This is a genomic window from Streptomyces sp. NPDC085946, from assembly GCF_044540485.1.
Lineage (GTDB): Bacteria > Actinomycetota > Actinomycetes > Streptomycetales > Streptomycetaceae > Streptomyces.
The window spans coordinates 56,665-112,675 of sequence record NZ_JBITSF010000010.1 but is presented as its reverse complement, the minus strand read 5'-3'; the positions used below and the strand labels follow the sequence as shown (position 1 = coordinate 112,675).

The following is a 56,011-nucleotide window of genomic DNA, read 5'->3' as shown; positions in this document are numbered from 1 at the left end:
TCAGCCGCACCACGCCCCGGGACGCGAGCGCCGCCCCGGCCAGGGCGAGCACGATCCCCGCGGGGCCGCCCCGCAGGTGCTCGCCGAGCAGCGAGAGGCCGATGACCGCGGCGGCCACCGGGTTGGCCAGGGTGACCACGGCCAGCGGGGCGCCGAGGCCGCCCCGGTAGGCGGTCTGCGACAGCAGCAGTCCGCCGGCGGCGAAGGCCGCGACGAGCAGCGCCACTGCGGCCACCTGCACGCCGGGCAGCGGGCCGGACCGGTCCGTCACGGCCACCGTCACGGTCTGGGTGAGCGCCGAGGCCACCCCCGACGCCGTCCCGGAGGCGGTGGCGTGGCGCAGCCCGGGCCGGGCGCCGGGCCGCGCCAGCACGCCGATGAGCGCCGCCGCGGCGCCCGAGACCGCCAGCGCCTCCGGCAGGCTCAGCACGCCGTCCGGCGCGGGCCCGGTCGCCGCGACCAGCAGCGCGGCCAGCCCCAGCAGGGTCAGGGCGGTGCCCCGCCACTCCACCCGGCTCACCCGCCGCCCCGCGATCCGCGCCCCCAGCGGCACCGCGGCGACCAGGGTGAGCGCGCCGAGCGGCTGCACCACGGTCAGCGGCCCGTACCTCAGGGCCACCACGTGCAGCAGCGCCGCCGCGGCGTTCAGCGCCACCGACCCCCACCACGCGCCGCTGGCCAGCAGCCGCGGCGCGCCCGCGGTGGAGCCGCGGGCGGCCAGCCGCTCCTGGGCGACGGCCGCGGCCGCGTAGGCGACGGCCGAGACGAGGGAGAGGGCGACGGCGACCGGCACGGGGCTCATCGGCCCGCTCCCGCCGGCGCCGGCTCCTCGGCCGCCGGGAGAGGGCCCCGCGCCCGACGGGCCGGGACCGCCGTCCGGCGCGGCGGGCGGACCACCGCGAGGGCGAGGCCCAGCAGGGCCGTCGCCACGAGCGCGTCGAGCCAGTAGTGGTTGGCCGTGCCCACGATCACCAGCAGGGTCAGCAGCGGGTGCAGCAGCCACAGCGGACGCCACCGGGAGCGGGTGGCGACGAGGAGACCGACCGCCACCGCCAGAGCCCAGCCGAAGTGCAGCGACGGCATCGCCGCGAACTGGTTCGCCAGCCGGTCCGCCTGCGGCGGGCCGTACACCGACGGCCCGTACAGCCGCGCGGTGTCCACCAGTCCGGTCGCCGCCAGCATGCGCGGCGGGGCGAGCGGGAACGCCAGGTGCAGCGCCAGCGCGGCGGCGGTCAGCGCGGCGAGCACCCGCCGGGCCCACCGGTAGTGCGCCGGGCGCCGGAGGTACAGCCAGACCAGGAAGGCGGCGGTGGCCGGGAAGTGGACGGTGGCGTAGTAGGTGTTCGCCAGGTGGATCAGCGTGCCGTCGCGCAGCAGCAGGGACTGCGCCGCGCCCTCGCCGGGCAGCCCGGCCGCCCGCTCCAGGTCCCACACGCGGTGCGCGTTGCGGAAGGCCTCGCCGGTGTGGCCGGCCGCCAGCCGCCGGCCGGCCTTGTAGAGGAGGAAGAGCGTCGCGACGAGCAGGAGCTCGCGCAGGAGCGGCGGCCGCGCTGTCGCGCCGGGCGCCGCCGGTCCAGGCTCGGTGCGGGCGTTCATCCCCCGGCCCCTTCACTGACGGTGCTGCTCGCCGTGCCCCGGCAGGTGCCGGCGATCTTGATCGGTACGGTCGCGTATCGAAACGCTGCTGTACCGATACGTCAGTGTACCGATACGCCGAAGTATCGGTACACTGGCGTATCGATGGACGGGGCCACACTGGAGGCGGGCCCCGGGGACACCCCGCAGGACACGAGCGAGGAGCACAGCCGATGACGTCGCAGGCCGCGGACGGACCGGAGACGGTCGCCGCCTCGCGCCGCTCCAAGCTCACGCGCGAGCGCGAGCAGGAGTTCTTCGACGCCGTCCTGGACCAGATCCGCGAGTGCGGCTACGACGCCGTCACCATGGAGGGCATCGCCGCCAGCACGCGGTGCAGCAAGTCCACGCTGTACCGGCAGTGGAAGACCAAGCCGCAGTTCGTCGCGGCGGCCCTGCGCAGCCACCGCCGGGTGCACTTCGCGGGGGTCGACACCGGGTCGCTCGCCGAGGACCTGCGGCAGGCCGCCCGGGTCGCGGGGGAGTGGTCGGCGAAGGACGCCGGGCTGCTCCAGGCGCTCGGCCACGCCGTCATGCAGGACCGGGAGCTCGCGCAGGCGCTGCGCGAGGCGCTGATCGACCCGGAGATCGCCGCGCTCAGGGAGATCCTGGACCGCGGGGTCGCCCGCGGCGAGGTGCCCGCCGGCCATCCGGCGCTGGAGTTCGTCCCCGTGCAGGTCTTCGGCGTCCTGCGGGTCCGCCCCGTCCTGGAGGGCGAGTGCGCCGACCCGGACTACCTGGTCCGCTTCGTGGAGGCCGCCGTGCTGCCGGCGCTCGGCCTCACCTGAGACCCAGGCCGCCGTCCGCGGGATGACCGGGCGGCGACCTGTCCGCGCCGCACCGTGGGGACGGGGGCGGCGCGCACCCCCCGGCCGGGTGGGGTTCCCCTCGAGCGGAGGGGCGCCCCACCCGGCCGTCGCGTGCCCGGGGGCGGTCAGACGTCCTGGCCGGTGCCGCCGCCCTCCGACGCCTCGATGCCCTCGGTGATCTCGTCGAGGACGGCCTGCCGCTGGTCGGTGTCGACGCCCACCCGGACGACGACCATCCGCCGCGGGTCGGCGGGGGAGGGGAAGGCGAGCGACTGGACGTAGCCGTCGGCGCCCTTGCCGGTGACCGCCTTCCAGCGGACCAGGTAGCCCTTCTGCCCGGCCACCGTCACCGCCTTGGAGGCCAGCACGTCGTGCGAGGTGATCGAGCCGTAGCTCTTGCCGCCGTAGGACTCCTCCGCGTTGGCGGAGATGTCCGCCTTCGCGACCTCCTCGGCGGTGTCGCCCTTGGTGCCGAGCGCCAGCGCGGGCGCCGAGTACGCCCCGCCCTTGGTGCAGGTGGCGGAGGTGTCGCCGGGGCACGGGTAGGAGCTCTCGGACGACACCTGCGCGCCGACGGACAGCTCCTGGCCGTACCAGCCGTCCGGGATGGGCAGGCTGATCCCGCTGACCCCGTCGGTCACCGAGCCGCTCTCGATCCGCGGCGCCCCGGAGCCCTCCGGCGACGGACTCGGCCCCTCGGAGCCGCCCGGGCCCCCGGAGCCCCCGGACCCGCCCGGCCCGCCGAACGGTCCGCCCTGCCCGCCGTCCTGCCCCTGCGAGGCGGCGGAACCCCCGCCGCCCCCGTCGCCGTCGGTGAGCGCGTACACGCCGACACCGATGCTCGCGAGGACCACGGCGGCCACCGCCACGGCTATGCCCGTGCGCACCCCGCGCCGCGGCCCGGGCGGCGCGGCGCCGGGGTACGCCGGGTAGGCCGGATGGCCCTGATAGGCCGGATAGGCCGGATGGCCGGGGTGCTGCGGCGGGCCGGCCGGGCCCGGGTGCACCGGCCCGGGGCCGTGCTGCGCCGCCCCGTCCTCGGCGGCCGGCTGCTGCGCCGGGGGACCCCACGCGGCGGCCGACCCCGCGGGACGGGTCCGGTCCGTCCACGCCCTGCCGTCCCACCAGCGCTCGGTGGCGGGACCGTCACTTGTCTGCCCGGGGTCGGGGTACCACCCGGGAGGAGTCTCCTGCGTCATGCCCCCACCGTATGAGGCCTCGGTGAAAGAGGGATGAGAGGCACCCCCTCGTCCCCGGCCGCGATCCCGGCATCGCGTTCGGAACCGGACAACAGACGCCATCCGGACGGATGTTGGCCACGGTTGACGGACAAGACGGCTGGTGGCGGGCCCGGCGCGTCGTCCCCCGGCACCCGGTGTCACCCGTCACGGCAACAGCTGCCCCGAGCTGCCTCCGCCACGGCTTCCGGAGGACTACGCTCGAGGTCTGTACGTCGTTCGGGCGACTTGGGGAGGTAGCGGGATGACGGAGGTACGGCCCACGGCCGGCGCCTCGGCTTCCCTGTGGGAGCGCGACGAGGAAGTCGCCGCCGTCCGGCAGGCGGTCGACACCCTGTGCGCGGACCGCCAGTCGTCCGGCAGCTTACTGGTGTTCAGCGGCGACGCCGGACTCGGCAAGACGGCCCTGCTGGCGGAGACGCGCCGCATCGCCGAGGCCCGCGGCTGCACCGTGTGGTCGGCGCGCGGCGGCGAGACCCTGCGCTCGGTCCCCTTCAACGTCGTCCGGCAGCTGCTCCAGCCCGCGCTGGTCGCCACGCTCCCCGAGGAGATGCGCGAGTACCTCGGCGACTGGTACGACATCGCCGGTCCCGCCCTCGGCATAGCGGACCCCGGCGACCGGCCCGCCGACCCGACGTACGTCTGCGACGGACTCGTCGCCGCCGTCCGCCGCTTCGCCCGGCGCGAGTGGCCGCTGGTGCTGCTCCTCGACGACGCCCACTGGGCCGACCAGGAGAGCCTGCGCTGGCTCGCCGCCTTCGCCGAGCGCCTCGACGACCTGTCCGTCCTGGTCGTGGTGGCCCGCCGGCCCGGCGACGTCGGCGGCGCCGAGCACCTGGACGCGGTCGCCGCCGCGTCCGGCCGCCCCGTGGCCACCCTGAGCGCGCTCACCCCGGACGCGACCGCCGGCCTGACCCGCGCCACCCTCGGCGAGCACGCCGACGCCGCGTTCTGCCGCGAGGTGTGGGCCGTCACCGCCGGCAACCCGTACGAGACCGTCGAACTCCTCGCCAAGGTGCAGGACAGCGAACTGGAACCGGTCGAGGCGCGGGCGGGCGAACTGCGCGAGCTCAACCGCTCCGCCCGCGGCGGCGGCCTCGTCGCCCGCCTGGAGCAGCTCGGCATCGACGCCACCCGGTTCGCCTGGGCCGCCGCCATCCTCGGCACGGGCATCTCCGTCGACCTGGTCGCCGAACTCGCCACGCTCCCGCGCGCCGACGCCGCGCGGTGCGCCGAACTCCTGCGCGACGCCCGCATCCTGACCGCCCCCGACCCCGCGGCCGGCCGGCCCGGCGACGACGAGCTGGAGTTCGTCCACCCGCTGATCGCCACCGCCGTCTACAACTCCATCCCCGACGCCCTGCGCACCGCCATGCACGGCATCGCCGCCCGGGTCGTCACCGACTCCGGCCGGGGCGCCGCGGCCGCCGCCCGGCACCTGCTGGAGGTCCACCCCGACGCCGACGAGGAACTCGTCGACCAGCTGCGCGAGGCGGCCCGCGAACACCTCGCCGTCGGCGCCCCGGACGCCGCCCGCCGCTGCCTGGAACGCGCCCTGGAGGAACCGCCCACCCCCGAGGTCCACGCCCACGTCCTGTACGAACTGGGCTGCGCCACCCTGCTGACCGCGCCCGCCCGCACCATCGGCCACCTGCGCACCGCGCTCGGCATGCCCGGCCTGGACGCCGGCCGGCGCGTCGACGCCGTCGTCCGCCTCTCCCAGGCGCTGCTGCACAACGACCAGATGGAGGAGGCCGTCCGCACCGTCGAGGCGGAGGCCGCCCGCCTGGAGCCGGGCCCCGCCCGGATGCGGCTGCAGGCCGTGCAGTTCATGTGGGAGGGCATCCACGCCGGCGAGACCACCTCGCCCGGCCGCTCCGAGCGGCTCGCCGGCCTCGCCCGCACCTGCACCGGCCGCGACAACGCCGAGCGCGCGCTGCTCATCCTGCGCGGCTTCGACGCCCTCATGCACGGCGAGAACGCCGAGGAGATCGTCGAGCTGTGCGACCGGGCCCTGGTCAACGGCCGCCTGGCGCCCGGCCTCGGCTGGACCGACACCGAGTGGGGCATCGAACTGCTGCTGATGCTCGCCAACACGTACGGCTTCACCGACCGGCTCGACCGGGCCGAGTCCCTCTACAACGAGGCGCTGCGCGCCTACGAGACGGCCGGCTGGAGCGGCGGCCACCTCGCCCTGGCGCACGCCTACGTCGGACTCGGCCACCGCAGGCGGGGCCGTCTGAAGGAGGCGGAGGCCTCCCTGCGCGAGTCCCTGCGGCTCGCCGAGCGGGTCGGCCGCGGCCTGCCGCTGTACTGGACCGCGACCTGCAACCTCGTCGACACCCTGCTCGCCCGCGGCCACGTCGACGAGGCCTGGGACGTCGCCGGACGCCACGGCTTCGCGCCGCCCTACCCCTCCACCATCGTGCTGCCGGACCCGCGTTCGGTGCGCGGCCGGCTGCTGCTGGCGGTGGGCCGCACCAAGGACGGGATCAACGAGCTGGAGGCCGCCGAGAAGGCCGCCGCCGCACGCGGCCACCACAACCCCGTGCTGGTGCCCTGGGCGGCCGACCTGGCCCGCGCCCTCGCCACCGAGGACCCGGCCCGGGCCGCCCGGCTCGCCCTCGACGTCCGCCGGCAGGCGGAGCGCTTCGGCACCGACACCGCCATCGGCGAGGCCCTGCGCTGCGCCGCCGCGCTGGAGACCGGCCAGCGCGCGGTCCGGCTCGCCGAGCAGGCGGTCACCTACCTGGAGTCCTCGCCCTGCCAGTACGAACACGCCGCCGCCCGCGTCGAGTACGGCATCGCCGCGCGCTCGGTGGCCGAGCTCGACCGGGGCCTGGCGCTGGCGCGGTCCTGCGGGGCGGACGGGCTGGTGGCCTTGGCGAGCGCGGAGCTGGCGGCGGCCGTCGGACCGCGGTAGGCCGTGTGCGTGGGCGCGCTGTCACGGGTCCGCACCGTCTACATGCCGAGCAGCCGACCGGCCACCGCCGGCCGTCCGCGCACCTCGGGGCCCCGGGCCGCCGCGTGCGCCCGCGCCGGACGGGTGCCGTCGAAGCGGCCGCCGGTGCCGGCGTCCCCCGTCGCCGGGGCCAGGACGCCGCGCGCGCCGTCGGCGACCGTGCGCCTCGGACCCACACCCGCCTCCCGCACCACCGCCGTGTCCCTGGAGGCCGCCGGGTGCGGCACGTCCACCGCGACGCCGGTGCCCGCCGGCTCCCCGGCGAGCGCGGCCGGCGCGCACGTGCCGCGGCAGTACGCCGGCACACCGCCGTGGCCGCGGGCGAGTTCGGGGCCGGCGAAGTCCACGGGCTCCTGGCCGGCCGGGCCGGCGTCGACGATCCGCGCGGACGCGTTCGCGCGCGGCACCAGCGGCACCGGCGGCAGCGCGCGGGCCAGCACCGCCGTCGCCAGGTGGCTGACCACCGGCCGCGGTTCGTGCCCGTCGGCGCCGGGCTCCCGGCCGGCGCCGGGCGCGCCGAAGCCGACGCCCGCGTTGCCGATCAGCACGTCGAGGCCGGGGCACGCCTCGGTGACCTGCGCCGCCGGTTCGCGGACCTGCGCTGCCGGCTCGCGGACCCGCGCCGGGCAGGCCGGGCCGGCGACGAACCCCTCGGTGTCGCCCCCTTCGCGCAGTTCCTCGACGAGGCGTCCGGTGCGGCCGGCGCCGCGGCCGTGGGCGAGGGCCGGGTGCCCGCCGCGGACCGGCTCGAAGGCGACGTACCGGCCGGGGCCCGGGGCGGCGCCGGTGACCAGGAGGGTCGGCATGCCTCCACGGTAGGCCGCCGGCCGGGCCCCGGCGAGCCCCGCCGGGGCCCGGCCGGTGGGGTCACCCCGCGGCGCTGCCGTCGGCGGACTCCTCCGCCAGCACCCGCTGGGCCGCCGCGAACGCCGAGTTCGCCGCCGGGACGCCGCAGTACACGGCCGTCTGCAGCAGCACCGCGCCGATCTCGTCGGGGGTGAGCCCGTTGCGCCGGGCGGCCCGCACGTGCATGGCCAGCTCCTCGTAGTGGCCGTGCGCGACCAGCGCCGTCAGCGTGATCATGCTGCGTTCCCGGCGGGTCAGCGTCGGGTCGGTCCAGATCTCGCCCCAGGCGTAGCGCGAGATGAAGTCCTGGAAGCGGGCCGTGAACGGGGTCTGCCGGGCCTGCGCCCGGTCCACGTGGGCGTCGCCCAGCACCTCGCGCCGCACCTCCATGCCCCGCCGGGCGGTGCCGCCGAGGTGCGCGCGCAGCGCGGCGAGCACCGCCTCCGGGCGTTCGGCGGGCGCCAGGTGCGAGGCGCCCGGGATCTCGGTCAGCGCGGCGCCGGGCACCGCGTCGGCGATCTCCCGCAGGTGCGCGGGCGGCGTCGCCGGGTCCTCGCGGCCCGCCACCAGCAGCGTCGGCACACGGATGCCGGCGAGCCGGTCCCGCAGGTCGAACGCGGCCAGCGCGTCGCAGCAGGCGGCGTACGCGTCCGGGTCGGCGGCGCGGTGGTCGGCGACCAGCCCGGGCACGGTGAAGCCGGGCGTGAACCACCGGGCGGGCGCGTTCTCCGCGAGCCCGTCCAGCCCCTCGCGGCGCACCAGCGCGGCCCGTTCCTCCCACGGCCGGGCCCCGTTGAAGTGCGCCGAGGAGCAGATCACGGCCAGTGAGGAGAGCCGCTGCGGATGGTGCACGGCCAGGTGCAGGCCGACCGCGCCGCCCAGCGACACGCCCGCGTACGCGAACCGCTCGATGCCGAGGGAGTCGGCGAGCGCCAGCACCAGGCCGGCGAGGTCGCCGACGGTCGCCCCGGGGCCGATCAGGCCGGCCGCGGAGCCGCCGTGCCCCGGCAGGTCCCAGCGGACCACCCGGTGGGTGATCGACAGCTCGGGCGCCACCTTGTCCCACAGGGCGTACGACGTGCCCAGGGACGGGCCCAGCAGCAGCGGGGGAGCCGAAGCGGGCCCCTCGGCGCGGTGGTTGAGGAGTTTCTCGGTCAACGTCGCTCCAGAGCACGGTCGGTGAGGGCTCCGGCGGAGCCGGTGTAGCGGGCGGGGTCGGTGTCGACCGCCGCGTCCTTCGACTCGGGCCGTTCCGCCAGGAGTTCGCCGAGGTCGCGGTCCTCCTCGTAGGTCCGCCGGGCGAGTTCGGTGAGCAGCGCCTTGGCCCGGGCCCGGCCGAGCACCGGCGCGAGCTCGGCCGACAGCCGCTCGGACACGATCAGCCCGTGGGTCAGCCCGAGGTGGTCCCGCATGACCTCCGGACGCACCCGCAGCCCTTCGGCGAGTGCGGCGGCGTCCCGGGCGGCCCCGCCGGTCAGCCGCAGCAGGTCCCGCAGCGGCTCCCACTCGGCGTGCCAGGCCCCGGCCGGCCGCTCGTCCTCGGCCGCCAGCGAGCCGTACAGCGTGGCGGCGAGCTGCGGCGCGCGCCGGGCGGCCGCCGCGATCAGCGTCGCCCGCACCGGATTCGCCTTGTGCGGCATGGCCGACGAACCGCCGCCGCCGCCCTCGGCCACCTCGGCGATCTCGGTGCGGGACAGCACCAGCACGTCCGCCGCGAGCTTGCCCAGCGCCCCCGCCGCGAAGGCCAGGGCCCCGGCGAGGTCGGCGATGGGGGTGCGCAGCGTGTGCCAGGGCAGCAACGGGGCGCGCAGCCCCAGTTCCCGGGCGTAGGCCGCCGGCAGCGCGGTCGCGTCGCCGGCGCCGTACGCCGTGAAGGCGGCCAGGGTGCCCGCGGCGCCGCCGAGCTGGACGGGCAGCGCGTCCCGCACCGCGGTCAGCCGGTCGCGCGCGTCGAGCACCAGGGAGCGCCAGCCGGCCGCCTTCAGCCCGAACGTCGTCGGCACCGCGTGCTGGGTGAGCGTGCGGCCCGGCATCGCGGTGTCGCGGTGCTCGGCGGCCAGCCGGGCCAGCGCCCGCTCCGTGCGCGCGAGGTCGGCGAGGACGGGCTCCAGCGTCCGCGCGGCGACCAGCATCGTCGCCGTGTCCATGATGTCCTGGCTGGTCGCCCCCCGGTGGACGTACGGGCCGTACCGCTCGCCGGCCGCCTGCGTCAGGTCGGCGACCAGCGGGATCACCGGGTTCCCGCCGCCGCGGGCCCGTTCGGCGAGCGAGGCGGCGTCGAAGCGCGCCGGGTCGGCCGCCTCGGTCACCGCCGTCGCCGCCTCGGCCGGGACCAGGCCCAGCGCCGCCTGGGCGCGGGTCAGCGCGGCCTCCGCGTCGAGCAGCGCCCGCAGGTACGCGGTGTCGCCGGTCGCCGCGGCGGCGGGGGAGCCCGCCCAGCCGGGGGCGAGCAGGCCGGTGTCGGCAGCGTCGGGTGTCACTGGAACTCCAGGAAGACCGTCTCGCCTTCGCCCTGAAGGCGGATGTCGAAACGGTAGGTGCCCTTGCCGTCGTCCTTCGCGACCAGCGTGTCGCGGCGCGCCTCGTCCAGCCGCGCCAGCAGCGGGTCGGCGGCCAGCGCCGCCGGGTCGCCCGGCAGGTAGATCCGGGTGAACAGGTGCACCAGCAGGCCGCGCGCGAAGACGCAGACGCTGAGGTACGGGGCGTTGCGCCCGCGGGCGCCCGGGCGCAGCGTCCGCGCGGACCAGTGGCCGTTGGCGTCGGTCTGGACGCGGCCCCAGCCGGTGAACTCCACGCCGTTGCGGCCCAGGAAGCCGCCGCTGGCCGGGTCGCGGCGCATCGAGCCGTCGACGCGCGGCAGTTCGCCGTCCGGGTCCGGCCCCCACAGCTCCACGAAGGCGTCCGGCAGCGGGTCGCCGTTGCCGTCGTACACGTAGCCCTGCAGGGCGATGGCGTCCGGGTGGCCGACGGGCGCGATGTCGCCGCCGCCGGGGAAGGGCAGGGCGTGGCCGTAGAAGGGGCCGACCGTGTGCGACGGGGTGGGCAGCACGGTCTCCGGACGGCTGGTGTCGATCTTCGTCATGGTGGGTCAGCGCCCCTCTTCCATCCAGGTGGCCTGCGGTCCGTCGAGCACGATGTCCCAGTGGTAGCCCATCGAGAACTCCGGCACCGACAGGTTGTGGTCGTACGTCGCGATCAGCCGCTGCCGGGCGGCGTCGTCCGTCACCGACTGGATGATCGGGTCGTACGGGAAGAGCGGATCGCTGGGGAAGTACATCTGCGTCACCAGCCGCTGGGTGAAGGCCGTGCCGAAGATCGAGAAGTGGATGTGGGCGGGCCGCCAGGCGTTGAGGTGCTGGCGCCACGGGTACGGGCCCGGCTGGATGGTGGTGAAGTGGTAGCGGCCCTCGTCGTCGCTGAGGGTGCGGCCCACACCGGTGAAGTTCGGGTCGAGCGGGGCGTCGTGCTGCTCGCGCTGGTGGGCGTAGCGGCCCGCCGAGTTGGCCTGCCAGATCTCGATGAGCTGGCCGCGGATCGGGCGCCCGTCGCGGTCGAGCAGCCGGCCGGACACGGTGATGCGCTCGCCGATCGGCTCCCCGGTGTGCTGCCGGGTCAGGTCGTTGTCGATCTCCGTGATGTCCCGCTCGCCGAAGGCGGGGGAGGACAGCTCCACCAGCTCCGGGTCCTTGGTGACGTCGATGGTGACCGGCGGCTGCTTGGGGTGGCGCAGCACCGAGGAGCGGTACGGGGCGTAGTCGCGGCGCGGGTGGTGCTCGACCGGGGCGCCGTCGGCGACCCGCTTCTCGTACGCGGCGTGCTCGGCCGCGATCTCCTGGTCGATGTCGTGCTGGGTGAGAGTCATGGCGTTCCTGACGGTCTCGTTGAGGGGGAGGGGCGTGGCTCCGCGGCCCTCGGGGGCGGACGTGGGCGGCCGGCCACCGCGGACCCGCGGTCGGGCGGCGCGGCGCGCTCAGCGCTCCAGGACCAGGGCGAGACCCTGGCCGACGCCGATGCAGAGGGTGGCGACGCCGACGCCGGAGCCCTTGCGGGCGAGCTGGTGGGCGACGGTGCCGGCGAGCCGGGCGCCGGAGGCGCCGAGCGGGTGGCCGAGGGCGATGGCGCCGCCCTGCGGGTTGAGGATCGCGGGGTCGAACTCGGGCCACTCGGCGACGCAGCCGAGGACCTGGGCGGCGAACGCCTCGTTCAGCTCCAGCACGTCCAGGTCGGCGAAGCCCTTGCCGGCCTTGGCCAGTGCCCGGTTGACCGCCTCGACGGGGGCGAGACCGAAGTAGTGCGGGTCGAGCGCGGAGACCCCGGTCGCCGCGATCCGGGCCAGCGGCTCGCGGCCGGTGGCCTTCAGGCCCTCCTCGTCGGTGAGCAGCAGCGCGGCGGCGCCGTCGTTGAGGGGGGAGGCGTTGCCCGCGGTCACCGTGCCGTGCTCGGGCCGGAACGACGGCTTCAGCCTGGCCATGGCCGCCAGGGAGGCGTCCGGGCGGACGCTCTCGTCGGCGGCGACGACGACCGGGTCGCCCTTGCGCTGCGGCACCGGGACGGGCACGAGCTCGGGCCCGAACAGTCCCTCGGCCTGGGCGCGGGCGGCCTTGCGGTGGCTGTGCAGGGCGAACTCGTCCTGCTGCTCCCGGCCGATCTTGTGCTTCTCGGCGATCAGCTCCGCGCTCTCGCCGAGCGGGACGGTCCACTGCGGGTCCATCCTCGGGTTGACCATGCGCCAGCCGAGGGTGGTCGAGTACAGCTCGGCGTGCCCGGCGGGGAACGGCCTGTCGTTCTTGGGCAGGACGTACGGCGCGCGGGTCATCGACTCCACGCCGCCCGCGACGGCGACGGAGGCGTCCCCGGCCGCGACGGCGCGGGCGGCCTGGATCACCGCCTCCAGGCCGGAGGCGCACAGCCGGTTGACGGTGACGCCCGGCACGGAGGTCGGCAGGCCCGCGAGCAGGGCGGCCATCCGGCCGACGTTGCGGTTCTCCTCGCCGGCGCCGTTGGCGTTGCCGAAGTAGACGTCCTCGACGCGGGCCGGGTCCAGCGCGGGGGTGCGCGCGAGGAGTTCGCGGACGGCGTGCGCCGCCAGGTCGTCCGGGCGCACGCTCGCCAGGGCGCCGTTGTAGCGGCCGATCGGGGTGCGTACGGCGTCGACGACGTAGACGTCCTTCATCGGGCGGCCTCCGGGAGGATCAGGCGGGCGTCGGTCTTGGCGGCGATCTCGTCGGCGGTCACGCCCGGGGCGCACTCCACGAGCACCAGCCCGTCGTCGGTGACGTCCAGGACGCCGAGGTCGGTGATGATCCGGTTGACGCACGCCCTGCCGGTCAGGGGCAGCGCGCACTCCCGCAGGATCTTCGGGGAGCCGTCCTTGGCGGTGTGGGTCATCACCACGATCACCGTGCGGGCGCCGTGCACGAGGTCCATCGCGCCGCCGATGCCGGTGACGAGCTTGCCCGGGACCGCCCAGTTGGCCAGGTCGCCCTTCTCGGACACCTGCATGGCGCCGAGGACCGCGACGTCGATGTGCCCGCCGCGGATCATCCCGAAGGACAGCGCCGAGTCGAAGAAGGAGGCGCCGGGCAGGACCGTGACGGTCTCCTTGCCCGCGTTGATCAGGTCCGGGTCGACCTGGTCCTCGGTGGGGTAGGGGCCGGTGCCCAGGATGCCGTTCTCCGACTCCAGGACCACCTCGACGCCCTCGGGCAGGTGGTTGGGGATCAGCGTGGGCAGGCCGATGCCCAGGTTGACGTACTGCCCGTCCCGCAGTTCCCGGGCCGCCCGCGCGGCCATCTCCTGACGCGTCCAGGCCATCAGCTGCTCACCGTCCGCTGCTCGATCTTCTTGTCCGCCGCCTGCTCCGGGCTGAGCGCGACCACGCGCTGCACGAAGACGCCCGGCAGGTGCACCGCGTCCGGCTCGATCTCGCCGGGCTCCACCAGCTCCTCCACCTCGGCGACGGTGACCTTGCCGGCCATGGCCGCGAGCGGGTTGAAGTTGCGGGCGGACTTGTTGAACACCAGGTTGCCGTGCCGGTCGCCCCGGGCCGCCCGCACCAGCGCGAAGTCGGTGCGGATGCCGCGCTCCAGGACGTACTCGGTGCCGTCGAACTCCCGGACCTCCTTGGGCGGGGAGGCCAGCGCGACCCCGCCCTGCCCGTCGTAGCGCCAGGGCAGTCCGCCCTCGGCGACCTGGGTGCCGACCCCGGCCGGGGTGTAGAACGCCGGGATGCCGGCCCCGCCCGCCCGCAGCCGCTCGGCCAGCGTGCCCTGCGGGATCAGCTCCACCTCCAGCTCCCCGGCCAGGTACTGGCGGGCGAACTCCTTGTTGGCGCCGATGTAGGAACCGGTCACCCGGGCGATCCGCCCGGCCGCCAGCAGCACCGCGAGCCCGGACTCCATCGCCCCGCAGTTGTTGGAGACCACCGACAGCCCGCCGACGCCCCGCTCGTACAGCGCCTGGATCAGCACGTTCGGCACGCCGCTCAGCCCGAAGCCGCCGACCGCCAGCGACGCGCCGTCCGGCACGTCCGCCACCGCCTCCAGGGCGGAGGCGACCACCTTGTCCATCCGAGAAGCCCCATCTCTTCCTAGCGGCCCGACACCGAATTAATCAGGGCACTGAGTATTTCTGCGAGGTTGCCCTCACGTTGCCACCGGAGGGACGGAGCGTCAAGACCCTGCTCAGCGGTGCACCGGGCGTCCGCGGGAGGGCAGACAGGGGGAGATCGGCCGGGTATCGTTCAGTGCACCAACGAAAACGACCGTGGGAGCGCACATGGCCGCGGTGGACCTGACCACCCATCCCGGGCACCTGGCCCGGCGGCTCCAGCAGGCGCACTACCTGCTCTGGAACGCGATGGTCTCCGAGGAGATCACCTCGCCGCAGTTCGCGGTCCTCAACACCCTCGTCGACGAACCGGACCGCCTGGACCAGCGGACCGTCGGGGAGCGGGTGGGACTGGACCGGTCGACCATCGCCGAGGTGATCAGCCGGCTCGGCCGCCGCGGCCTGCTCGACAAGGTGCGCGACCCGCAGGACGGCCGCCGGTTCCTGCTGCGCCTCACCGACGAGGGCGTCCGCACCCACCGCAGGCTGACCGTGCGCACCGCCCGGATGAACCAGGTCTTCCTCGCCCCGCTGACCGACGCGGAGCAGGCCCTCTTCTTCGAGCTCATCCGGCGGGTCGCCGACGCGGCGGAAGGGCTGCGCAACCCGGCCGAGCCCGTGGCCGCGCCGCGCTGAGCGGGCCGCCGGCGCCGCGAGGGGACCGCACCCCGCCCACCCCGCCCCTCGGGGCGCCCGTCCCTCAGGGCGCCTGCACGTACACCACCCACACCGGGCCCCGCGCGAAGTTCACCGGCGTGCCGTCGCCCGTGGTGAACGCCGTGCCCTCCGCCGCCCGCGTGCGCTCCCAGCGCACCTCGTGGGCCCGCCCGTCGCGCAGCACCGTCGCCCTCCCGGAGCCCACCGTCTCGGTGTACGGCGAGTTGCTGCCGCGGAAGTCCCGGTAGGCGGACGCGCGGACGGTCACGTACTGCACCACCACGGTCGCCGCCGCCACCCGCGCCCCGCCGGTCGTCACGGCGGGCGTGCCGTCCAGGGCGACCAGCCAGCGGTCGCGGGCCCCGGACCAGGTGAACGTGAAGCGGGCCGCCGGGTAGCGGACCGTGCGGGAGGCCACGGCCGTGCCGCCGTCCGGGGCGGCGCCGTAGCGGAAGCCGGTGGTCAGGGCGCCGGCGCCGGGCGGGGCGGGCAGGAGCGCGCCGGGGCGTACGTAGAGGTTGTGCGGGGCGGGCCTGCCGGTGCCGCGGAAGTAGGCGCCCGACGCCTCGCGGGGTGTCCGGGCGTCGACCGGGGCCGCGTCGATGACCGGCAGGAGCCTGCTCTGCGCCCCGGAGAAGGCGAGCACCGGCCGGCCGAACTGGCGCAGCAGCTCCAGGTCGGACTCGCGGGCGCTGCGCACCGGCCCGACGGCCTCCGGCAGCCGGGTCGCGTACACCGCCATCAGGCGGCTCAGCCCGCCCTCGACCTGCTCCGCGTACACCACGTCCGCCGCGTCCACGCCCGTCTGGGGCCGGGCGGCCGGCGCGTTGTCGATCTTCACGGCGAGCAGCGGCGGCCCGCCGCCCGGCTGCCGCGGTGACGGCTGCCGCGGTGACGGCTGTACCGGCGAGGCGCTGGGCCGCCCCCCGTCGTCGCCGTCGTCCGTGCAGCCCGCCACGAGGGAGGCCGTCACCGCGGCGGCCAGCAGCGCCGCGGCCGCCGCGGCGCGCCGGGTGCGCGCTCCTCGTGCCATGCCCACCGTCCACGCGCCTCGGACCAGGGGCGCCTCGGACCGGGACGCCTCGGATGACGCAGGTCACTCGATTGTGCGCCTGCCGGTCCCCGACGGCCAGATCCCGCCGGACCGGCACCGGGCGGCCGGGGCGCGGCCCGCGGGGGCGGTTCGGGGCGGGGCGCCCGGGTACCCGGCCCTGGCCGTACGACCGACGCGCAAGCGTGACGGAGGGAGCACGAGGCGATGAGGGCAGTCACCTGGCAGGGCAAGCGGGACGTGCGCGTGGAGAGCGTGCCCGATCCGAAGATCCAGGAGCCGACGGACGCGATCATCCGCGTCACCTCCACGGGACTGTGCGGATCCGATCTGCACCTGTACGAGGTGCTCACCCCGTTCATGACGCCGGGCGACATCCTCGGCCACGAACCGATGGGCATCGTCGAGGAGGTCGGCGCCGGCGTGCCCGACCTGCAGGTGGGGGACCGGGTCGTGGTGCCGTTCCAGATCGCCTGCGGCAACTGCTGGATGTGCCTGACCGGGCTCCCGACCCAGTGCGAGACCACCCAGGTCACCGGCGAGGGCATGGGCGCGGCCCTGTTCGGCTACACCCGCCTGTACGGCGCGGTGCCCGGCGCCCAGGCCGAGTACCTGCGCGTCCCGCAGGCGCAGTACGGGCCGATCAAGGTGCCCGAGGGCCCGCCCGACGACCGCTTCGTCTACCTCTCCGACGTCCTGCCCACCGCCTGGCAGGCGGTCGCCTACGCCGACGTCCCGCAGGGCGGCAGCATCGCCGTGCTCGGTCTCGGCCCCATCGGCGACATGGCCTGCCGGGTCGCCCAGGTGCGCGGCGCCGGACGGGTGTTCGGCGTCGACCTGGTCCCGGAGCGGCTGGCCCGGGCCCGCGCGCGGGGCGTGGAGACGTTCGACCTGCGGTCCTTCGACGACGAGAAGGAACTGGTCGCCGCGATCCGCGACGAGACCGACGGACGCGGCCCGGACGCCGTGATCGACGCCGTCGGCACCGAGGCCCACGGCAGCGCGGTGGCCCGCCTGGTGCAGAACACCGCCTCCCTGCTGCCGCGCAAGCTCAGCGGCCCGATGTCCGAACGCTTCAGCGTCGACCGGCTCGCCGCCCTGTACACCGCCATCGACCTGGTGCGGCGCGGCGGGACCATCTCGCTGTCCGGGGTCTACGGCGGCATGGCCGACCCGCTGCCGATGCTCACCCTGTTCGACAAGCAGGTCCAGATCCGCATGGGCCAGGCCAACGTGCGCCGCTGGAGCGACGACATCCTGCCGTACCTCACCGACGAGGACCCCCTCGGCGTCGACGACTTCGCCACCCACCGGGTGCCGCTGTCGGACGCCCCGCGCGCCTACGAGATGTTCCAGCGCAAGCAGGACGGCGCGGTCAAGGTCCTGATGCAGCCGTAACGGCCGGCCGGGCGCCCGGGACCGCCGGGCCGTACCGGACCGCCTCCTCCGGCTGCGCGGACGTGCGGCTCTCCGGGGTCCGGTCCGGGCGCCGGCGGCACGTCCGGCAGCGGCTCGTCCGCCGGGGCCGGCAGGCCGAAGGCGACGAACGGCGCCGGGGTCCGCACGGCCACCGCTTCCCCCCGGAGGCCCCGCTCGAACCGGCCCGCCGCGACGAGCACGACCGCGGGCCGGGCGACCTGCCGTACCCGCCCGACCACCCGGAGACGCCGGGGGAGCCGAAGCGGGTACAGCCGGGCCGGGCGAGGAGGACAGTGCCCCCGGCGGGCCTACAGCTCCCTGATCCGGATGTCCCGGTAGGAGACCACGTCCGTCGTGCCGTGCACCTGGAGCCCGAGGTAGCCGGAGGCGAACCTGCGCCCGTCCGTGCCCGGGTCGTCCGAGCGGGGCGGGGCGAACTCCTGGCCGCCGGTGTTGTCGAACTCGTTGATCAGCACGCCGTTGCGGTAGACCGCGTAGTGCTGGTCGACCACCCGGATCTCGTAGTCGTTCCAGGTGCCCTTCTGGGTGACCCCGGCACCGGCGAGCCCGACCCGGTCGAAGCCGTAGACCGAACCCGTCTTGTACATGTCGCCGTCGGGCCGGTCGAACACCTGCACCTCGTGGCCGTACTTGATGGCGACCCACTCCGGCCGGGACTCCTCCGGGTGGTCGTGCACCCACGGGAAGCGGACGAGGACGCCGGAGTTGGCGTTGCCGGTGCCCGGGGCGTCGTCGCGCCACTGCAGGCGCAGCGAGAAGTCGCCGTACCTGCGCTCGGGGAACCACAGCATGCCCAGGCCCGCCCTGGTGGTGCCCGAGGTGATCGACCCGTCGGCGTTCAGGCCGAACGAACCGCCGCCCACGTGCTGCCACCGGGCGAAGGACTCCGGGCTGCCGTCGAGGATCGTGCGGTAGCCCTCGGTCTGCCCGGGCCTGCCGATGCCGGACTGCCGGGCGGCCTCCCGGACGGCGGTGTGCTCGCGCCGGTCGAGCACCCCTTCCTTCAGGAGCCGGTCCAGCACCGCCGTGACGTGCTTGAGGAACAGCGCCTGCGACGTCCACTCCCTCTCGTCCTCGATCAGCTCGCCGATCCGGCACCGGTTGCCGGTGACCCGGTTGGGCACGCCCGAGTCGGCCGTGCCGACGATCACCGTCAGCCGCTCGTCGTACTCCGGGCAGGCCGGGGCCGGGACCTGGCCGGCGACCACCGTGAGGCTCACGGTGCGCGCCGGGGCGGTGTTGCCGGCCCGGTCGGTCGCCCGGTAGGCCAGGGTGTGCGCGCCCGCGCGGTCCACGACCACGGCGGCGGTGTAGGCCAGGTACGGGCCGCCGTCGAGCGAGTACTCGATCCGCTCGACGCCCGAACCGCCCTCGTCGGTCGCCGTGACCGTCACCCTCGCGCTGTTGAGGTACGCCCCGGCGGAGTTGCGCGTGCCCTCGACGGTCACGCCCGTCACCGGGGCGACGGTGTCCCGCGGGGGCGCGGCGACGACCGTGAAGTGCACGCTCTTCTCGGCGGCGACGTTGCCCGCCTTGTCGGTGGCGCGGTAGCGCACGGTGTGGGCACCGGCCCCGTGCACCATCACGGGAGCGGTGTACGGCTGCCAGGCGCCGGTGCCGAGCGCGTACTCGACGGTGTTGACGCCGGACCCGGTGTCGGAGGCGGAGACGGTGACGGTCGCCGTGCCGATGTAGGCGCCGTCGGCGTTCCGCTCGCCGCCGACCGTCGCCGAGGTCTCCGGCGGCGCGGTGTCCCCGGTCGGCGGCGCGACGACCGCGAACGCGACGCTCTCCTCCGCCGAGACGTTCCCCGCCTTGTCCAGGGCGCGGTAGCGCACGACGTGACTGCCGACCTGGTCGACGACGACCGGCGCGGTGTACGGCTGCCAGGCACCCGACTCGCCGACCGCGTACTCGATCCGGTCGACGCCGGAGCCGCCCTCGTCGGTGGCGTGCAGCGCCACGCTCGCCGAACCGACGTACTGGCCCTGCGGGTTCCGCGTCCCGCTCACGTGCGCCGAGACGTCGGGCGGGGTCGTGTCGCCGCCCTGGCCCTCGGTGACCACCAGCACACCCCGCATCTGCCCGTGGCCGGGGATCGTGCAGTGGTAGAGGTAGCGGCCGGGGGTGAGCGTCACCTCGGCGGTGTGCCGGCCGCCCGCGTCGTCGCCGGGGTTGGCCAGGATGTTCAGCTGGACGTCGCCGTTGTACTCCGGGTCGCTCGTCACGAACGTCAGCGTGTGCGGCATGCCCGTGGTGTTCCCGGTCGCCGCGCTGTTCTCGAAGACGATCGTCGCCGGACCGGCGACCGCGGTCCGCGGGGCCGAGGTGTACCGGTCGATGTCGTTGCCGGCCGTCCAGGTGAGGACCTGGTCGGCGGCCGCCGCGGCGGGCCCGTCCGGCTGCCCGGACGCGGCCGTGGTCTGCAGACCGAGCATCATCAGCAGGGCGGCCAGCAGGGCCGTCCAGGTGCGTCGTCGACGTGTCACCGCTGTGACCCCCTCGCCAGTCGGTCCGCGGCCGGGGTCGGCCCGCCACCCGTGTACGTCACCCGCCACAGCGCCGACCGCGTGTCGGAGGTGAAGAAGCCGCGGCCGTAGTCGAGGACGTACAGCGCGCCGTCCGGGCCGAACCGCCAGTCCATGAGGTTGCGGATGCCGCCCTCGCCGACCGGCACGATCTTCTTCAGCGACTCCGAGTGCACCGGCGGACCGCCGTCCCCCTGGGTCCTCGGGTCCATGAGCACCGCGTTGCGCGGCTGGTCGCCGTCGTAGAAGTCGCCGACGAACCACTTGCCGTCCCAGTACGGCGGCCATGCCACGGCACTGTCCGCCGGGACCTGCCCGGACCGGTACACCGGCCCGTTCATCGCGGCCTGCCCGCCGCCCTTGAGCCACGGCAGCCGGTAGGTGACCTCCTCCGCCCGGTAGGACGGGACGCCGTTCGCGTCGCGCGGGTAGTCCGGGGCGCCGCCCTGCGGGGAGTACCAGATGTTGTTGCCGGTGACCGGCGGCAGGTCGACCAGGCCGTCGTTGTTCGGCGACTCGTTCCTCGGCCGGTCGCAGTCGTACCAGCCCAGCGGCTGCGACGGATCGGGCAGGTTGCGGTCCCGGTAGGGCTGCTGGTTGCCCATGCAGTACGGCCAGCCCCGGTTGCCCGCCTCGGTGATCACGGCGAACGTGTCGTACTTGGCCGGACCCCAGACCGGCGACGGGGCGCTCGCGTCCGGCCCCACCCAGCCCGCGTACAGGATGTCGGTGGTCTTGTCGACGAAGATGCGCGCCGGGTTGCGCACGCCCATCACGTAGATCTCGCCGCGCGTCTTGCCGCCGCCCTCGTCGGTCTCCTTCCCGGTGAACAGGTTGCCCTCGGGGAGGGTGTAGGTGCCGTCGGGCTCCGGGTGGATGCGCAGGATCTTGCCGTTGAGGTTGTTGGTGTTGCCGGCGGTGCGGCGCGCGTCGGCGAAGGAGACGCCCCGGTAGTTCGGCTGCGGGTTGTTGCCCGAGTAACCGTCGCTGAAGCCGCTGGAGTTGTTGTCGCCGGTGGCGATGTACAGGTTGTCCCGGGAGTCCCACGCCATCCCGCCGCCCGCGTGGCAGCAGCTGTGGATCTGCACCGGCCACGCCAGCAGCACCTTCTCGCTGCCGGGGTCGAGCCGGTCGGTGGCCCGGTCGAGCGTGAACCGGGAGACGCGCCGCTCGGCGATCCGCCTGTCGCGGTCGATCCGCGCGTGCGGCGTGTAGTGCAGGTACACCCAGCCGTTCTGCTCGAACCGCGGGTCCAGCTCGATGCCGAGCAGTCCCTCCTCGACCTTGGTCAGCTCGTCGCCGCCGCCCTTGTTGCCGAAGACCGTCAGCTCGCCGGCGAGGGTGACCTCCTTCGTCCGCGGGTCGTAGACGTGGATCTGGCCCGTGCCCTTGCCGACGTCGGGGTCGTTCCAGTCGGTCACCACCGGCCGCGAGGCGTCGCCGCCGCCGCGGCCGATGTAGAACACCCGGCCGTCGGGCGCGGTGACCAGGCCGTGCGGCTCGCCGATCTGGTCGCTCAGCCCGGGCTGGTTGGGCCGGGTCAGCCGTTCCGCCCGGTAGTTGCCGGTGATGGTGGCCTTGCAGTCCGCCCGCACCAGCCGGGTCGTCCACAGCAGGGCGCCGCGCAGGTGGGCGCGGAAGTCCGTCTCGTCGTACGCGGACGCCGTGCCGCCCATGGCCGTGTAGAAGGACCGCCCGCCGTCGTAGTCCCGGCACCAGCTGACCGGGTGGTCCCAGCCGTTGGCGCCCGTCCCCGGCCGGTACGTCGACTCCCGTACCCGGGCGACCGTGTGCACCGTGCCCGACGGGTTCTTCACCCAGTTCAGCCACTTGTCGAGGCGCTTCCACTGCACCGGCAGGTCCTTGGTCGCCGGGTGCCGCCGGTCGCCGACCTCGACGGTGGCGCGCTGCGCGGCCGCCGGGCCGGAGGCGGCGGGCCGGGCGCCGACGAGGCCGGTGAACCAGTCCGAGTACGGCTCCGCGCGGGCCGCGTCGTGCAGGCCGAGGAAACCGCCCCCGGCCTCCATGTACGCCTCCAGCCCGGCCTCCTGCTCGGGGTCGAGCACGTCGCCGCCGCCGGTCAGGAACACGATCGCGTTGAAGCGGCCCAGCCGGGCCCCGTCCGTGAAGACCGAGGCGTCGCCGGTGGCCGTGATGTCGAAGCGCTGGTCCGCCGGTCCGGTCAGGCCGATCCGCTCGATCGCCTCGATACCGGCGTTCACCACCGGCGACTCGTCCCCGCCCGCGGCGGAGCCGTGGAAGACCAGCACCCGTACGTCCGCGCCGCCCGGAGGCGAGGTGATCGACATCGTTGTCACCGGTGGGTCCGGAGCGGGGCGCGCGCTCGCGGCGGGAGCCGACAGCGATCCGGCGACCACCGCGGCGGCCGCCGCGGCCGCCCAGACCCGTCGTCCTGACGTGCTCGACCCTCGTAAGTGCATGGGCATCTCCTCGGTCACGGCAGCAGCGCCAAGGAAGCTAGACCCCTTCGCGTCACCCGCCAAGAGGTATGACCGCGTTGCACCGAACTTTGTCCTGGGCGTGGATAAACGGCCGCCCGGCCGGTACCGTCTCACAGGTTCATGACAGCCACGCCTCGCACATCCCTCAAGACCCTTACCAGGACGGGGAGTTCGCATGGACCGACGCAGCTTCAACCGGGGGGTCCTGCTGGGCGGCGCGGCCCTCACGACATCGTTGTCGACGGCGCCCGGGGCCGTCGGCGCCGACACCCCGGCGCGCACGGCGCCCGCCGGAGGCGAGGTGAGGCGCATGAAGCTGTACGCCGAGAAGCTGCCCGACGGACAGCTGGGCTACGGACTGGAGAAGGGCAGGGCGACCGTCCCCGGCCCGCTCATCGAGCTCAACGAGGGCGACACGCTGCACGTCGAGTTCGAGAACACGATGGACGTCCCGGTGAGCCTGCACGTGCACGGCCTGGACTACGAGATCTCCAGCGACGGCACCCGGCTCAACCACAGCGACGTCGAGCCCGGCGGCACCCGCACCTACACCTGGCGCACCCACACCCCCGGCCGCCGCAAGGACGGCACCTGGCGGGCGGGCAGCGCCGGCTACTGGCACTACCACGACCACGTGGTGGGCACGGAACACGGCACGGGCGGCATCCGCAAGGGTCTCTACGGGCCGGTGATCGTCCGCCGCGAGGGCGACGTCCTGCCGGACCGGACGCACACGGTCGTCTTCAACGACATGCTGATCAACAACCGGCCGGCGCACAGCGGCCCGGACTTCGAGGCGACCGTGGGGGACCGGGTCGAGTTCGTGGTGATCACGCACGGCGAGTTCTACCACACGTTCCACCTGCACGGTCACCGCTGGGCCGACAACCGTACCGGCATGCTCACCGGGCCCGACGACCCGAGCCAGGTCGTCGACAACAAGATCGTCGGCCCGGCGGACTCCTTCGGGTTCCAGGTGATCGCAGGGGAAGGCGTCGGAGCGGGCGCCTGGATGTACCACTGCCACGTGCAGAGCCACTCCGACATGGGGATGGTGGGGCTGTTCCTGGTGAAGAAGCCGGACGGCACGATCCCGGGGTACGACCCGCACGACCCCGGTCACGAGCACTGACGGACCCGTGGGCGGGCGTCCCTCGCCCTGACGCGCAGTGACCTCGAAGCGGTGCCGGAACCGGCGGCGTGCCCGGGCGCCCTGCGGGGCGGCTTCCTGCGGGCGGCTTCTCGCGGGGCGGCTTCTTGCGGGGTGGAGGCGCGCGGGACGACGCGGCCCGCACGGGCGAACCGCCCGTCGCGGGCCGGTGGGTGCGCACCGGCCCGCCGTTCCCCGGTACGGCCACGGCCCGCTGCCCGGACTGCTGCCCGGCGCCGACGCCCGCACCGCCGAGGCCGACGCCGAGTTCCCCGGCGCCCGCCCGGCGCCGCGCGGGGCGATCCGCCCGCCCGACGGGGCGGACGGCGCCCTGCCGGCCCGCTGGACTCCGCGACGGCCACCGCGCGGCGCCACTCCTCGTCGTCGGCGACTGCGACCCGGCGACCGCCACGGGGCACTGGCGACTGCCGGTGGCCGTCGACACCACCCTCGGCGACGTGCCGCGCGGTGCGCACCCCGGGCGGACCGGCGGGCGGGCCCGTTCCGTGGACGCGCCTGTCGGCCTGCCCCGGAAGGACCTGGCCCTGTCCCGGCTCGCGTACCGGCGAGCGGAGCGCGCGGGCGGCGGGCGGTGGGCGTCGGGTGGATCTGCCGGTCCGGGGGGTGGCCGGGGCCGGGCACCGTCGGCCGGAGGGCGCCGCGGGCTGCCGCGCCCTCATGGCGCCTCCTGGGCGGTGACCCCTGGGCCGTACGGGCGCCACCTCGACGGACGGGCGGCCCGCCCACGGGGCGGCCCGCCCGCGTGGGGCGTTCCTCCCGCCGCTCGCGCCCTCACCTGCCGCGCGGCCCGCGGCTATCCTGTCCGGAAGCACGCAGGAGGAGCCCCGAAGTGACCGAGACAGCGCCGCGTCCCACGCTGGAGGCCGTGGCCGCGCGGGCCGGGGTCTCGCGGGCCACCGTCTCCCGTGTCGTCAACGGCGCGCAGGGCGTGCGCGAGGCCCTCGTGGAGCGGGTCCGGCGGGCGGTGGAGGAGCTCGGTTACGTACCGAACCAGGCCGCCCGCAGCCTGGTGACCAAACGCCACGACGCCGTCGCCGTCGTCATCGCCGAACCGGAGACCCGCGTCTTCTCCGACCCCTTCTTCGCCCGGCAGCTCCGCGGCATCAGCAAGGAGCTGACCGCCCACGACAACCAGCTCGTGCTGCTGCTCACGGAGGGCCGCGACGACCACGCCCGGGTGGGCCGCTACCTCGCCGGCGGCCATGTCGACGGCGCGCTGGTGTTCTCGCTCCACCTCGACGACCCGCTGCCGGAGCTGATCCACAGCGCCGGGGTGCCGACCGTGTTCGGCGGCCGGCCGGGGTGGAGCGACGGCACGGGCGGCGCCGTGTACGTGGACAGCGACAACCGGGGCGGCGCCCGCGAGGCCGTACGGCATCTCGCCGGCCTGGGCCGCACCCGGATCGCGCACATCACCGGAGCCCTCGACCAGACGTCCGCCGTGGACCGGCTCGACGGCTTCCGGGACGTCACGGCGGACGCCGACCCCGGGCTGGTGGCCGAGGGCGACTTCACCCCGGCCGGCGGCGAGCGCGCCATGCGCGAACTCCTCGGCCGCCGCCCCGACCTGGACGCCGTGTTCGCGGGCAACGACATGATGGCCGTGGGCGCGCTGCGGGTACTGCGCGAACACGGCCGGCGCGTGCCGGAGGACGTCGCCGTGGTCGGCTTCGACGACATGCCGCCGGTGGCCGAGCAGGCCGACCCGCCGCTCACGACGGTCCGTCAGGACATCGAGACGATGGGCCGGCTGATGGTCCGCCTGCTGCTGCGCCACCTGGACGGCCACACCCCGGACGACCTCCTCGGCGAGACCGCGGACGTCCCCGGGGCCGCCCCGCCGCCCGGCGTGGTCCTGCCGACGACGCTGGTCCGGCGGGCGTCGGCCTGAGGCGGCCCGGGCGACGTCCCCGGGACCTCGCCCCCGCGCACCACCCGCCTGCCGCCGCACCGTTCGCCGACCGTCTCGTGGCCCGGACGGAGGGACCCGTGCGAGGACCGGACGGGGGGATGACGGCCGGAGGTCTCGCCGGCGGGGCCGCCCGTGGTGCTGGGGGCAGCGTCTCACGCCTCCCGCGGGGCGCTCCGGATCACCGCGAAGCGGGCGCCGCAGGGGTCGGCGAGGCGGGCGGTGCGGCCGATGCCCGGGGTGTCGGCGGCGGGCCCGCGGACGGTGCCGCCCAGCCGCCGCACCGCCGCCACGGCGGCGTCGACGTCGGGCACCTCGAAGGAGGGCAGCCAGGACGCCTCCGTCTCCAGCGGGTCGTCGGCCAGCGGCACGAGGTCGCCGAACACGGCGTCCTCCCCGGTGCCCGCCGGGTTGACGCACGTGTGCGTGCCGTCGGGGAAGGAGGCGGCGTACGTCTCCAGGCCGAGCACGGTGTGGTAGAACGCGGCGGCCAGGGCGATGTCCGCGGTGAACAGTTCGACCCGGCTCAGCGCGCCGGGCTCCCCGGCCGCGTCGACGCCCGCGGTGCGGCCCGGCTGCCAGACGCCGAACGGCACGCCCGCCTGGTCGGCGAGGACCGCCATGGTGCCCTGCCCCCGTACCTCCGCCGGAGGGACCAGCACCCTGCCGCGTGCCCGCCGGGCGGCCTCGGCCGCGGCCGCGGCGTCGGGGGTCTCGAAGTACACCGTCCACGACGGCGGGCCCTGGCCGGGCGGCGTCTCCATGGCCCCGGCCACGGTCCTGCCGTCCAGCTGAAAGAAGCCGTAGCCGCCGGCGCCGGGACCCGCCGGGCGGAACGTCCAGCCGAAGACACCGCCGTAGAAGGCGACCGCGCCGTCGAGGTCGGGCGTCCCGACGTCGGTCCAGGCCGGCGAGCCCGTGACGAAACGGGTGGTGAGCATCGTCGCCCTCCTCGGTGCCGTGGTCCGCACAGCCGAGTCTCGCACCGCCCACGGACGATCGCCCACGGACGATCGCCCCCGGACCGTCGTCCTCGGAGCGCCGCCGTGCGCGACGGCCGGCGGTACGGCACCATCGGGGCGGCCGGAGGCCCTCGCGCCGCGCGTTGATCGGGCGTTGAGCGAACGTTTTGCGCCGCCCGGCAGGCTGCTGGCCATGCACACCGACACCATCACCACGCCCGGCCCCGACTGGCAGACGGAGGCGCTGTGCGCGCAGACCGGGGCGGACTTCTTCTTCCCCGAGCCCGGCAGCTCCGTGCGGGAGGCCAAGCGGATCTGCGGCATGTGCGCCATCCGCTCGGCCTGCCTGGAGTACGCGCTGGACCACGACGAGCGGTTCGGCGTCTGGGGCGGCCTGTCCGAGAAGGAGCGGCTGGAGCTGCGGCGCGCCCCGCGCTGCTCCCTCGGTTCGTGACCTGAGCGCGGGCGGCACCCCCGGTCCGCGGCGGCACCGCCGGACTGCCGGGGACGGCGCAGCCGCCTGCGCCCGCGCCGGAGGATCCGGCGCCCGGTACGTGTGGCCCCCGGTACACGGTGCCCCCGGCACGCGGGGCCGGCGCCCGTGGAGGGCGCCCTCCGGTCCCCCGTGCGGTCAGCCGCCGGCGCGGGCCGCCATCCGGGCCTTGCGGGCGGCCAGCTTCTCGTCGAACTTGGCCGCCTCGGCGTCCAGACCGCCCATGAACAGGCCGAGCTCCTCCTGCGCCTGGCGGCCCTCCGGGCCCAGGCCGTCGATCTCCATGATCTTCAGGAAGCGCAGCACCGGCTGCAGGACGTCGTCGTGGTGGATGCGCAGGTTGTAGACCTCGCCGATCGCCATCTGCGCGGCGGCCCGCTCGAAGCCCGGGATGCCGTGGCCGGGCATCCGGAAGTTGACGACGACGTCCCGCACCGCCTGCATGGTCAGGTCGGGCGCCAGCTCGAACGCCGCCTTGAGCAGGTTCCGGTAGAAGACCATGTGGAGGTTCTCGTCGGTGGCGATGCGGGCCAGCATGCGGTCGCAGACCGGGTCGCCGGACTGGTGGCCGGTGTTGCGGTGCGAGATGCGGGTCGCGAGCTCCTGGAAGGCGACGTAGGCGACGGAGTGCAGCATCGAGTGCCGGTTGTCCGACTCGAAGCCCTCGCTCATGTGGGCCATCCGGAACTGCTCCAGCTTGTCCGGGTCGACCGCGCGGGAGGTGAGCAGGTAGTCCCGCATCACGATGCCGTGCCGGCCCTCCTCCGCCGTCCAGCGGTGCACCCAGGTGCCCCAGGCGCCGTCCCGGCCGAACAGGCTGGCGATCTCGTGGTGGTAGCTGGGCAGGTTGTCCTCGGTCAGCAGGTTCACCACCAGCGCGATCCGGCCGATCTCGGTGACCTTGGACTGCTCCTTGTCCCAGGCCTCGCCGTCCTCGAAGAAGCCGGGGAAGTTGCGGCCGTCGCTCCAGGGCACGTACTCGTGCGGCATCCAGTCCTTGGCGACCTGCAGATGCCGGTTGAGCTCCTTCTCGACCACTTCCTCCAGGGCGTACAACAGCCGGGCGTCGGTCCAGACGGAGGGGCTGCCGAGGTGCGGGGAAGCGATCGTCATGGGATCTCCAGGGGGACGGGAACGGGAACGGGAACGGGAAGGGGGCAACGGCCCGGCGAGCGGTGCCGGCAACCTACGGAATCGTAGGCTACGAAGCCGTAGGTTACGAAGCCGTAGGTTAAGGGCGCCGTAAAGACCGCTGATCAGCCTGTGTTGCCCGGAGTGCCGGGGCGTGCCGTGCGGCCCCGGACCAGGCGTCCCGGACAGGACGGGGAGGGGATCACCCGGTCAGGCGTACAGCTCCCGCAGCCGCACCGAGAGACAGGTCACACAGCCTTCCAGCTTCTCGAACTCGCTGATGTCCACGACGACCGGCTCGTACCCGAGGTCCGCGAACAGCTCGGCGGTCTTCGGCGCGCTCGCCGCCATCAGCAGCCTGCCGCCGCCGAGCAGCACGACGTGCGACCCGGACTCCTCCGGCACCGGCAGGAACCGGGCGAACAGCGACGGGGCGTCCATGGTCGGGATGTGCCCGACGACCGTGCCGTCCGGCAGCGCCGTGACCGCGGTCTTCAGGTGCAGCACCTTGCCGACCGGGACGGCCACGACCCGCGCGCCGAGCGGTTCGAAGGCGGCCCGCAGCTGCTGGACCCCCGCCGCGTCGGTGCGGCCGCCGCGCCCGACGTAGACCGTGTCGCCGATCTTCAGCACGTCGCCGCCGTCCAGCGTGCCGGGCTCCCAGATCCAGTTCACCGAGCAGCCGAGACCGGCCACGGCCTCCTCCACCGCGGCGGTCTCGGCGCGCCGGGACTCCGCGCCGGGCCGCGCGATCAGCGCCACGTTCTTGTACATGACCACCGTGTCCTCCACGAACACGGCGTCGGGGCAGTCGTCGGCCGGCTCCACCTCGATCGTCTCCCAGCCATGGTCGCGCAGCGCCGCCACGTACGCCTCCCACTGCCCGAGCGCGAGATCGGCGTCGACGTCCGCCCGCTCGATGTGCGTCACCAGGCCTTCGGCCAGGCGGGGGCCGGGACGGCGGACGAGGGCCTTCTTGCTGGGCACGGGCATGACTCCGGGGTGAGGGGACAGGGCGCGGGCCGGGACCGCGGCGGTGCCTCCGGGACCGGCCGGACGCCGACGGCCGCCGGCGCTCCATCATGCAGGGCCGTTCCCGGCGGGGCCACCTCCGCGCCCGCGGCCCGGGGACGGGTACGCGGGTACCCGTCCCCGGGCGCGCCTCACCGGACGCGCGCGGCCCCGGCGCCCGCCACGGCCCGCCGCAGGTGCTCGCCCGTGTGGGACCCCTCGGCGTCCAGCAGTTGCCGGGGCGTTCCCTCGAACACCACCCGGCCGCCGTCCCGGCCGCCGTCCGGGCCGAGGTCGATCACCCAGTCGGCGCGGGCGACGACGTCCAGGTGGTGTTCGACGACGACGACGGTGTTGCCCGCGTCGACCAGCCGGTCCAGCAGCGCGACGAGCCCGTCCACGTCCGCCAGGTGCAGTCCGGTGGTGGGCTCGTCCAGGACGTACACGGCGCCCGTCCGGTGCAGCCGGGTGGCGAGCTTGATGCGCTGCCGCTCGCCCCCGGAGAGCGTCGACAGGGGCTGGCCGAGCGTGAGGTAGGCGAGCCCCACGTCGCGCAGGGCGTGCAGCCGGCGCCGGACGCCCGGGTCGTCGAAGAAGCCGAGCGCCTGGCCCGCCGTCATCCCCAGCACGTCGGCGACCGAGCGGCCGCGCACGGTCAGCCGCAGCACCTCGTCCTTGAAGCGCCGGCCCTCGCAGCCGTGGCAGGTCGTGGTCACCGGGTCCATGAAGGCGAGGTCGGTGTGGATGACCCCGCGCCCCTCGCAGGTGCCGCACGCGCCGTCGGAGTTGAAGCTGAACAGGCCGGGCGCGGTGCCCGTCTCCCGCGCGAAGATCCGGCGCACCGTGTCCATGATCCCCAGGTAGGTCGCCGGGGTGGACCGCCCGGAGATCCCGATCGACGACTGGTCGACGACGACCGCGCCGGGGTGGGCGGCGGTGAACTCCGCGACCAGGGTGCTCTTGCCCGACCCGGCGACCCCGGTCACCGCGGTGAGCACGCCGGCCGGGAACCGCACGGTCACGTCGCGCAGGTTGTGCCGGCCGGCGCCCTTCACCCACAGCCCGCCCGCCGCCTCCCGCACCGGCTCCTTGACGGCGGGCCGCCGGCCCAGGCACCGGCCGGTCGCGGTGTCCGAGGCGGCCAGCTCCCCGGGGGTCCCCTCGAACACCACCCGGCCGCCGCCGGCCCCCGCGCCCGGTCCCATGTCCACGACGTGGTCGGCCAGCGCGATGACGTCCGGGTCGTGCTCGACGACCAGCACGGTGTTCCCCTTGTCCCGCAGCCGCAGCAGCAGGTCCCCGAGACGGCCCACGTCCCGCGGGTGCAGGCCGACGCTCGGCTCGTCGAAGATGTACGTCATCCCGGTCAGGCTGGAGCCGAGGTGCCGGACCGTCTTCAGCCGCTGCCCCTCGCCACCGGAGAGCGTGGACGTCTCCCGGTCGAGGCTGAGGTAGCCCAGGCCGATCGCCTCGATCCGTTCGAGCGCGGCGACGGCGGCACGGGCGACGGGCCCGGCGACCGGGTCGTCGATCTCCTTCAGCACGGCGATCAGGTCGGTGACCTGCATCCGCGCACAGTCGGCGATCGACAGGCCGTTGATCCGGGTCGCCAGCGCCGCCGCGTTGAGCCGGGCCCCCCGGCAGGCCGGGCAGGTGCCCTCGGCGAGGAACTCCCGCACGAGGTCACGGGTCTTCTGGCTCATGGCCGACAGGTCCCGTTTCAGGTACAGCCGTTCGAAGCGGTCGGCGAGGCCCTCGTACTCGGTCGTCCAGGTGCCCCCGCTGCCCTCGACCGTGACCTTGCTGCCGGGCCGCCCGCGCATCAGGAACTCCCGTTCGGCGGCGGTGAACCGCCCCACCGGCTTGTGCGGGTCGAGGTCGGCGCTGTTGGTGTACGCCTGCCCCTGCCAGGTCCCGGCGGCGAACGGCGGGAACCGGACCGCCCCGTCGGCCAGGGAGCGGTCCGGGTCCAGGATGCGGTCCCAGTCGGGCCGCACCGTCCGCCCGAGCCCGTCGCACCGCGGGCACATGCCCGACGGGTCGTTGAACGAGTACGCCGTCGCCGGTCCGGCGCTCGGGGTGCCGTACCGGGAGAACAGCACCCGGATCACCGAGTAGACGTCCGTCATCGTGCCGACCGTGGACCGCGCGTGCCCGCCCACCGGCCGCTGGTCGACGACGATCGCCGGGGTGAGGTCCTCGATGCCCTCGGCGTGCGGCCGCTCGTACGAGGGCAGCCGGTTGCGGACGAACCACGGGAACGTCTCGTTCAGCTGGCGCTGCGACTCCACCGCGATCGTGTCGAAGACGACGGACGACTTCCCCGACCCCGACAGGCCGGTGAACACCGTCAGCCGGCCCTTCGGGATGCGGAGGGAGACGTCCTTGAGGTTGTTCTCCCGGGCTCCGGTCAGCGTGATGACATCGTGGGTGTACTCGGTCATGCCGCCGACGCTAGGCGGGAAACCCGACAGCCTCTGGCGTGATTTCCTTCAGTTCGCCGTCCTCCAGCAGCAGCCACCGCGTGATGCCGACCGAGTCCAGGAACGGCAAGTCGTGACTGGCCACGAGCAGCGCCCCCTCGTACGACTCCAGCGCGGAGACCAGCTGACGGACGCTCGCCATGTCGAGGTTGTTCGTCGGCTCGTCCAGCATCAGCAGCTGCGGGGCGGGCTCCGCCAGCATCAGCGCGGCCAGGGCCGCCCGGAAGCGCTCGCCGCCGGACAGGGTGGCCGCCTTCTGGTCGGCGCGCGCGCCCCGGAACAGGAAGCGGGCCAGCCGCGCCCGGATCCGGTTGTGGGTGGCGCCCGGCGCGAAGCGGGCCACGTTCTGCGCGACGCTCAGCTCGCCGTCGAGGACGTCCAGCCGCTGCGGCAGGAACCGCAGCGGGACGTGCGCCGTCGCCTCGCCCGACACCGGCTCCAGCTCCCCGGCGACGGTGCGCAGCAGGGTCGTCTTGCCCGCGCCGTTGCGCCCGAGCAGCGCGATCCGCTCCGGGCCGTGCAGATCGAGACCGCCCGCCACGCGCGCGCCGTACGCCAGCCGCAGGTCCCGCAGCGTGAGCACGGCCCGGCCCGGCGGCACGGCCGTGTACGGCAGGTCGACGCGGATCTCGTCGTCGTCGCGGACCGCCTCCGCCGCCTCGTCGAGGCGCTCCTTGGCCTCGGCGAGCTTCTCCTCGTGCATGATCCGGTGCTTGCCCGCGGAGACCTGGGCCTCCCGCTTGCGCGCCCCCATGACGATCTTGGGTTCGCGCTTGCTGTCCCACATCTTCTGCCCGTACCGCTTGCGGCGGGCCAGTTTGACCTGGGCGTCGGCCAGTTCGCGCTTCTGCTTGCGCAGGTCGGCCTCGGCGACGCGCACCATGCGCTCGGCGGCCTCCTGCTCCACGGCGAGGGCCTCCTCGTAGTCGGTGTAGGTGCCGCCGTACCAGGTGATCTCCCCGGCGCGCAGGTCGGCGATCTGGTCGACGCGTTCGAGCAGTTCGCGGTCGTGGCTGACCACGACCAGCACGCCCGGCCAGGACTCGACGGCCGCGTACAGCCGCCTGCGGGCGTACAGGTCGAGGTTGTTGGTGGGCTCGTCGAGCAGCAGCACGTCCGGGCGGCCGAGCAGCAGCGCGGCCAGGCGCAGCAGGACGGACTCGCCGCCCGACACCTCGCCGACGGTGCGGTCCAGGCCGATGTGGCCGAGGCCGAGTTCGCCGAGCGTGGCCAGGGCGCGCTCCTCGACGTCCCAGTCGTCGCAGAGGGTCTCGAAGTGCTCCTCGGCCACGTCGCCCGCCTCGATGGCGTGCAGCGCGGCCCGCCGCCCGGCGATGCCGAGCGCCTCGTCGACCCGCAGGGCGGTGTCGAGGGTGACGTTCTGCGGGAGGTGGCCGACCTCGCCGCTGACGCGGACGGTGCCGTCGGAGGGCCTGAGCTCCCCGGCGAGGAGTTTCAGGAGGGTGGACTTCCCCGACCCGTTGACGCCGACGAGCCCGGTCCGGCCCGGGCCGAAGGAGACGTCGAGGCCCTCGAAGACGGGGGTGCCGTCGGGCCAGGTGAACGAGAGGGAGGTGACGGTGAGGGATGCGGACATACGGGCCTCGCGGTTGCTCGCGGCGGTCAGGGGCAAACGCGTATCGAGACACCGCACGACGGCGGGGCGACGGCCGGCAGGAGGGAACCCGGACATCCCCGGAGACACCGGGGGCAGGGGAGAAGCCCTGTTCCGCAAGGACGGCTCGAACGCCGAGGTCGCACGCTGCGCCGGCACCCCACGGGTGCGACGCGGTGTCTCAGGACCTCAGAGGAGCAACGTCCTTCTCCAATCGGCGGCAACAGGACCGCCACACACCGTAGGAGGGGCCCGAACGGCTGTCAACGCGATTACCGCGCCCGCGATCCCGCACCCGAGGAGGTCCCGTGCCCAACGGCCCGCTCTCCCTGCCCGCCCGGCTCTACCTGCTGGCCTGGGACGCCGCGCGCACGGAGGCCGCCGCCCGCCTGCCCCGGCTGGTGCGCACCGGCGCGCTGGTCGAGCTGGCCCGGCTCGGCCTGCTCACCGACGAGGACGGCGTCGTCACCCCCGCCGGCCCGGACGCCCGCACCGGCGACGCGGTGCTCGACGGACTGCTCGACCGGATCCGCGCGTCCCGGCCGCACCGCTGGCGCACCTGGGTGACCCTGCGGGCGCGGGTCACGCTGGACGCGGTCCGGGAGCACCTGGTGGCCGAGGGGTACGTGCGGGCCGTGCGGAAGCGGGTCCTCGGGGTGTTCCCGTCCGTGGAGTACGTCCTCGCGCGCGAGGACGTCGTGGCGGCGCTGCGCGAGGAGGCACGGCTCGTCCTGCGGGGACCCGTCCCGGTCGAGGACGTCCCCGAGCGGGAGGCGGCCCTCGTCGTCCTCGCCGCCGCGGCCCGGCTGCGCACCGTGCTGCCGCCCGGGGAACGCGCCCTGCACCGGGAGCGCCTGGAACGGCTGACCGAACGGGGCGGGGCGGCGGCGCCCGCGCTCCGGGCCGTCGTGCGGGAGCTGCGGACGGCCGTCGTGGAGGGCGTGGCGGCGGCGTCGCGGTGAGAGGCGGGGCGGGGCGCTGGCTCCGGGGTGGGGCGTCGGCTCCGGAGCGCTGACGTCGGACCGGTCCGCGGCCGAGCGCCCGGGAGCGGCTGATGCCCGGGCCCCGTGGGACGGCGGGGGCCGCCCGCTGTGCTCTGTCGCCGGGTGGCGGACCGGCCGCGTCGGGCACCGCTCAGCCGCGCACGCCGTGGTCCGCCGCGCCGCGCGGGAGCTGCTGGGCGCGGGGACGTACGGGGCGCCGCCCGGCGCCGGCGGGCGCCCCGGGCCCACCCGGCCTCCGTCCCGGGAGGATCAGCAGGCGTCCCGCATCAGCTCCGCGAGGTCGTGGTCCAGGTCGAGCTGCAGGTGCTCCAGACCCACCGGCACGAGCTCGCTCGCGGCCCGGAGGAACCGGCGCACCTCGCTGGAGTGCACGTGGACGACGGCGGTGCCCTCGGGGGCGTGGAACTCCAGCACGGTGCGGTCGTAGCCGTACGGCCGCACCCGCACGTCGCCGTGCCCCTGGGGCTCCAGCAGTCCCGCGGCGAGCAGCTCGCGGGCGAACGTCCAGCAGACCTCGACGCCCTCCAGGGTGGCCGGGGCGGGGAAGGTCATGCGGACGGCGAACGGGTCGCTCCGGTCGTAGTGCAGCGTGGCGGGAATGCTCGGCATCCGCGGCGCGGCGGCGACGAGGCGGGCCTCAACGGGCTGCTCGATGACGGTGGACAACACCTTGCTCCCTCGTGACGGCTGGACGGACTTCCGGGCGGGTGCGGCCGGGTACTGGAAGAGACGACGGAATCAGCCAATCCGTGCACACCGAGGGCGAGTGACCTCTGTCACCGCCTTCATGCACACCCGTGCCGCGGCTCTCCCGCGCGCCCGGACGGGCACCCGAGGCGCGCGCCGCACCACCCGTCACGGCTGCGAGGCCCCCGGGACGGCGTCCGCGCCTTGCGGACCGCCGACACCGGCCCGTACGACACCGTGGACCGCGCCGCGCACGGCTGCGGGGGAGCGGGGCCGGGGCGAGGGCACCGGCCGCGCCGCGGAGATCGCCGCGAGCGCCGTGACATCTCCGGCTGTCCTCCGGCACCGAAGTCGGATCGTTCGCCATCGAGGTTGGACCGCGGCCGGTACGGAGGATGGAACAGCTCGGGGCGGCCGCCTGGTCGATTCACACCCTTCCGGGCCGGAAACCAAAGGGTCGCTCTGCCGGTCGTGGCCGGCCTGGAGAAGACCCACCGCGCCGTCACCCGCCGCTGTCATCGCCAAAAACGCGGCTCAGGACACGATCCGCCGCTGGAGCACTGACGGTCAAGCCAGCAGGAACTCGACAAAGATCGTCCCGGCCAGCACGACATAAACGGTGCACGCAAGGTAGTTCAGCACGGCCGTCGCTTTGGTCGAGTCGACAAGACGTGCGTGAAAGAATCCCGCCAGGACTCCGATGCCTCCGTAAAGAATCACCTCCATCAGGATGTCGATCGCACCAAGGAGCGCCATCTGTACTCCCGGGTTGTCCGCGCTTCCGATGAACTGCGGGAGCACCGCGAGGAAAAAGAGGATGATCTTCGGATTCGTGATGCTGACGAGGATGCCTCGCAGATACCAGCGACCCGCCCTGACATCACTGTGCCCGCTGATCGCACGACGCGCATGACGCATCGTCACGTACGCCAACCACAGGAGGTACGCCGCACCTAAAATCCTGATCACGTCCAGCACTAATGGGTGCGATCGGGCGATTTCCCCTATGCCGGCGACGACGGCGGCGGCGTAGGCGCTCATGCCGGTTCCGATGCCGAGGATGGCTTTCACCGCGGACCGGCGACCGCCTTCGAGGCCCACCGCGAGCATGTAGGCCATGTCGGGCCCGGGAGGGCCGAGGAAGAGCAGGATCACTGCCACGTAGCCCGGCAGCACCGTCAGATCCACCATCGTCAGCGACCTCCGTCCCCGGCGTGACGTGCGGCGACTCCGCAGCGCCGGTGGCGATCGCTCCACGCCGGGTTACCGCCGGCGGCGGACGGGCACCCGGTGCCGGCCTTGGAGGGTGTCATGGGACCTCCCAGTCGGGGTAGAACCACCTAAGGAGGTTCCACCATACACGCGAAGCTCCTGATGGACATGGGCGATCGTGCACGCGCACCCGTCCACCAGGAGCTTCACCGTTCGCGGAAATCAGGAACGCGGGGTGAACGTGATCGGCAGTTTCCTCGCACCCGTGTTTCCGGAGTCGGGCAGCCACTCGGCGCCTTCCCCCACGCGCAGATCGGTCATCCGCGCAGCCAGCGCCGAGAGGGCCACATTGATGTCCGCCCTGGCGACGAAGTGCCCCAGGCAATGGTGCAGGCCGCCACCGAACGCGAAATGAGGCGAGCGATCGGCGTCGAGGTCGATGCGGTCCGGGTTGTCGAATTCGGCGGGATCGGTGGCCGACGAGAGGGTGAACAGGTGGACTGTTGTGCCCTTCTCGATCGTGCGCTCCTTGTGCGGGAACGTCTCCGCCGCTTCGCGCGTGATCCACCGGCCGATCGGATTGATGCGGAGCACTTCTTCGACCGCCTTGACGGAGTAGCGGTCCGGGTCCGCGGCCAGCTTCTCCCACTGATCCGGCTGCCTCGAGAACGATTCGACAGCCAAAGCCAGTTGGTTCCGCGTCGTGTCGATCCCCGCGAAGATGAGCAGGATGATGAGATTGATCAGTTCCTGATCCGAGAGCCTGCCGTCGTCCTCGTCCCTCGTTTCCACCAGGGTGCTGAGGATGTCGTTCCGAGGCGACTCCCTCCTGCTCCTGACCAAAGACTCCGCATACCGGGTGAGTTCGACGACGGCTTCGTCGATCTGTGCGATGTTCTCCTGGATGGAGATGCCGAGACCGAGCCCGATCGTGGACGCCAGCTCATTGATCTTCTTCCAGTCGCGCTCGTCGATGCCCAGCATCATGCACAGGATCCTGGTCGCGTACGGCGCCGCGAAGCGACTGGCGAACTCTGTCTGCCCGTCGTCGATCCATTCGTCGATCAGGCTGTCCGCCAGGGCTCGGAACCGGGCGTGCAACGGCTCTATCCGGCGCGGAGAGAACGCGGGGTTCACCAGGCGCCGGATCCTGTTGTGCTCGTCGCCCTCCAGCACCAGCAGGGTCTTCTTCCACCAGCCGTCGAAGTGCCCCTCGACCACTCCGTGCTGGGCCGGCCACTTGGCCGACCCCTGCGTCAGGCGGGGGTTCTTCAGCAGGAAACTGCTGTCCTCGTAGGAGAGGACGGCGATGCCCCAGTCGGTTTCTGCGTACCAATGTGCAGCTCGCGCCTTCCGCACCTCTTCCGAGTCCATGCGAAAGTACTTGTCGTTGATGTCGAGGTGCAGAGGTGTGGGTTGCTGCGCCATGGAAACGACTCCTGATCGTCGGGCACCGCGGAATCAACCGGCGGTCAACGGGCCGATGCGGTGGAGGACCTCGTCGTGGTGGCCGCCGGGGAACAGGCTGCCGGGGAACAGCACGCGGGTCTCGATGGGGGCCGAGTGCTTCTTGGCGAACTGCTTCAGCACCATGAGGATCGCCTTGTTCTCGGCGGAGACCGTGGCCTCGACGTACCGGGCGCCGTGGGCCACCTGCTGGTCGGCCGCGGCCTGGAAGAGCTTCACCCCGAGGAAGGGGATGCCGTGGCGCGGGTTGACGGCGGTCTGCCAGACGAAGTAGGTCTCGGGCTCGTCGGGGCGGCGGTAGCCGGTGAGGAAGCCGACGATCTCGTCGTCCACGGTCGCGACCAGCGAACCGTCGGTGAAGTCCCGGAACCACAGCGTGTAGTAGTAGATGCTGTTGGAGTCCAGGCCGGGGGTGTTCTCGACCAGTTTCCACACGGCCGGGCCGTCCTCGGGCACCGGTGCGCGGAAGACCGCCTGCTTGTTCGCGACGGTGCCCTGGTCCGCATCGGCCGCGCGGGCAGCGCTGATCGTCATGGTCGGACCGCCTCGGTCTCTGTCAGCAGCGGGTGGGCCATCATGGCGGGGTGGGTCCTTTCTCCGTCGGGGGTGCCGGGCGTGGTCATGCCGTCTCGTGGACGGCGCGCTGCACGATGCGCAGTCCTCGGTCGAGTTCGCCGCCGGTGATGGTCAGCGGGGGCAGCAGCTTGAGGACCTGGCCATGTGCTCCGGAGGTCTCCGTGAGCAGCCCGAGGTCGAAGGCTCGGCGTGCGGCGCGGCCCGCGTGCCGGGGGTCGGAGAGCTCCAGGCCCCATACCATCCCGCGGCCGCGGTAGGCGGATCCGCTGTGGTACGCGGCGGTGTCGCGCAGCGCCGCTTCGATGGTCTGGGCGTGTGCCAGGGTCTGCTGCTTCAGCCTGTCGTCGGCCCAGTAGGTGTTGAGGGCGGCGGTCGCGGTGACGAAGGCCGGATTGTTGCCGCGGAACGTGCCGTTGTGCTCGCCCGGCTCCCAGACGTCCAGCTCCGGCTTGAACAGGCACAGCGACATCGGCAGGCCGTAGCCGCTGATGGACTTGGAGACGGTGACGATGTCCGGGGTGATGCCGGCCTCCTCGAAGGAGAAGAACGCCCCGGTGCGGCCGCAGCCCATCTGGATGTCGTCGACGATCAGCAGCATGTCGTGCTGCAGGCAGAGCCGGGCGAGGCCACGCAGCCACTGCGGGCGAGCCACGTTGATGCCGCCCTCGCCCTGGATCGTCTCCACGATCACCGCGGCCGGCCTGTCCAGCCCCGACCCGTGGTCCCGGAGCACCTGCTCGAACCACAGGAAGTCGGGTGTCTTCCCGCCCATGTAGTGGTCGAAGGGCATGGCAGTGGTGTGCACGAGCGGTACGCCGGCGCCGGCCCGCTTGAAGGCGTTGCCGGTCACCGCCAGGGAGCCCAGCGACATGCCGTGGAAGGCGTTGGTGAAGGAGACGACCGTCTCGCGCCCCTTGACCTTGCGCGCCAGCTTGAGGGCGGCCTCGACGGCGTTGGTGCCGGTCGGGCCCGGGAACATCACCTTGTAGGGCAGGTCCCGCGGGCGCAGGATCACGTTCTGGAAGAACTCGAGGAACGCGCGCTTGGCCGTGGTCGACATGTCCAGGCCGTGGGTGACCCCGTCGCGCTCCAGGTAGTCGAGCAGGGCGCGCTTCAGCACCGGGTTGTTGTGGCCGTAGTTGAGGGATCCGGCGCCGGCGAAGAAGTCCAGGTACTCGTGCCCGTCCTCGTCGTACATCCGGCTGCCCTGCGCCCGGTCGAACACGGTGGGCCAGCCGCGGCAGTAGCTGCGTACCTCCGACTCCAGGGTCGTGAAGACGCTCAGGTCGGGCTGGATGAGCGTCATGCCGAGACCTGCTCGAGCCGGGTGCGCAGGACGAAGTCGGTGAAGGTGTCCACCGAGACGAAGTCGTCCGCGTCCAGGTCCTCCGGGTCGACGACCAGGCCGATGGAGTCCTCCAGGGCCATCAGCATCTCGAGCATGGTGGTCGAGTCGAGGTGCAGGTCGTCGAAGAGCTTCACGTCGCCGGTGAGACCGGTGACGGGGCGCTCGAGGACGTCGGTGAGGGCGTTCTCGAGGGCGGTGACAACGTTCTGGCGATCCATGGTCATGTCCTTGTGTGGAGTGAGGAGTTGCTGCGGTCGGATGGGAAGCGGATCAGTGGGCGAGGCCGGCCCGCGGGGCCTCGGCGGTGACCGGGGCGGCCGGCGGCCGTTCGATCAGGACGGCCAGCTTCTTGCGGTCGACCTTGCCGTTGCCGTTGGTGGGCAGGGCGTCGAGGCGGACGCAGTGCCGCGGGATCTTGAAGGGCTCGATGTGGTCGCGCATGCCCTCGCGCACCTCGTCCGCGGTGATGTCGGCGACCACCGCGAGGAGCGCGCCCCGCCTGCCCTCGGGCGGCAGTACGGCGGCCGAGGTCACCCCGTCGACGCGGGTCGCGGCGGCTTCCACCTCGGTGGCGCTGAGACGGAATCCCCGCTCCTTGTACAGGTCGTCCCGGCGGCCGGAGAAGTAGAGGTAGCCCTCCTCGTCCAGCCGGCCGTAGTCGCCGGTGCGCAGCTCGGGGAACAGCCCCTCCGCGCGGGGGAAGCGCTCGGCGGTCAGCTCGGGGCGTTTCCAGTAGCCCGCCATGACGTTCGGGCCGCGCACGACGAACTGGCCGATCTGTCCGGGAGGCAGCCGGTTCCCGTCGTCGTCGATGACGAAGACCTCGGTGCCCGGGAGCGGCAGTCCGCAGGATCCCGGACGGTCGAGGTCTCCGTCCGGCGGCATGATCGCCGTCCGCTTGCACTCCGTGAGGCCGTACATGACCTGGATCCTCAGCCGGGGCAGTGCGGCGCGCAGCGCGCACATGGTGGCTTCGGACAGGGCCGCTCCGGTGTTGGTCAGCAGCCGCAGCCGGCTCGGTCCTCCGCTGCTGCGGCGCAGCAGCCAGCCGAGCCGATCGGCGATGGAGGGCACGGCGGGCAGCACGGTCGCCCCGGCTTCCTCCAGGCTGCGCAGCAGCGGGGGACCGACCTCGGCGACCGTGCCCAGGTGCAGCCGGGCGCCGCTCAGTGCCGCGAGGTAGACCTGGTAGAGGCCGTAGTCGAAGGAGAGCGGCAGTGGGCAGTACACGACGTCGTCGCTGCGGTACCGCAGGCACTCCTGGATCGCGGAGACGGCGAAGAGCACCTGCTGGTGGGTGCTGACCACGGCCTTGGGCAGCGAGGTGGTACCCGAGGTGTAGATCAGGCTGACCGGGTCCACGGCCAGGGCGCTCCGGCCAACGGGGGTGAGCGACACGTCGGTGTCCGTGTCGAGCGCGGTCCGGACGAGCTCGTCGAGCCCGAGGAACCGCACGCCGTGCTCGGCGGCGGTCCGTCCCGCACCGGGATCGTCGGAGACCAGCAGCTTGGGTTCGCAGTCCCGCAGCACGTGTTCCAGAGGCCCGCCGCGCACCTGTTCGTGCAGCACGCTGGAGACGGCGCCCAGGCGGGAGGCCGCGTAGAGCAGCACGGCGATGCCGATCCCGTCGGCCGCGGTGACGACGATCCGGTCGCCGCGCCGCAGCCCTTCGCGGTGCAGGAGTGCGGCCGCCCTGGTGCTGGCGGCGGCGAGTTCTCCGTAGGCCAGGCTGCGGTTCTGCGAACTCAACGCGGCAGACCAGGGGCTGCGGTCGGCGGCCGCATCCAGCAGTTCGTGCAGCAGCTGCGCTGTACGGGCCATCAGGTCTCCTCGGCAACGGGGTCGGGGGCGGTCGCCGTGTCCGTCCTGCGGAAGGGGACGACCGTGGTGGCGGTGGCGGAGCAGACGAGCTGGGGGGCGTCGAGCACCGCGGCGGCGCTCTCTCCCGTTCCCGGGTGGGCGCTGAGGACCTTGTGCGCCTCGAGTTCGACCACCCGGCGCAGCCTGGTCCGCCGTACCAGTCGTCCGCGTGCCTCGATGTAGTCGCCCGGCTTCACGGGCGCGGCGAAGCGGACGTCGCTGTACTGGGCCAGCAGCCCCTCGTCGCCGTCGGTGCGGATGGTGATCTCGGTGACCAGGTCGCCGAACAGCCGCAGGATGCGGGCGCCGTCCACCAGGTCGCCCCCGTAGTGGGCTTCCTCCTGGCCGACTCGTACGCGGAGGAAGGCCGTGGCCTCCGGGGTCGGTTCACCGCGGGCACTCTGCCGGGCGGGGGCTGTCGTGTGGATGCTGGGCGGCGACACGGCGTCGGGCTCCTTCGGTTCTGTGGATGCTGTTCGTCCGTCTTCGGCCGCCGCACCGCCGGCGCCGGGGGTGCCGAGGGCGACCGCGGCCACGACGGTCTGTTTGTGGGTGATGGACACCGAGACGGAGGGCGGGGCCAATCGGGCGGCTCTCCCGCGGAAGCGGACGACGGGGGCGCCGTGCGGTGTGTGCTCCACGCATATCTCCCGCGGCGCCACGCCCTGGAGGAAGCCCCTGCCCAGGACCTTGAGGACGGCCTCCTTGGCGGCGAAGCGGCCCGCGAGGAACTCCAGGCGCCGATGGCCGCCGAGGGTCTCGGCGTGGGCCAGTTCCTCCGGGGCGAAGCTGAAGCGCAGGAACCAGGGCCGCTCGACCAGGCGGCGGAGTTCCGAGCAGTCGAGGACGTCCACTCCGACCCGGACGGCCCGGTGTGCCGCGGCGGTCATCCGGACGCTGTGCGGAAGCCGACGAGGTGCTGCTTGGCCAGCAGATCCTCCGGGGTGTCGCGTTCCCGGACCAGATGGGCCCGCCCGCCGTGCACCATCACCTCGGCCGGGAAGCCGTGACTGAGGAAGAGTCCGGGTGAGGCGGTGGGCCCGTAGGCCCCGGACCGCTCCACTGCCAGCAGATCCCCCGGCCGCACCTCCGGCAGCCGGACCTTCTTGGCGATGACGTCGTTGGGTGTGCACAGCGGCCCGGTCACGCTGTAGGGCCGCAGCGCTCCGGCAGCCCGGTTCCCCACGTGGCGGATCGGGAAGTTGCGCTTGACGAAGCTCCCGACACCGACGGCGGCCATGTGGTGGTTGGTGCCGCCGTCGGCGACCACGAAGCTCTCCCCCATGGAGTTCTTCACATAGCGGGCCCGGATGAGGTAGGTGCCGGCCACGGCCGTCAGGAACCGGCCCAGCTCCATGATCATCCGGCAGTGCGGGTTGCGCGTGGAGAAGGCGGAGAGAACGTCCGCCAGTCCGGTTCCCAGCGCGGCGAGGTCCAGGTCCTCCTCGTTCTCGAAGTAGGCGACGCCGAGTCCGCCGCCGAAGTCCACGGTCTCCAGGGGGAAGCCGAGGCGTCCGGCCAGATCCTCCGCGGTGGCGAGGATCTGCCGGGTGTTGTGGACGACGTCTTCGTGGTTCAGGAACCGTGTCCCCATGTAGGCGTGCACCCCCTTCACCCGGATGTGGCGCAGGGCGGCGAGCCGGTGCTTGGAGTCACGCAGTTCGGCTTCGTCGATGCCGAACTGCCGGGGCTTGCCCCCCATGGCCAGTCCTGACCCCTTGCTGCCGAAGGCAGGGTTTACTCGCAGGAGCACCGGGAACTCGTCGCGGCCGACGGCCGCCAGCAGCGAGTCCAGGAAGTCGAGTTCGTCCAGTGATTCGCAGACGATCGCGTGGATTCCGGCTTCGATGCACGCGGTGAGTTCTCGCTCGTCCTTGCCGGGGCCGAGGAAGATGACGTCCTGGGGCGCGACCCCGGCTCGCAGAGTGGTGACCAGTTCGGCGAAGGAGGAGACCTCGGCGCCGGCACCGAACGAGTTCAGCAGTGCGCAGACACTGACGTTCGGGTTGGCTTTGAGCGAGTAGAAGACATCGACATCGGCGGGGAGCACGCCGCGCAGCTCGCGGTACGTGTCTTCCAGGACGTCCGCGTCGTAGACGAACAGCGGGGTGCCGAACTCCTCGGCGAGTGCCGCCAGCGCATTGCCTTGAATGTGGTCGTTCGAGGTGGCCATGCAATCACTGCCATCCGCCGTCATCGAGCCGGCGGCCTAAGGTCGGCTCCTTCGTGGGTGAGCTGCCTGGGGTGGATGTCCGTTCTTTCATTGCTCGCCTCTCTCACTGGTTCGTTGTCCAGCAATCACGATTCTGCGAGCTCTCGCGCGGCGAAGGAAGAACTGACGGGTGGACTGAATGGGTCCTGACCTATTCAGGCCCTTGGGCGGACTTGGTTTCCGGTCCATGGGTCGCCGGCGACCGCGATATTCCCCGTGCACACTGAATCAAACTTATGAAAAAACCTGTTTTCCGCGGTGGTGAACGGGCGCGGCGGCGCCGGTCGAGCGTGCGTGACGGCATGCGGGCGAAGGCCGCCGAGGACATGCGCACGGAAGAGGCACGGCCGCACGGGGCCTTGTGTCTCGGCCGCCCGCGCAGCACGCACGGACGCGCCCCGGAGAAGACCGCCGAGCGGGGCGCGTGGTCATCCTGCTCGCCGGCAGGGACACCCTGGTACGGATCGGATCAGGGTGAGGAGATCTCAGTCCAACTCGTAGCGCATCAGCGGCGCTTCAGCGCGTCGCAGGCACCATTCGGCCAGTTGAGGGCAGGCAGCGACCGCGCGCGCCCAGATCTGCTCCGCGGTCGACTCGGCCTCGTTCAGGGACGAGACGCGGAGGAAGAGGCCGATGACGGGGTGAGGCCGTGACTGGAGGTGCACGCTGACGTGTTCCAGGACGTCCGGTGCGGTGGCTTCCAGCATCTGCCTGATCTCAGCAGGCAGGGGGGCGTCGCCTGGAGGGGAGACAGCGAGATGGACGAGGTACATGAGGCAACTGTCCTATTCGGATCGTCAATCCCTTCCAGTGGTTGTCGACCAGCGACCACATGGACCGTCATGGCCGGATGAGCCCCCTCGCGACCGCGTGGACGCCGGCCTGGAAGCGGCTTCGCGCGCCGAGGTGGTCCATGAGTTTCGTGGCGATGCGGCGTGCCGTGCGAGCCGACACACCCAACCGCGCCGCGACGGATTCGTCGGTGTGCCCTTGGGACAACAGCCGCAGGACTTCCGTCTGCTGCGGATTCAGCCTCCGCGCATCCGCGGGTAAGGCGGTCGTGCCCATCGGCCGGGCGGACTGCCAGACGCAATCGAACAGGGCGTACAGCGACGAGACCACTCCTGGCGTCTGCAGCACCACTGCCCCGGCAGCGGTGTCATCGCAGTCGGCGGCGACGACGGCGACCCTCCGGTCGCAGATGATCATGCGGTTCGGTAAGGAGGGGACGGTCCGTATTCGCCCGCCGAGCGCGGCCAGCCACTCCGCGTGCGCCACCGTGGCGGGGTCGTTGCGGGCGCTGTCCAGGTAGACGGTGCGCATCCGCACCCCGCGCTCGAACAGGCTCTCGGCGAGCGGCCGCGAACTGCGCACGTTGGCCGCGGTCTGGGCTCCGCCCGGAGCGAAGGTCAGCAGTTCGTCCTCGACCCTGTCGTACAGGGTCGCCAGGTAGTCGCGGACGCAGTCGACCCCGTTCAGGCGAAGCGACTCCTCCCTGTCCTGGGCGAACTCCGACTTGAGGCGCACGGCGGCGGCCTGAGCCTCTTGCACACGTTTCTGCTGCGCGGCGAGCTCGGCTCGTTGCCTTGCCAGCAGGATGTCTGCGGCCAGGTGCGGGTCGACTGCGTGGAAATTCCGGGGATCCTCGGAGGAACTCCGTATCAGGGCCAGTTCGCTGAGGGTGTCGAGTGCCGTCACCACCACCTGCTCGGTCAGCCGGAGGCGGCGCATCAGCTCGGCCACACCGTCCTGCGGGTGCGCCAGCATCTCGCGGTAGACCACCTCGGACGTGGCGTCCATTCCCAGAACATCGAACATGCGATTCCCCCTTTTGAGCAGCGTGCGGTGGCGAGACTACGGAGGGCGGGAGTCTTGGTGCTGCGAAGTCACGACGACCGGCGACCGGACAGCACGGTCAGTCGGCAAGGCTCGACTGCTTGCGCTTGTTGGCGAGGAAGCGTGCCTTTTTCTCACGATTCCCGCACGTGTTCATGTCGCACCATCTGCGGGTGTGGCCGCGACTGGTGTCGACGAACGCGGCCTGGCACGTCGGCGACGCGCACAACGAAATCTTTCCTTCTCGTTCTCCCGAGAGGAGGCTGATCGCATCGGCGGCGATCACACTGAGCGCGTCCTCCACGGAAGCGGAACCCAGCCGCCACTCCCGGCTGCCCCCGGGCGTCAGGATCGCCGAGGCCAGACCGTGAGTACTGCAGTCATTGATGACTCGGACGGCTGAAGAGGGGAGCGGTTCCTGGTTCGCGACGGCGGTGGCAGCCGCGTGAATGGATTCCCGCAGCTCCCGGGCGTGATCGAGCTGGGCTCGGCTGCAGGAGTCGACGACGAGTCCATGGATTGCCAGCCAGTCCGTGAGCCGGGACGGCACAGGAATGCGCTCCAGCGCCTCGCCGTAACGCTCCGACAGGGTCCCTGTGAAGCTGGTCGCCAGCACCTTGCCCAGGCGGAATTCGGGAAAATACACCACGGCCATGGAACCACCTTAGCCGGTTGCCCCCTGTGTCGCAAGCATGCGAGAACCCCGCAGATGGTTCTATGTGACTCGGGAATTTCCCCCACCCCCCAAGGCCGGCAACGGGTGCCCGGCCGCCGGTCGAGGAAACCCGGCGCGCGGCGCCGGCTGTGCCGAACCGGCCCCCGGACGGCCCGCCACGGGCCTGAACAGGCCAGGACCGCTTCAGGCCACCCGTCACTTCTTCCTTCGCCGTGCGGAGGCTCGTAGGGTCGTGATCGCCGGAGAATGGACCGGCGAAAGGGACGAGCGACGGAAGACCGGGGACCATGAAGATTTTTGTCGACAGGGTCAAGTGCCAGAATCATGGGCAGTGCGCGATCTCGGCCCCGACCAATTTCGAGCTCGACGCCGACGGGGAGCTTCAATACCAGGAGGCGTTCGACGAGGAGAACGTCAGCGATATCGAGGACGCTGTCGACTCCTGCCCTCTGCAAGCGATCTTCCTGAAATCGTGATGCCGCCGGTGGCCGGTGGGCGGCCGCTCATCGGCGTGGTCGGCTCCGGTATAGCCGGCCTGCGAGCGGCCGACGCGATGCTCAAATGCAAGGCCGACGCCAGGATCGTCGTCTTCGGGGACGAGACTCACCGCACCTACAACCGGCCGGGTCTGACGAAGAAGCGGTATCCCCTGTCGGACGCCCTCGACATGACGATCGCCGAGGACGTGAAGGTGCGTGGAGCCGAGAACGACGCTCTGACCTGGCGCCTCGGCACCAGGGTCGAGACCGCGGACCTGCGTGACAGGATTCTGCACCTGAGCACGGGCGAGACATTCGAGTACGACGGTCTGGTGATCGCTGCGGGGGTGCGCCCGCGCACCTCGGTCTGGGGCAACGGGCAGTGCGGACTTCATACGCACCGGACCCTGCGTGGCCTGGGCGATGCACGGTACATCCACCATCGGCTCCAGGCGAGCGAAAAGGTCACGATAACAGGCGCCGGATTCGTTGCTTGCGAGCTTGCTTCACTGGCCAGGGAGTACGGCTGTGAAGTCCTCATGCTGGAAACGGTGCGGCGCGGGCCGTTCGAAAGCATCCTGGGGGAGCGTGTTTCGGTGGCGCTCGGCCGCTGGCTCGTCCGGCATGGCATCACGTTCCTGACGGGCGACCCCGCGAGGGAACTGCTCTGTGATGTGAAACCGTCGGATCCGGAGCCCTCGTCCGGTCGATCCCTTTTCATCGAGGCGATCGGCAGCGTTCCCAATGTGGAATGGCTGCACGGAAACGGCCTGGACCTGTCCGACGGGGTGCGCGTCGACGAGTACATGCGTGTGTCACCGTGGGAGAACGTGTTCGCGGCCGGGGACATCGCTCGTTACCCCGACCCGTGGACGGCCGGGAACCTTACGCGCAGGGAGTTCTGGAAGAACGCGATCGACACCGGTGATCTCGCGGGCAGGTCCCTGGCGTCGTCCTTGGGGTACGGCTCGGTGACCTCCCGGATCGGCTACTTCCCCAGCATGTCCACGGAAGTACTCGGACTGCGTATCCAGATCGCCGGCAATCCGAGGACGTCGGATTCGATGGAGATCGTCCGCGGGGATCCGGACCGACCGGAGCAGGGAGTGCTCGTCGCCTACCTCCGGGAAGGCGCCACGGTCGGGGCTGCCTACCTGGACAAAGGCGCCCGGTTCAACAGTGCCTATATAAAGCTCTTGAGGTCGTTGAGAGAGCGCTGAACGGCCGGGCCGCGCGAGGCGACGGACGGCGTCCGGCGGGCCCCGCGGTGACCGCGGGCCGGCTCCCGGCCCCCGGCGCCCGCGCGGCGGCGCCGGGGACCGTAGGCTCGGGGCCACGATGACGACCGTACGCATTCCCGCGGGATGGCCCGCGACCGAGGAGCAGGCCCGCGCCGTCCAGGACGAACTGCGCCCGCGCGTGGTGCTCGACGAGCCGGGCCCGGCGCCCGGCACCGGCCACGTCACCGGGGTCGACGTGGCGTACGACGACGAGCGGGACCTCGTCGCGGCCGCCGCGGTGGTGCTGGACGCGGCGACCCTCGACGTGGTCGCCGAGGCGACCGCCGTCGGCCGGGTCTCCTTCCCCTACGTCCCCGGGCTGCTCGCCTTCCGCGAGATCCCCACCGTGCTCGCCGCCCTCGACGCGCTGCCCTGCCCGCCCGGCCTGGTGGTCTGCGACGGCTACGGCCTCGCCCACCCCCGCCGCTTCGGCCTCGCCAGCCACCTCGGCGTCCTCACCGGCCTGCCCGTGATCGGCGTCGCCAAGAACCCCTTCACCTTCACCCACGACGACCCGGCCGCACCGCGCGGCAGCACCTCCCCGCTGCTCGCCGGCACCGAGGAGGTCGGACGCGCCCTGCGCACCCGCGACGCGGTCAAGCCGGTCTTCGTCTCCGTCGGCCACCGGGTGAGCCTCGCCAACGCCTGCGCCCACACCCTCGCCCTCACCCCGGAGTACCGCCTGCCGGAGACGACCCGCAGGGCGGACGCCCTGTGCCGCCGGGCCCTGCGCGAGGCGGCCGGCACACAGAGCCCCCTCGACCCGGCGGAGGACCCGGCACGGCCGTAGGCGCGGCCCGCCGGACCTGCCCGCCGGACCGGCCCGCGGAGGCCCCGCCCGGTCCTCTCTCCCCGTACTCACCCGCCGGTCTGGGTACCGCTCCTGAGTACTCGTACGGATGTGCGGCCACGGGCCCGGTCGGCAGGCTGGGCGCATGCCCACACACCGTGCTCCCGAGCCCGTCGCCCACCCCGTCCAGCCCGTCGAGCGGGCGGTGACCGTCGGGCTGGTCCTCGCCGTCCTGGCCGGGCTGGCCTGGATCGTCGGAATGATCTACACGCTGCTGGAGTGGCCGGTCTGAGGGCCCGGCGCAAGCGGACCGTTCAGCGGCTCGCCGCCACCCGGAAGCGGATCCCCGCCGCGCTCAGCCGCTCGATCAGCGCGTCGCCCATCGCCACCGCCGTGGTGACCTGCCCGGCCGTCGGCGGCAGGTCGTCCAGGGCCAGGGACAGGGCCGACTCGGCGAACATCTTCGCCGTCTCGTCGTAGCCGGGGTCGCCGCCCGCCACCTCCGTGCACACCCGCCGCCCGCCGCCCTCGCCCACGAACCGCACCGAGAACCAGCTCCTGGCCCGCCTCGCCTCGTCCGGCCCCTGGCCGGGCCGGAGCCGGCCGGACAACCAGCGCCGGGCGGGCGGCAGTTGGGCCGCCGCGACCAGCGCGCCGACGGCCGCGGCCCCGCCCACCGCGACGGGCAGGTGCCGGACGGCCGCGTAGTGCCGGTAGCGGAAGTCCGGCCCGTACCGCTCCAGTGCCTTCGCCGACCGCCGCACGATCTGCGGGTCGATGGTCGGCAGCGGCAGCGCCCACGCGCCCACCTCCGGCGCGAAGCGCGGCGCGCCGGTGGGCGCCGACGCCCGGCGGCCCACCAGCCGCGGCTCGTGCCGCCCGCGGTCCCGGGCGGCGGCCCGCACCTGCCGGGGACGCGCGAACTGGCCCAGGGCCGAGGCGAAGGTGCCGCCGGAGAAGGCCGCGTCGACGGTGACGAAACCGTCCACGGTCAGCGGCACGCCCTCCGGCAGCCGCCGGACGGTGAAGTACACCCCCAGGTCGTGCGGGACCGAGTCGAAACCGCAGGCGTGCACCAGGCGCGCGCCGGTCTCCCGCGCGCGTGCGTCGTGGCGCACGTACATCAGGTCCACGAACTCCGGTTCGCCCGTGAGGTCGAGGTAGTCGGCGCCGGTGTCCGCGCAGGCGGCGACCAGCTCCTCGCCGTACGTCACGTAGGGGCCCACCGTGGTGGCCACCACGCGCGCGTGCTCGGCGAGTCCGCGCAGCGAGGCGGGGTCGGACACGTCGGCCCGCAGCACCCCGGGCCCGGCGCCGGGCAGCCGCTCCCGCAGCCGCTCCAGCTTCTCCCGGCTGCGGCCCGCGATCGCCCAGCGCAGTCCTTCGGGCGCGTGGGCGGCGAGGTACTCCGCGGTGAGCGTCCCCACGAAGCCGGTGGCTCCGAAGAGCACGATGTCGTACGGACGGTCCGTCCTGTTCAGCCTGCTCATGACACCCCTCGGTCGTGCAGCCCGCGCCGCTGTCGGTGGCTGAGGCTAGCGTGAGGGGAGCGGAACGCGACGAGGAGGCCGGAGGAAAGCGGTGGCGGTGGCCGGGAACGCCCTGAAGAAGGGGAAAAGGCGCGCGTTCGCCCTCGGGCCGCCCGGTCCCGTGGAGCAGTCCCCCCGGGGAGACCGGCGCGCCCGCCGGGCGACCGGCCGGGCGACCGGCCGGGAGAGCCGCCGCCTCGTCGCGTCCGAACGGCTGATGGCCGAACCGGACGGGCGCCGAGCCCGGCGGCACCCCACAATGGACTAAGCGCTTGCTCGCCCGGACCCTTGTGCCGGGTGGAACACGTTCTTAGCATCACTGGTGTTACATCGGTCGTGTCACAGCTGGGGGCTCGATGACAGAGGCGAAGGCGCCGTCCGGACAGGGCCCGCTCGCGGGCGTGCGCGTGGTCGAGCTGGCCGGCATCGGGCCCGGCCCGTTCGCGGCGATGCTCCTGGCCGACCTCGGCGCCGACGTGGTCCGCGTGGACCGCCCGGGCGGCCCGGGCCTGGGCATCGACCCGGCGTACGACGTGACCAACCGCAACAAGCGCTCGGTGCTCGTCGACCTGAAGGCACCGGACGGCCCCGGCCGCGTCCTCGACCTGGCCGCCCGCGCCGACGTCCTGGTCGAGGGCTACCGGCCCGGTGTCGCCGAACGCCTGGGCGTCGGCCCGGACGCCTGCCACGCCCGCAACCCCCGGCTTGTCTACGGCCGCATGACCGGCTGGGGCCAGGACGGCCCGCTGGCCCCCCGCGCCGGGCACGACATCACCTACCTCGCCGTCACCGGCGCCCTCGGCGTGATCGGCCGCCCGGACGAGCCCCCGCCGCCCCCGGCCAACCTGCTCGGCGACTACGCCGGCGGCGCCCTCTACCTCGTGGTCGGTGTCCTCGCCGCCCTGCACCACGCGCGCGCGACCGGCACCGGCCAGGTCGTCGACGCCGCCGTCGTCGACGGCGCCGCCCACCTCTCCGCGATGATCCACGGCATGCTCGCCGCCGGCGCCTGGCAGGACCGGCGCGGCGCCAACCTCCTCGACGGCGGCTGCCCCTACTACGGCACCTACGAGACGGCCGACGGCGGGTACATGGCGGTCGGCGCACTGGAGGAGCGGTTCTACGACGAGTTCCTCACCCTCCTCGGCGTCGACGGCCAGGCACCGGCGCGCACGGACCCCGCCCGGTGGGACGGCCTGCGCGAACAGGTCGCGGCCCGCTTCAAGGCCCGCACCCGCGACGAGTGGACCGCCGTGTTCGAGGACTCCGACGCGTGCGTGGCGCCCGTCCTGTCGCTGCGCGAGGCCCCGCACCACCCGCACCTCGCCGCCCGCGCCACCTTCACCGGCCACGGCGGCCTGACCCAGCCCGCCCCGGCGCCCCGTTTCTCCGCGACCCCCGCCACCGTCCGCACCGGCCCCGCGCGGCCGGGCGCCGACACGGCGGCGGTGGCCGGGGACTGGGACGTGCCCGGACTCCTCACCCCGCCCGCACCCCTTGAGCGAAAGGCCTCCTCGTGAGCACCGAAGCGTACGTGTACGACGCGATCCGCACCCCGCGCGGGCGTGGCAAGGCGACCGGCGCCCTGCACGGCACCAAGCCCATCGACCTGGTCGTCGGACTCATCCACGAGATCCGCGCCCGCTTCCCGGACCTCGACCCGGCCGCCGTCGACGACATCGTCCTCGGCGTCGTCGGCCCGGTCGGCGACCAGGGCTCGGACATCGCCCGGATCGCCGCCGTCGCCGCCGGACTGCCCGACACGGTCGCGGGCGTGCAGGAGAACCGCTTCTGTGCCTCGGGCCTGGAAGCCGTCAACATGGCCGCCGCCAAGGTGCGGTCGGGCTGGGAGGACCTCGTCCTCGCGGGCGGCGTCGAGTCGATGTCCCGGGTGCCGATGGCCTCGGACGGCGGCGCCTGGTTCAACGACCCGATGACCAACCTCTCCGTCAACTTCGTGCCGCAGGGCATCGGCGCCGACCTCATCGCCACCATCGAGGGCTTCTCCCGGCGGGACGTCGACGAGTACGCCGCGCTGTCGCAGGAGCGGGCGGCCACCGCGTGGAAGGAGGGCCGCTTCGAGAAGTCCGTCGTCCCCGTCAAGGACCGCAGCGGCCTCGTCGTCCTCGACCACGACGAGCACCTGCGCCCCGGCACCACCGCCGACTCCCTGGCCGGGCTCAAGCCGTCCTTCGCGGACATCGGCGAACTGGGCGGCTTCGACGCGGTGGCGCTCCAGCAGTACCACTGGGTCGAGAAGATCGACCACGTGCACCACGCGGGCAACTCCTCCGGCATCGTGGACGGCGCCGCGCTCGTCGCGATCGGCTCCAAGGAGGTCGGCGAGCGCTACGGGCTCACCCCCCGCGCGCGGATCGTCTCCGCCGCCGTCTCCGGCTCCGAGCCGACCATCATGCTCACCGGCCCCGCCCCCGCCACCCGCAAGGCGCTGGCCCGCGCCGGCCTGACCATCGACGACATCGACCTCGTCGAGATCAACGAGGCGTTCGCCGCGGTCGTGCTCCGCTTCGTCAAGGACATGGGCCTGTCCCTGGACAAGGTCAACGTCAACGGCGGCGCCATCGCGCTCGGCCACCCGCTCGGCGCGACCGGCGCGATGATCCTCGGCACGCTCGTCGACGAACTGGAGCGCCAGGACAAGCGCTACGGCCTCGCCACGCTGTGCGTGGGCGGCGGCATGGGCATCGCCACCATCGTCGAGCGCATCTGACCCCCCTCCCGACGGATCACCACGGAGCATCCCCTCATGAGCACTGAGCCCACCACCATCCGCTGGGAGCAGGACGACACCGGCGTCGTCACCCTCGTCCTGGACGACCCCGACCAGTCCGCGAACACCATGAACCAGGCGTTCCGCGAGTCGCTCGCCGCGGTCACCGACCGTCTGGAGGCCGAGAAGGACTCCGTCCGGGGCGTCATCCTCACCTCCGCCAAGAAGACCTTCTTCGCCGGCGGCGACCTGCGCGACCTGATCCGCGTCACCCCGGAGACCGCCCAGGAGCTCTTCGACGGCGGCATGGCGATCAAGCGGAACCTGCGCCGCATCGAGACCCTCGGCAAGCCGGTCGTCGCCGCGATCAACGGCGCGGCCCTGGGCGGCGGCTACGAGCTCGCCCTGGCCTGCCACCACCGGATCGCCCTCGACGCGCCCGGCTCGAAGATCGGCTGCCCCGAGGTCACCCTCGGTCTGCTCCCCGGCGGGGGCGGCGTCGTCCGCACCGTCCGCCTGCTCGGCATCGCCGACGCCCTGCTCAAGGTCCTGCTGCAGGGCACCCAGTACACCCCGCGCCGCGCCCTGGACAACGGCCTGGTCGACGAGGTGGCCGACACCCCGGAGGACCTGCTCGCCAAGGCCCGCGCCTTCATCGACGCCCACCCCGAGTCGCAGCAGCCCTGGGACCGGCCGGGCTACCGCATCCCCGGCGGCACGCCGTCGAACCCGAAGTTCGCCGCCAATCTGCCCGCCTTCCCGGCCACCCTGCGCAAGCAGACGGGCGGCGCCCCCTACCCGGCGCCGCGCAGCATCCTCGCCGCCGCCGTCGAGGGCGCCCAGGTCGACTTCGAGACCGCCCAGGTCGTCGAGGCCCGCTACTTCGTGGAACTGGCCGCCGGACAGACCTCGAAGAACATGATCCAGGCGTTCTTCTTCGACCTCCAGGCCGTCAACTCCGGCGCCAACCGCCCCCGCGGCGTCGAGCCGCGCCAGGTCCGCAAGGTGGCCGTGCTCGGCGCCGGGATGATGGGCGCGGGCATCGCCTACGCGTGCGCCCGCGCGGGCATCGACGTGCTCCTGAAGGACGTCTCCCTGGAGGCGGCCCTCAAGGGCAAGGGCTACTCCGAGACGCTGTGCGCCAAGGCCGTCGCCAAGGGCCGCACCAGCCAGGAGAAGGCCGACGCGCTGCTCGCCCGCATCACGCCCACCGCCGAGGTGCAGGACCTCGCGGGCTGCGACGCGGTCATCGAGGCCGTCTTCGAGGACACCTCCCTCAAGCACAAGGTGTTCCAGGAGGTGCAGAACGTCGTCGCGCCCGACGCCCTGCTCTGCTCCAACACCTCCACCCTCCCCATCACCACCCTCGCCGAGGGCGTGGAGCGGCAGGCCGACTTCATCGGGCTGCACTTCTTCTCGCCGGTCGACAAGATGCCGCTGGTCGAGATCATCAAGGGCGAGCACACCGGCGAGGAGGCCCTGGCCCGCGCCTTCGACCTGGTCCGGCAGATCAACAAGACCCCGATCGTCGTCAACGACTCGCGCGGCTTCTTCACCTCCCGCGTCATCGGCCACTTCATCAACGAGGGCGTCGCCATGGTCGGCGAGGGCATCGAGCCCGCGTCGGTCGAGCAGGCGGCGGCCCAGGCCGGCTACCCGGCCAAGGTGCTCTCCCTGATGGACGAGCTGACCCTGACCCTGCCCCGCAAGATCCGCAACGAGACCCGGCGGGCGGTCGAGGAGGCCGGCGGCACCTGGACCCCGCACCCCGCCGAGGCCGTCATCGACCGCATGGTCGACGAGTTCGGCCGCACCGGTCGCAGCGGCGGCGCCGGCTTCTACGAGTACGGGGAGGACGGCCGGCGGGCCGGGCTCTGGCCGGGCCTGCGCGAGCACTTCACGAAGCCCGGCCACCGGATCCCGTTCGAGGACATGCAGGAGCGCATGCTCTTCGCCGAGGCGCTGGACACCGTCCGGCTCCTGGAGGAGGGCGTGCTGACCTCCGTCGCCGACGCCAACATCGGCTCCCTCCTCGGCATCGGCTTCCCCGGCTGGACCGGCGGCGTCCTGCAGTACATCAACGGCTACGAGGGCGGCCTGCCCGGCTTCGTGGCCCGCGCGCGGGAGCTCGCCGAGCGCTACGGCGAGCGGTTCACGCCGCCCGCGCTGCTGGTGGAGAAGGCGGAGAAGGGGGAGGTCTTCCGGGACTCAGCCCGTTCCTGACTCCGTGAGCCACTCGCCCAGCTCCTCCTTCAGCGACCGCTGGAAGGCCGTCAGGAGCGCCTGCACCACCAGGGGCTGCATGTGCGCGGACAGGGACTTCACGTCCCGGGCGTCCCGCTCGGACACCTCGCCGCGCAGGAGCTGGGAGAGCTCGTGGGCCGCGGCGCGCGAGTGCTCGATGAGCACCTTGCGCGCCGCGAGGATCGCCTCGTGGGAGAGCGGCACGTCCAGCAGCCGCACGCCGAGCCGGAGCAGCCCGAGGTCGACGTCGTACGTGCCGTCGCCGGGGCGCACCACGTCCATCGCGACGAGCCGCGCGGTCTCGTCGTCGCCGAGCGGCCGCCCCGCCCGTCTCTCCAGCTCCGCGTGCGTCACCGTCTCCACCGTGTCCGGCGCCCAGGACGCCACCACCGCCCGGTGGATGGCGAGGTCGCGCGGGCTCAGGTCCGGCGGCAGCTGCCGGAGGTACCGCTCGATGGCCGCCAGGGTCATGCCCTGGTGCTGCAACTCCTCGATCAGGGCCAGCCGGGCCAGGTGCTCCCGGCCGTAGTGCCCGACGCGCCGCGGACCGATCACCGGCGGCGGCAGCAGGCCCCGCGTGCCGTAGAAGCGGACCGTGCGCACCGTGACGCCGGCCCGGGCGGCCAGCTCGTCGATCGTGAGGGTCGGCTGCTCGGTGTCGGTCGTCATGTGCAGCAGTATCGCTGTACCACCAGTGCTGTGACACCTCTCCGGACCCTTGCGCGGCCACGGCGTGAACGGCCGGTGATCCCTGTGGGCACCGGGGGTGGATCATGTGAGAAGCGACGCTCTGTGACGTCGGCCACCGCGTGGGGGCGGACCGGTGTGGGAAGGTCCTGCCTTGGTCTGTGCCGCGTCACAAGGGTGGTGCGGGCCGAGACACCGTACGGACACCCGGGCCCACCACGCCCGGGGGCACCAGAGAGTGGAACCACCCGTGAGCAAGGACGCCGTGAACACGGCCGCGCCGCGCACCGATGCGGCCCGAGTGCCCGCGGACGCGGGCGACGCCGGTTACAGCAAGGACCTCAAGGCCCGCCACGTCAACATGATCGCCATCGGCGGCGC

The 56,011-nt window shown here is 73.4% G+C and carries 49 protein-coding genes (2 of these 49 running past the window's edge); 16 read left to right on the top strand and 33 right to left on the bottom strand.

Annotation, left to right across the window (positions count from 1 at the left end):
• Together ACIF8T_RS21045 and ACIF8T_RS21040 are read right to left on the bottom strand one after the other, a co-directional pair.
• On the bottom strand, window positions 1-802 hold the 5' portion of the coding sequence (locus tag ACIF8T_RS21045; RefSeq protein ID WP_400037163.1) for a hypothetical protein. It extends 128 nt beyond the left edge of the window; only the first 802 of its 930 coding nucleotides appear in the window; the start codon lies at window positions 800-802; the stop codon falls past the left edge of the window.
• Window positions 799-1,596, bottom strand: a complete 798-nt coding sequence (locus ACIF8T_RS21040; protein WP_400037161.1) for a phosphatase PAP2 family protein — start codon at window positions 1,594-1,596, stop codon at window positions 799-801. Before ACIF8T_RS21040 ends, ACIF8T_RS21045 begins: the two co-directional genes overlap by 4 nt.
• Before the next feature lie 212 nt (window positions 1,597-1,808).
• Between ACIF8T_RS21040 and ACIF8T_RS21035 the strand changes: the two genes are divergently transcribed.
• Window positions 1,809-2,423 (top strand): TetR/AcrR family transcriptional regulator, encoded by a 615-nt coding sequence (locus ACIF8T_RS21035; protein WP_400037159.1) that lies wholly within the window; start codon window positions 1,809-1,811, stop codon window positions 2,421-2,423.
• 146 nt (window positions 2,424-2,569) lie between these two features.
• On the opposite strand, the gene ACIF8T_RS21030 is transcribed toward ACIF8T_RS21035, so the two are convergent.
• Complete coding sequence (locus ACIF8T_RS21030; RefSeq protein WP_400037157.1) at window positions 2,570-3,643, bottom strand: DUF2510 domain-containing protein; 1,074 nt, start codon at window positions 3,641-3,643, stop codon at window positions 2,570-2,572.
• Window positions 3,644-3,926: 283 nt separating this feature from the next.
• Between ACIF8T_RS21030 and ACIF8T_RS21025 the strand changes: the two genes are divergently transcribed.
• Window positions 3,927-6,605 carry an ATP-binding protein gene (locus tag ACIF8T_RS21025; RefSeq protein ID WP_400037155.1) on the top strand — a complete coding sequence of 893 codons (2,679 nt, stop codon included), beginning with the start codon at window positions 3,927-3,929 and terminating at the stop codon, window positions 6,603-6,605.
• A gap of 38 nt (window positions 6,606-6,643) precedes the next feature.
• Here the strand turns inward: ACIF8T_RS21025 and ACIF8T_RS21020 are convergent, their stop codons facing one another.
• The 8 genes from ACIF8T_RS21020 to ACIF8T_RS20985 form a co-directional block, all read right to left on the bottom strand.
• Window positions 6,644-7,450 (bottom strand): 3-oxoacyl-ACP reductase, encoded by an 807-nt coding sequence (locus ACIF8T_RS21020; protein ID WP_400037153.1) that lies wholly within the window; start codon window positions 7,448-7,450, stop codon window positions 6,644-6,646.
• Between the two features lie 61 nt (window positions 7,451-7,511).
• Complete coding sequence (pcaD, locus tag ACIF8T_RS21015) at window positions 7,512-8,648, bottom strand: 3-oxoadipate enol-lactonase (RefSeq protein WP_400037151.1); 1,137 nt, start codon at window positions 8,646-8,648, stop codon at window positions 7,512-7,514.
• Window positions 8,645-9,970, bottom strand: coding sequence for a 3-carboxy-cis,cis-muconate cycloisomerase (gene pcaB / locus ACIF8T_RS21010; protein ID WP_400037149.1), 1,326 nt, complete (start codon window positions 9,968-9,970; stop codon window positions 8,645-8,647). Before pcaB ends, pcaD begins: the two co-directional genes overlap by 4 nt.
• Window positions 9,967-10,572 carry a protocatechuate 3,4-dioxygenase subunit alpha gene (gene pcaG, locus ACIF8T_RS21005; RefSeq protein WP_400037147.1) on the bottom strand — a complete coding sequence of 202 codons (606 nt, stop codon included), beginning with the start codon at window positions 10,570-10,572 and terminating at the stop codon, window positions 9,967-9,969. The genes pcaB and pcaG overlap by 4 nt, the downstream gene beginning before the upstream one ends.
• Before the next feature lie 6 nt (window positions 10,573-10,578).
• Window positions 10,579-11,352: a protocatechuate 3,4-dioxygenase subunit beta gene (gene pcaH, locus ACIF8T_RS21000; protein ID WP_400037145.1), complete on the bottom strand. Its 774-nt coding sequence runs from the start codon at window positions 11,350-11,352 to the stop codon at window positions 10,579-10,581.
• Window positions 11,353-11,460: 108 nt separating this feature from the next.
• The gene (locus tag ACIF8T_RS20995; RefSeq protein ID WP_400037143.1) at window positions 11,461-12,663 is read right to left on the bottom strand and encodes a thiolase family protein; all 1,203 of its coding nucleotides are present in this window, start codon (window positions 12,661-12,663) and stop codon (window positions 11,461-11,463) included.
• Window positions 12,660-13,304 carry a CoA transferase subunit B gene (locus ACIF8T_RS20990; protein ID WP_400037141.1) on the bottom strand — a complete coding sequence of 215 codons (645 nt, stop codon included), beginning with the start codon at window positions 13,302-13,304 and terminating at the stop codon, window positions 12,660-12,662. The genes ACIF8T_RS20995 and ACIF8T_RS20990 overlap by 4 nt, the downstream gene beginning before the upstream one ends.
• Window positions 13,304-14,059: a CoA transferase subunit A gene (locus tag ACIF8T_RS20985; RefSeq protein ID WP_400037139.1), complete on the bottom strand. Its 756-nt coding sequence runs from the start codon at window positions 14,057-14,059 to the stop codon at window positions 13,304-13,306. Before ACIF8T_RS20985 ends, ACIF8T_RS20990 begins: the two co-directional genes overlap by 1 nt.
• Window positions 14,060-14,267: 208 nt before the next feature.
• On the opposite strand from ACIF8T_RS20985, the gene ACIF8T_RS20980 reads away from it, so the two are divergent.
• The gene (locus ACIF8T_RS20980) at window positions 14,268-14,735 is read left to right on the top strand and encodes a MarR family winged helix-turn-helix transcriptional regulator (protein WP_400037137.1); all 468 of its coding nucleotides are present in this window, start codon (window positions 14,268-14,270) and stop codon (window positions 14,733-14,735) included.
• Window positions 14,736-14,799: 64 nt separating this feature from the next.
• Here the strand turns inward: ACIF8T_RS20980 and ACIF8T_RS20975 are convergent, their stop codons facing one another.
• The gene (locus tag ACIF8T_RS20975; protein WP_400037136.1) at window positions 14,800-15,789 is read right to left on the bottom strand and encodes a DUF3048 domain-containing protein; all 990 of its coding nucleotides are present in this window, start codon (window positions 15,787-15,789) and stop codon (window positions 14,800-14,802) included.
• Between the two features lie 225 nt (window positions 15,790-16,014).
• Between ACIF8T_RS20975 and ACIF8T_RS20970 the strand changes: the two genes are divergently transcribed.
• Window positions 16,015-17,205, top strand: coding sequence for a zinc-dependent alcohol dehydrogenase (locus ACIF8T_RS20970; protein WP_400037134.1), 1,191 nt, complete (start codon window positions 16,015-16,017; stop codon window positions 17,203-17,205).
• 329 nt (window positions 17,206-17,534) lie between these two features.
• On the opposite strand, the gene ACIF8T_RS20965 is transcribed toward ACIF8T_RS20970, so the two are convergent.
• Together ACIF8T_RS20965 and ACIF8T_RS20960 are read right to left on the bottom strand one after the other, a co-directional pair.
• Window positions 17,535-19,688 carry an OmpL47-type beta-barrel domain-containing protein gene (locus ACIF8T_RS20965; protein WP_400037589.1) on the bottom strand — a complete coding sequence of 718 codons (2,154 nt, stop codon included), beginning with the start codon at window positions 19,686-19,688 and terminating at the stop codon, window positions 17,535-17,537.
• A 44-nt stretch (window positions 19,689-19,732) separates the two neighbouring features.
• Entirely contained in the window at window positions 19,733-22,216 is a 2,484-nt protein-coding gene (locus ACIF8T_RS20960) for a ThuA domain-containing protein (RefSeq protein ID WP_400037132.1), read from the bottom strand.
• 196 nt (window positions 22,217-22,412) lie between these two features.
• Here ACIF8T_RS20960 and ACIF8T_RS20955 point away from each other — a divergent pair, with 196 nt between their 5' ends.
• Complete coding sequence (locus tag ACIF8T_RS20955; protein WP_400037130.1) at window positions 22,413-23,369, top strand: multicopper oxidase domain-containing protein; 957 nt, start codon at window positions 22,413-22,415, stop codon at window positions 23,367-23,369.
• 868 nt (window positions 23,370-24,237) lie between these two features.
• The gene (locus ACIF8T_RS20950) at window positions 24,238-25,299 is read left to right on the top strand and encodes a LacI family DNA-binding transcriptional regulator (RefSeq protein ID WP_400037128.1); all 1,062 of its coding nucleotides are present in this window, start codon (window positions 24,238-24,240) and stop codon (window positions 25,297-25,299) included.
• A gap of 173 nt (window positions 25,300-25,472) precedes the next feature.
• Here the strand turns inward: ACIF8T_RS20950 and ACIF8T_RS20945 are convergent, their stop codons facing one another.
• Window positions 25,473-26,258, bottom strand: coding sequence for a VOC family protein (locus tag ACIF8T_RS20945; RefSeq protein WP_400037126.1), 786 nt, complete (start codon window positions 26,256-26,258; stop codon window positions 25,473-25,475).
• A gap of 175 nt (window positions 26,259-26,433) precedes the next feature.
• Here ACIF8T_RS20945 and ACIF8T_RS20940 point away from each other — a divergent pair, with 175 nt between their 5' ends.
• A complete protein-coding gene (locus ACIF8T_RS20940; protein WP_400037124.1) occupies window positions 26,434-26,733 on the top strand; it encodes a WhiB family transcriptional regulator in 300 nt (99 codons plus the stop codon).
• A gap of 177 nt (window positions 26,734-26,910) precedes the next feature.
• On the opposite strand, the gene ACIF8T_RS20935 is transcribed toward ACIF8T_RS20940, so the two are convergent.
• From ACIF8T_RS20935 to ACIF8T_RS20920, 4 genes are all read right to left on the bottom strand, one after another.
• Window positions 26,911-27,885: an acyl-ACP desaturase gene (locus ACIF8T_RS20935; protein ID WP_400037123.1), complete on the bottom strand. Its 975-nt coding sequence runs from the start codon at window positions 27,883-27,885 to the stop codon at window positions 26,911-26,913.
• A 228-nt stretch (window positions 27,886-28,113) separates the two neighbouring features.
• Window positions 28,114-28,890, bottom strand: coding sequence for a dimethylargininase (ddaH, locus tag ACIF8T_RS20930; RefSeq protein ID WP_400037587.1), 777 nt, complete (start codon window positions 28,888-28,890; stop codon window positions 28,114-28,116).
• Window positions 28,891-29,066: 176 nt separating this feature from the next.
• Entirely contained in the window at window positions 29,067-31,358 is a 2,292-nt protein-coding gene (locus ACIF8T_RS20925; protein WP_400037121.1) for an ATP-binding cassette domain-containing protein, read from the bottom strand.
• A gap of 10 nt (window positions 31,359-31,368) precedes the next feature.
• A complete protein-coding gene (locus tag ACIF8T_RS20920; protein WP_400037585.1) occupies window positions 31,369-32,994 on the bottom strand; it encodes an ABC-F family ATP-binding cassette domain-containing protein in 1,626 nt (541 codons plus the stop codon).
• Between the two features lie 326 nt (window positions 32,995-33,320).
• On the opposite strand from ACIF8T_RS20920, the gene ACIF8T_RS20915 reads away from it, so the two are divergent.
• Window positions 33,321-33,974 (top strand): GPP34 family phosphoprotein, encoded by a 654-nt coding sequence (locus tag ACIF8T_RS20915; protein WP_400037119.1) that lies wholly within the window; start codon window positions 33,321-33,323, stop codon window positions 33,972-33,974.
• A 291-nt stretch (window positions 33,975-34,265) separates the two neighbouring features.
• Here the strand turns inward: ACIF8T_RS20915 and ACIF8T_RS20910 are convergent, their stop codons facing one another.
• The 12 genes from ACIF8T_RS20910 to ACIF8T_RS20855 form a co-directional block, all read right to left on the bottom strand.
• The gene (locus tag ACIF8T_RS20910; RefSeq protein ID WP_400037117.1) at window positions 34,266-34,682 is read right to left on the bottom strand and encodes an SsgA family sporulation/cell division regulator; all 417 of its coding nucleotides are present in this window, start codon (window positions 34,680-34,682) and stop codon (window positions 34,266-34,268) included.
• 588 nt (window positions 34,683-35,270) lie between these two features.
• Window positions 35,271-35,894 carry a LysE family translocator gene (locus ACIF8T_RS20905; RefSeq protein ID WP_400037115.1) on the bottom strand — a complete coding sequence of 208 codons (624 nt, stop codon included), beginning with the start codon at window positions 35,892-35,894 and terminating at the stop codon, window positions 35,271-35,273.
• 243 nt (window positions 35,895-36,137) lie between these two features.
• The gene (locus ACIF8T_RS20900) at window positions 36,138-37,343 is read right to left on the bottom strand and encodes a cytochrome P450 (RefSeq protein ID WP_400037113.1); all 1,206 of its coding nucleotides are present in this window, start codon (window positions 37,341-37,343) and stop codon (window positions 36,138-36,140) included.
• A 33-nt stretch (window positions 37,344-37,376) separates the two neighbouring features.
• Window positions 37,377-37,916: a diaminobutyrate acetyltransferase gene (ectA, locus tag ACIF8T_RS20895; protein ID WP_400037111.1), complete on the bottom strand. Its 540-nt coding sequence runs from the start codon at window positions 37,914-37,916 to the stop codon at window positions 37,377-37,379.
• 85 nt (window positions 37,917-38,001) lie between these two features.
• Window positions 38,002-39,264: a diaminobutyrate--2-oxoglutarate transaminase gene (gene ectB / locus ACIF8T_RS20890; protein WP_400037109.1), complete on the bottom strand. Its 1,263-nt coding sequence runs from the start codon at window positions 39,262-39,264 to the stop codon at window positions 38,002-38,004.
• Window positions 39,261-39,524: a phosphopantetheine-binding protein gene (locus ACIF8T_RS20885; RefSeq protein ID WP_336321851.1), complete on the bottom strand. Its 264-nt coding sequence runs from the start codon at window positions 39,522-39,524 to the stop codon at window positions 39,261-39,263. Before ACIF8T_RS20885 ends, ectB begins: the two co-directional genes overlap by 4 nt.
• Window positions 39,525-39,576: 52 nt before the next feature.
• Window positions 39,577-41,127 (bottom strand): class I adenylate-forming enzyme family protein, encoded by a 1,551-nt coding sequence (locus ACIF8T_RS20880; protein WP_400037107.1) that lies wholly within the window; start codon window positions 41,125-41,127, stop codon window positions 39,577-39,579.
• Window positions 41,127-42,056 (bottom strand): holo-ACP synthase, encoded by a 930-nt coding sequence (locus ACIF8T_RS20875; protein ID WP_400037105.1) that lies wholly within the window; start codon window positions 42,054-42,056, stop codon window positions 41,127-41,129. Before ACIF8T_RS20875 ends, ACIF8T_RS20880 begins: the two co-directional genes overlap by 1 nt.
• Entirely contained in the window at window positions 42,053-43,339 is a 1,287-nt protein-coding gene (locus tag ACIF8T_RS20870; RefSeq protein ID WP_400037103.1) for a type III PLP-dependent enzyme, read from the bottom strand. The genes ACIF8T_RS20875 and ACIF8T_RS20870 overlap by 4 nt, the downstream gene beginning before the upstream one ends.
• 524 nt (window positions 43,340-43,863) lie before the next feature.
• The gene (locus ACIF8T_RS20865; RefSeq protein WP_400037101.1) at window positions 43,864-44,151 is read right to left on the bottom strand and encodes a hypothetical protein; all 288 of its coding nucleotides are present in this window, start codon (window positions 44,149-44,151) and stop codon (window positions 43,864-43,866) included.
• A gap of 67 nt (window positions 44,152-44,218) precedes the next feature.
• Complete coding sequence (locus ACIF8T_RS20860; protein WP_400037099.1) at window positions 44,219-45,196, bottom strand: LuxR C-terminal-related transcriptional regulator; 978 nt, start codon at window positions 45,194-45,196, stop codon at window positions 44,219-44,221.
• Window positions 45,197-45,293: 97 nt separating this feature from the next.
• Entirely contained in the window at window positions 45,294-45,869 is a 576-nt protein-coding gene (locus tag ACIF8T_RS20855; protein WP_400037097.1) for a CGNR zinc finger domain-containing protein, read from the bottom strand.
• Window positions 45,870-46,177: 308 nt separating this feature from the next.
• On the opposite strand from ACIF8T_RS20855, the gene ACIF8T_RS20850 reads away from it, so the two are divergent.
• The 4 genes from ACIF8T_RS20850 (at window position 46,178) to mmpA (ending at window position 48,731) form a co-directional block, all read left to right on the top strand.
• Complete coding sequence (locus tag ACIF8T_RS20850) at window positions 46,178-46,366, top strand: ferredoxin (RefSeq protein ID WP_400037095.1); 189 nt, start codon at window positions 46,178-46,180, stop codon at window positions 46,364-46,366.
• A complete protein-coding gene (locus ACIF8T_RS20845) occupies window positions 46,366-47,589 on the top strand; it encodes an NAD(P)/FAD-dependent oxidoreductase (protein ID WP_400037583.1) in 1,224 nt (407 codons plus the stop codon). Before ACIF8T_RS20850 ends, ACIF8T_RS20845 begins: the two co-directional genes overlap by 1 nt.
• Window positions 47,590-47,707: 118 nt before the next feature.
• On the top strand, window positions 47,708-48,439 hold the full coding sequence (locus tag ACIF8T_RS20840) for an endonuclease V (protein ID WP_400037093.1): 732 nt from the start codon (window positions 47,708-47,710) through the stop codon (window positions 48,437-48,439).
• A gap of 145 nt (window positions 48,440-48,584) precedes the next feature.
• On the top strand, window positions 48,585-48,731 hold the full coding sequence (mmpA, locus tag ACIF8T_RS20835) for a morphogenic membrane protein MmpA (protein WP_400037091.1): 147 nt from the start codon (window positions 48,585-48,587) through the stop codon (window positions 48,729-48,731).
• A gap of 22 nt (window positions 48,732-48,753) precedes the next feature.
• Here the strand turns inward: mmpA and ACIF8T_RS20830 are convergent, their stop codons facing one another.
• Entirely contained in the window at window positions 48,754-49,929 is a 1,176-nt protein-coding gene (locus ACIF8T_RS20830) for a saccharopine dehydrogenase family protein (protein WP_400037089.1), read from the bottom strand.
• A gap of 395 nt (window positions 49,930-50,324) precedes the next feature.
• On the opposite strand from ACIF8T_RS20830, the gene ACIF8T_RS20825 reads away from it, so the two are divergent.
• The 3 genes from ACIF8T_RS20825 to ACIF8T_RS20815 are packed head-to-tail and all read left to right on the top strand — an operon-like array spanning window position 50,325 to window position 54,922.
• Window positions 50,325-51,488: a CaiB/BaiF CoA transferase family protein gene (locus tag ACIF8T_RS20825; protein WP_400037087.1), complete on the top strand. Its 1,164-nt coding sequence runs from the start codon at window positions 50,325-50,327 to the stop codon at window positions 51,486-51,488.
• Window positions 51,485-52,699: an acetyl-CoA C-acetyltransferase gene (locus tag ACIF8T_RS20820; protein ID WP_400037085.1), complete on the top strand. Its 1,215-nt coding sequence runs from the start codon at window positions 51,485-51,487 to the stop codon at window positions 52,697-52,699. Before ACIF8T_RS20825 ends, ACIF8T_RS20820 begins: the two co-directional genes overlap by 4 nt.
• Window positions 52,700-52,735: 36 nt before the next feature.
• On the top strand, window positions 52,736-54,922 hold the full coding sequence (locus tag ACIF8T_RS20815; RefSeq protein ID WP_400037083.1) for a 3-hydroxyacyl-CoA dehydrogenase NAD-binding domain-containing protein: 2,187 nt from the start codon (window positions 52,736-52,738) through the stop codon (window positions 54,920-54,922).
• On the opposite strand, the gene ACIF8T_RS20810 is transcribed toward ACIF8T_RS20815, so the two are convergent.
• A complete protein-coding gene (locus tag ACIF8T_RS20810; RefSeq protein ID WP_400037081.1) occupies window positions 54,908-55,612 on the bottom strand; it encodes a MerR family transcriptional regulator in 705 nt (234 codons plus the stop codon). The two genes, ACIF8T_RS20815 and ACIF8T_RS20810, sit on opposite strands and share 15 nt — an antisense overlap.
• Window positions 55,613-55,880: 268 nt before the next feature.
• Between ACIF8T_RS20810 and ACIF8T_RS20805 the strand changes: the two genes are divergently transcribed.
• Window positions 55,881-56,011, top strand: the start of a protein-coding gene (locus ACIF8T_RS20805; RefSeq protein WP_400037079.1) for an amino acid permease. The gene runs 1,330 nt beyond the window's last position; only the first 131 of its 1,461 coding nucleotides appear in the window; the start codon lies at window positions 55,881-55,883; its stop codon lies off the right edge, out of view.

Coding starts and splice junctions, on each gene's coding strand:
- ACIF8T_RS20935 (WP_400037123.1), bottom strand. CDS start 27,885: ATGACGATCGCTTCCCCGCACCTCGGCAGCCCCTCCGTCTGGACCGAC.
- ectA (WP_400037111.1), bottom strand. CDS start 37,916: ATGACGATCAGCGCTGCCCGCGCGGCCGATGCGGACCAGGGCACCGTC.
- ACIF8T_RS20865 (WP_400037101.1), bottom strand. CDS start 44,151: ATGTACCTCGTCCATCTCGCTGTCTCCCCTCCAGGCGACGCCCCCCTG.
- ACIF8T_RS20815 (WP_400037083.1), top strand. CDS start 52,736: ATGAGCACTGAGCCCACCACCATCCGCTGGGAGCAGGACGACACCGGC.
- ACIF8T_RS20825 (WP_400037087.1), top strand. CDS start 50,325: ATGACAGAGGCGAAGGCGCCGTCCGGACAGGGCCCGCTCGCGGGCGTG.
- ACIF8T_RS20995 (WP_400037143.1), bottom strand. CDS start 12,663: ATGAAGGACGTCTACGTCGTCGACGCCGTACGCACCCCGATCGGCCGC.
- ACIF8T_RS20990 (WP_400037141.1), bottom strand. CDS start 13,304: ATGGCCTGGACGCGTCAGGAGATGGCCGCGCGGGCGGCCCGGGAACTG.
- pcaG (WP_400037147.1), bottom strand. CDS start 10,572: ATGACGAAGATCGACACCAGCCGTCCGGAGACCGTGCTGCCCACCCCG.
- ACIF8T_RS21035 (WP_400037159.1), top strand. CDS start 1,809: ATGACGTCGCAGGCCGCGGACGGACCGGAGACGGTCGCCGCCTCGCGC.
- ACIF8T_RS20945 (WP_400037126.1), bottom strand. CDS start 26,258: ATGCTCACCACCCGTTTCGTCACGGGCTCGCCGGCCTGGACCGACGTC.
- ACIF8T_RS20905 (WP_400037115.1), bottom strand. CDS start 35,894: ATGGTGGATCTGACGGTGCTGCCGGGCTACGTGGCAGTGATCCTGCTC.
- ACIF8T_RS20830 (WP_400037089.1), bottom strand. CDS start 49,929: ATGAGCAGGCTGAACAGGACGGACCGTCCGTACGACATCGTGCTCTTC.
- pcaH (WP_400037145.1), bottom strand. CDS start 11,352: ATGACTCTCACCCAGCACGACATCGACCAGGAGATCGCGGCCGAGCAC.
- ACIF8T_RS20975 (WP_400037136.1), bottom strand. CDS start 15,789: ATGGCACGAGGAGCGCGCACCCGGCGCGCCGCGGCGGCCGCGGCGCTG.
- ACIF8T_RS20900 (WP_400037113.1), bottom strand. CDS start 37,343: ATGGCGCAGCAACCCACACCTCTGCACCTCGACATCAACGACAAGTAC.
- ACIF8T_RS20875 (WP_400037105.1), bottom strand. CDS start 42,056: ATGACCGCCGCGGCACACCGGGCCGTCCGGGTCGGAGTGGACGTCCTC.
- ectB (WP_400037109.1), bottom strand. CDS start 39,264: ATGACGCTCATCCAGCCCGACCTGAGCGTCTTCACGACCCTGGAGTCG.
- ACIF8T_RS21030 (WP_400037157.1), bottom strand. CDS start 3,643: ATGACGCAGGAGACTCCTCCCGGGTGGTACCCCGACCCCGGGCAGACA.
- ACIF8T_RS20965 (WP_400037589.1), bottom strand. CDS start 19,688: ATGATGCTCGGTCTGCAGACCACGGCCGCGTCCGGGCAGCCGGACGGG.
- ACIF8T_RS20885 (WP_336321851.1), bottom strand. CDS start 39,524: ATGGATCGCCAGAACGTTGTCACCGCCCTCGAGAACGCCCTCACCGAC.
- ACIF8T_RS20955 (WP_400037130.1), top strand. CDS start 22,413: ATGGACCGACGCAGCTTCAACCGGGGGGTCCTGCTGGGCGGCGCGGCC.
- ACIF8T_RS21040 (WP_400037161.1), bottom strand. CDS start 1,596: ATGAACGCCCGCACCGAGCCTGGACCGGCGGCGCCCGGCGCGACAGCG.
- ACIF8T_RS20960 (WP_400037132.1), bottom strand. CDS start 22,216: ATGCACTTACGAGGGTCGAGCACGTCAGGACGACGGGTCTGGGCGGCC.
- ACIF8T_RS20880 (WP_400037107.1), bottom strand. CDS start 41,127: ATGGCCCGTACAGCGCAGCTGCTGCACGAACTGCTGGATGCGGCCGCC.
- mmpA (WP_400037091.1), top strand. CDS start 48,585: ATGCCCACACACCGTGCTCCCGAGCCCGTCGCCCACCCCGTCCAGCCC.
- ACIF8T_RS20810 (WP_400037081.1), bottom strand. CDS start 55,612: ATGACGACCGACACCGAGCAGCCGACCCTCACGATCGACGAGCTGGCC.
- ACIF8T_RS20920 (WP_400037585.1), bottom strand. CDS start 32,994: ATGTCCGCATCCCTCACCGTCACCTCCCTCTCGTTCACCTGGCCCGAC.
- ACIF8T_RS20980 (WP_400037137.1), top strand. CDS start 14,268: ATGGCCGCGGTGGACCTGACCACCCATCCCGGGCACCTGGCCCGGCGG.
- ACIF8T_RS20985 (WP_400037139.1), bottom strand. CDS start 14,059: ATGGACAAGGTGGTCGCCTCCGCCCTGGAGGCGGTGGCGGACGTGCCG.
- ACIF8T_RS20850 (WP_400037095.1), top strand. CDS start 46,178: ATGAAGATTTTTGTCGACAGGGTCAAGTGCCAGAATCATGGGCAGTGC.
- ACIF8T_RS20840 (WP_400037093.1), top strand. CDS start 47,708: ATGACGACCGTACGCATTCCCGCGGGATGGCCCGCGACCGAGGAGCAG.
- ACIF8T_RS21025 (WP_400037155.1), top strand. CDS start 3,927: ATGACGGAGGTACGGCCCACGGCCGGCGCCTCGGCTTCCCTGTGGGAG.
- ACIF8T_RS20855 (WP_400037097.1), bottom strand. CDS start 45,869: ATGGCCGTGGTGTATTTTCCCGAATTCCGCCTGGGCAAGGTGCTGGCG.
- ACIF8T_RS21020 (WP_400037153.1), bottom strand. CDS start 7,450: ATGCCGACCCTCCTGGTCACCGGCGCCGCCCCGGGCCCCGGCCGGTAC.
- ACIF8T_RS20870 (WP_400037103.1), bottom strand. CDS start 43,339: ATGGCCACCTCGAACGACCACATTCAAGGCAATGCGCTGGCGGCACTC.
- ACIF8T_RS20970 (WP_400037134.1), top strand. CDS start 16,015: ATGAGGGCAGTCACCTGGCAGGGCAAGCGGGACGTGCGCGTGGAGAGC.
- ACIF8T_RS20925 (WP_400037121.1), bottom strand. CDS start 31,358: ATGACCGAGTACACCCACGATGTCATCACGCTGACCGGAGCCCGGGAG.
- ACIF8T_RS20845 (WP_400037583.1), top strand. CDS start 46,366: ATGCCGCCGGTGGCCGGTGGGCGGCCGCTCATCGGCGTGGTCGGCTCC.
- ACIF8T_RS20860 (WP_400037099.1), bottom strand. CDS start 45,196: ATGTTCGATGTTCTGGGAATGGACGCCACGTCCGAGGTGGTCTACCGC.